The following is a 55,612-nucleotide window of genomic DNA, read 5'->3' as shown; positions in this document are numbered from 1 at the left end:
GCCGCAGGTGGTGGTCTTGCCGGTGCCGTTGACCCCGACGACCATGATCACGGCGGGCTTGTTGCCGTGCCGCTCGGCGCGCAGCGACCGGTCGAGGTCGGGGCCGATCTGCTTGACCAGCTCGTCCTTGAGGAGCCCGCGCACCTCGTCCGGGGTGCGGGTGCCGAGCACCTGGACCTTGGTCCGCAGGTCCTCGGTGACCTGCCGGGCCACGGCGACGCCGATGTCGGCGCCGATCAGGGTGTCCTCGATCTCGTCCCACGCGTCGTCGTCGAGCGTGTCGCGCGACAGCAGGCCGAGCAGGGTCTTGCCGAACGTGGACTGCGAGCGCGCCAGCCGGGCCCGCAGGCGGACGAGCCGTCCCGCGGACGGCGGCGGCCGCTCGATCTCGACCGCGGGCGGCGCGGCGGGCGCCTTCTCGGCCGGTGGGGCGCGCTCGGCGGGCGGCGCGGCCCCCTCCGCCTCATCGACGGCGGTGGAGCCGCCCGGCAGGACGTCGGCGGGGCGCTCCGCGGGTTCCACGGGCCGGCGGGGCTTGCGGCGGCCGGGCCGCAAGAACATGACGCCGCCCACGATGAGGGCGAGTACGGCCAGCCCGGCGATGAGGATCAGATAGTCCATAGCGCCCCCAGTTTTCCAGACCACCGCCCATGCGCCGAACAGGGTCCGGTGTCAGCCGGTCGCGCCCATGCCGTCCGTGAACGCCAGATCATCCTTACCCCTCGGCGAACGCCGCGAACTCCACCGACTCCACGAACGCCACTGGCCTCACCGGCTCAACGGCTTCAGCAAGGCTGCGGCTTCGGCGAGCCCACGCTTCCGCAAGTCCGCAGGCTGACTTCGACGAGCCCGCAGAGCAGCGTAGGTGAGCCCGCTGCTTCGGCGGGCCCACGGCTTCGGCATGCCCGCAGGAGTTTCGGCGGGCCCGCGGGCATCACCGTTGTGGCTGGTCGGTGGTCGCGACGGGCAGGGCCGAGCGCTCGGACGTCTCCCACTCGTCCACGTTCTTGAGGAGGGCCTCCAGGTAGGACCGCAGGTGGGTGCGGTACACGTCGCTGTAGGTCCGCAGGTAGGCGATCTCCCTTTCCATGGCCTGGCGCTCGTCCGCCGGCAGCGCGGGCGGGCCGGGGTGCGCGCCGCCCGGCACCGGCTCGACCGCCCTGGCGGGGGCCACGATCGGGGCGGAACGGGCCGCCTGCTCGGCGACCTCGGCGGCGCGCTGGTGCGCCTCCTCCAGCATCAGCTCGGCGCGTCCCCGCGCGTCGGACAGGATCGCCTCGCGGTGCAGCCGGGCCTCGTGGGCGAGTTCCCGGGTGTACCGCTCGGCGTCCGCCACGTACAGGTCCGCGGTCTGCTGCGCGTGCGACAGGATCCGCACGGCCTGGAAATGCGCCTCCTCGTGCGCCATTCCGCCGCGCCCGTCCGACCCGGCGGACCCCAGCCGGTCGCGCAGCTCGGCGATCTCCTCCGCCAGCGCCGACTTCTCGTTGCCGAGCTGGGCCAGCTCGTACTCGACGCGGTCGAGGAACGACCGGACGTGGTCCTCGTCCAGGCCGCGGCGCCCGAGGGACGCGCGCGCGAACGTGACCGCCCGCACCTCCCCGGGCGTCAGCCGGTCCCGGCCGAGCATCCCGAAGCCGCCCGGGCTCCCCGGCGCGGGCAGGCCGCCCTGCGCGGGCGCGATGCCTTGCGCGGGCACAACGCCCTGCCCAGGCACACCGGCCTGAGCGGGCGAACCGGACTGGGCGGGCGGCCCGGCCTGGCCGGGCTGGTTCTCCGCGGCCGGGACGACCGGATAGGAAGGCTGCTGCCCCAGCACCTGGCCAGGAGAATGCCCCGGTGGCTGGGACGATTCGGGCGTGGCCCAGGCGGGCACGGGCGGGCCGGATTCCGGCCGGGCGGAGTCGAAGGCCGGAGAGCCCGCCGGGTCGCCGAACGGGTCCGGAAGATTCGGAGTGTTCAACGGTTCACCTCTGCGAATCGACGAAGGTCTCATGCCGGACGCGGGCCGGATCGGTGCCCAGGCGCGTCAGCCGTTCCACCGTGCTCATGACCATCGCGGCGGGCCCGCACACGTAGGCGTCGTGCTGCGCCCACGAGCCTCGGCGGGCGAGGACGTCCGGGAGCGCGCCGTACTCGACGTCGCCGTCCTCCGAGCGCGAGCCGGACAGCGGCACCTGGACGAGCGAGCCGTTGGGCCCGGGCCGGACGTCCATGGAGAAGAACGAGCCGGCCGCCGGCGGTGTCTCGTCGGAGACGGCCGGCACGACGGTCAGCCAGGGCAGTTCGGCCGCCCGCTTGCGCAGGTCTTCGAGGTCGTAGAGGGCGTCCCGGGTGCGCGCGCCGAAGAAGAGCTGTACCGGCGGCGGGACGGGACGTCGCGCGAGCTGCTCCAGGATCGCCTTGAGCGGGGCGAGCCCCGTGCTCCCGGCGACGAGCAGCACCTGGCGGTGCGACGACTCGTCCAGCACGAGCGTGCCGATCGGCGCGCCCATCCGGATCCGGTCGCCGGCCTGCAGCGTCCGCACCAGGACGGGGCTGACCGCGCCGCCGTCGACCAGCCGCACGTGGAAGTCGACGGTGTTGTCGGGCCGCGGCGCGTTGGCCATCGAGTAGAACCGCCACTGGCGCAGCCGCGCCGGGAGTTCGACGGCGACCGACTGGCCGGGCAGGTAGGGCAGGGGACGGTCGGGCTCCACCCGGATGACCGCCAGGTCGAACCGGCGCCGCTCCACCGCGGTCACCCGGCCCTCCCACCACGGCGGGCTGTTCAGGGAGTCCTCGTCGGCGGCCTCCTGCATGACCTGGGCGACCACGCCGTAGGCGGCGCCCCAGTCCTGCTCCAGTTCCGGCGTCCAGTCGGCGCCGGAGAAGTATTTGAGGGTGCGGACGAGGCTGGCGCCGACATGCGGGTAGTGCTCCGCCAGGATCCCGAATTTGCGGTGGTCACGGCCCAGTTGCTGGAGGAACGGCACGAGCTGGTCGAGATCGTCGACCTGCGAGACGATTCGCCCGAGCGCGCGCAGCAGTTTGTCGCGCTGCCCGCTCATCCCGACCGGGAACATGTCCCTGAGGTGGGGATTGCGCACGAACAGGTCGGAATAGAAGAACAGGGCGACCGCGTCACCCTGCTGCGCGACCTGCGCGAAGTTGTCCTTCAACCGCTGAGCGTCCACGCCTTCGTCTTCCGGTAGCGGCCATGATCAAGAGGGGACCCTACCGAGCGATGTGTACAAATATGGACTTTCAACGCAAATGCGTCTGGTGTCACAGCAGTCACAGAAATCGCATGAGCGTGCATTCGCGCACGCCAGCGCGCCCGCCGTCACCTGGATGAGCGGCGGCGGGCCGGGGCTCACGACGGAAAAATTAATGAAACGGCTCGCCTCAGACCGGCTCGGCGGCGGCCTCCGCCATCACCTGGGCGACGAGGCCGTAGGCGGCGGCCCAGTCCTCCTCCAGCTCGTCGTTCCACGCCGAGCCGCTGAAGTAGGCCAGCGTGGCGAGCAGGCTCGCGCCGACGACCGGGTAGTGGTCGCTGACGACGCCGAAGCCCGCGTGCCGGCGGCCGAGGTCCTGGACGAACGGCACGAGGGCCGGCGCGTCGTCCACGAGGGACACGATGTGCGAGAGCGCGGCGAGCAGCTTCTCGTTCTGCTTGGCCATCGCGGCGGGGAACATCGGCCGCAGCGCGGGCTCACGCTCGAAGAGGTCGGAGTAGAAGTACGCGGCGACGTCCTCGCCGTTCTTGCCGACGAGCGCGAAGTTGTCCTTGAGCCGCTGCGGATCCATGCGCATCCTCCCAAACCGCCGGCTGTGCCGGGCCTGTGCCCGGCATCGGGGGGCCAGACGGCGGCCGGTCCACATGAGTAGTGGATCGGTGGATCTTGCACAAGGGCCCTCCCGGCGGGTCGCCGGCAAAGATCCGCGGCCGGAGAAGATCTCCAGGGCGTCGCCGGCGGCGCCCGCGACGCCTCACGGCACCGGCGGCGCCTCAGGGCACCCGGTACATCCGGATCCAGTCGACCTCCAGCGTCGCCGCCGTGCGCCGGTCGATGCCGCCGGCCGTCCGCCGGGTGTCCTCGGGGAACCAGTCGAGCTGGATCGTCTGCCCCATCGGCCCGGGCGGCAGCGCCTTGCGATCCGCCGTCGAGAACCACCGGCGGCCGTCGATGAACCCGCTCATGCTCCGGGGCGTCCATTCGACGGCGAACGTGTGCCAGCGCGTCAGATCGGCGCGCACCCGCCCCGCGATCCTCCGCTCGCCGTCCTCGGGGCCGTAGTGCAGGAAGAACCCCGTGCTCCGCCGCCGCCCGTCGTCGAGGGTCTCCATGTAGTCGATCTCGCCGCCGCCGCCCTTGGGCGCGACTCCCCCGCCGCCGCCGACCGGCCACAGCAGCAGGACGGGGTGGTAGCAGGCGCAGCTCCGCGACGACCTGACCCGGGCCTCCCAGCGCCCGAACTTCCGCGTCCCCCGCCGCCAGGCGATCCCGCCGGTCGTGCCGTCCGGCGACCCGGTGATGGTGAGCACCCCGTCGCGCACGGACACCGCCTTGGGACTGCGACGTCCCTTACCGGCATGGCCCGCTCCGTCATAGACCAGCCACCCGCGCGGGTCGAGGGTCGTGCCCGCGAACTCGTCGGCCGCGACGGGCGCGCCCCATCCGAACTTCGCGGCGGCGCTCGGCACCGGCCCTCGTTCCGGCGGGGCCGTGACCTCCGCCTCCCGAGGCTTCGGCACGTCGGAGTCCTGCACGGCCGCCGCTCCCACGGCCAGCACGCACACCCCGACGACGCCGAACCTGGCAATCCCGTTCAACACCGAACCGCCCCCTTGATCTCACGCTACTCACCCGCTTTTACGGACTCCAGGAACGCGGACATTTTTCAACGACAAATGACCGGCCGTTTCCGGACCGGGACGAGGCCGTTGCCGGCCGCCTCGCGTCGGCCGCCGCCCAGCGAACGGCCAGGCCATGCCAGACGTTCGACGGCGCATGCAGAGCCGGTCGAGCCTGGTGTGACGGTCGAGTCTGATGCGGCCAAGCGGCAACCGGCATTCCGGGAAACGTTCCTATGAATTGCCTGCAACGGTCACCCGAATTCTTCATCCGGCGCCACCGGACTCTACTGATAAGTGATCTTGTCGCATAGGGCCCTAGGACCCAGGCGCCCCGCCTCCCGGACCCCAAGACTCGCCGCCGCCCGCAGTTATTCGACCCGCCTGACTCCCGCACGGAAAGTCGTCAAGTTTCCGCCCCGAAGCCTCTGTTAAGAGGACGGACTTGTCGATATGATCACAAATTGCCCCCCGACCCGAGGGGCTCGACCGTCGAATGCGCCCATCGGCTCGTTCCAGCTCAGAAAGGCGTGCTATGGCTCATCGGTCAGCGGTTCAACTGGGCGGCCTGCTGCTCGCCGGACTGTTCGCCTCGGCGGCCTGCGGCGGGACGGACGGGGCCGGCGACGGCAAGGTCTTCACCGCTCCCTCGTCCCGGCCACCGGCGACGTCAGCGGCGGATGCCAAGCCGACGCCGGGCGCCGAACGGAGCCTCGCCGGAGCGCGTGCCGCATTGCAGACATTCCTGCGCGGGCAGGCCGCCGGCGACATGTCGGTCTGCCGATACATCGGCGCCGGCAGCGAATTCCTCAAAGGGCCCGCACTCCGCGGCGACTGCCGCAAGGGCGTGAAGTTCAGCCCCCATTTCCTGCGCCCGTTCGAGCGCGAGGCATTGGCCACCGTCACCGTTTCGGGCGGCAAGCTCTCGGGCGACCAGGCCACCATCCCGTTCGCCGGACTCAAATGGGAACAAGGCAACCTGACGGTTTCGTCGATACAGAGCAAGTTCGTCTTGCGCTGGCAGAACGACCTCTGGCAGATCGTCCGCTAGACAGGCTTCGCCCCCCGGAGTCGGGCCTCCGGGGGGCGAAGATCTGTGTCACGGCCGGTACAACCTGATCCAGTCGACCTCCAGCGTCGCCGGGAACCAGCGCTTGACGCCGCGTGCCGTCCGCGGGCGCAGGTTCGCGAAGTAGTCGAGCTGGATCGACTGGCCCATCGCGCGCGGCGGCAGCGCCTGCCGCTTGTTCGTGTAGAACCACACCTTGCCGTCGATGTAGCCGGTGATGCTGCGCGAGTTCCACTGGATCGCGAACGTGTGCCACTTCGTGAGGTCGGTCTTCACCCGGCGCGCGATCGTCGTCGGCTGCTGGCCCTTGCCGTAGTGGAGGTAGAACGAGGTCCCCTTGCGCATGCCGTCGTCGCCGTAGGTCTCCATCCAGTCGACCTCGCCGCCGCCGTCCCACGGCTTGCCGGTGGCCGGCCACAGCAGCAGGTTGGCGTTGTAGCAGGCGCACGCGCGGTTGAGCTTGACGCGCGCCTCCCAGCGGCCGTACTTGCGGGCCCCGCGGCGCCAGCCGACCGCGCCGGTGGTCCGGTTCTGCCGCCCGGTGATCTTCATGACGCCCTTGCCCACGGTGATCGCGCGCGGGGTACGGATGCCGTGCTCGCTGCGGGGGTCGTTCTCCGGCGACCAGTCACGCAGGTTGAGCCTCTTGCCGGTGAACTCGTCCCGGGCGATCGGCTTCCCCCACTTGTACCGCTTCGCCGCCGTCGGGTAGCCCGCGGCCGCGGCGGCGTCGCCACCGGCCGGGTCCGGCTCGCCCGGCGCGATGCCGCGCTTGCCGGAGTCCGGCATATCTGGAATCGGCACGCCGGTCGCCCGGTCGCCCGCGGCGCTCACGGTCGACACCCTGCCGCTCGGTGATCCTTCGTCCAGCAAGGTGGCGGAAACCGAGGTCGCGACGGCGACCGCGGTCGTCGCGAGAATGGCCGCCCGATGACGACGAGTGAATTGCATGGACAACCTCCGAGCGCGGGGGGATTATGGCGACCCGTCCAATCGGGGGCCATAGAAAAGACGATTATCAGGGGGTTTTCAGGGATGAACGTACCGAGCCGGGCGGCAGGGCCCCTAGGGCCCTAGGGCCCTAAGGCGCGCGATGGGGGACCTCAACTCGAAACCGCCGGTCAGCCGCCTGGCGGCATCCCGAGCCAGGTCACGATGGCCGTGGCGCGGTTCGGCGCGCCAAGCTTGGCATATATGCGGTTGATGTAGTTCTTGACGGTCTTCTCCGTCAGAAATAGTTTGGCCGCGATGTCAGAGTTCGCATGTCCCTGAATGATGAGGTCCATGACTTCGATTTCGCGGGCGGAAAGGCCGAAACGCGCCCTGTGAGCCGCCGGGTCGGCCGGTGGCGGGGCGGCCTGGCCCGCCCGGGTGGCCTCGATCAGGGCGGCGGACGCGACCTGTGAGAGGGGGTGGGCCCGGTGCAGCACGGTCTCGCGGATGGCTGCGGTGAGCTCCTCGATCGTGAACGTGTTGTGCACGAGGTAGCCGACGGCGCCCTTGCGCACCGCCGTGAGCACCACGTCGGGGTCCTCCACCTGGGTGAGCATGATCACCCGGCTGAGCGTGCTCAGCACCTCGACGGCGTCCACCCCGTCCACGTGCGGCATCCGCACGTCGAGCAGCGTCACGTCCGGGAGCAGGCGCCGGGCCGTCTCGATGGCCTGGCCGCCGTCGCCGGCCTCGCCGACCACCTCGATGTCGTCGCTGGTCTCGAGCGCCATGACGAGCCCGGAACGGATGAACTGGTTGTCGTCCACGACCAGCACGCGATACCGCCCGCCCGCTCCACCAGTGCCCGCTCCACCAGGACCTGGGCCACCGGGTTCCGTTCCGCCGGGAACCGGCCCGCCGGGACCTGGTCCACCGGGGCCCGATGCTTCGTGGCCGGATCCTCCGGGGAACGCAGGGTGGCCGTTCATCGATCCCTCCTCCTCGTCAGCGCGGCGCGCCCGCCGGCCGCGTCCTCCCCCGCGAAGCGGATCGTGACCCCGGTGCCGGTCCCCGGCATCGAGTCCACGATCAGCTCGCCCCCGGCCCGCCGGGCCCGCTCGTGCATGCCGAGGAGGCCGTAGTGGCCGGCACCGCTGAGCGCGTCCAGCCAGCCCTCGCCGCCCGGCCGTACCGGCAGGCCGTGGCCGTCGTCGCGCACGCAGATCTCCAGCCAGTCCCGGTCCCCGGCCACGCTGATCTCGACGCTGGACGCCCCCGCGTGCCTGCCCACGTTCTCCAGCGCCTCCTTGACGATCGCCAATGTCTCGTGCCGGGCGCTCAGCGGCAGGTCGATGCCGTCCTGGACGCGCGTGCGCACCGGGACTCCGGCGGACCGTTCCCACTCGGCGGCGATCTCGTCGATCGCGACGCCCAACGGGTGTTGCACCGCGTCCTCGCGCAGCTCGGAGATGAGCTCCCGCGCCTGCCGCGCGGCGACCTGCGCGGCGGCGGCGATGCGCTGCGCCTCCACTTCGGCGCGGTCGGGCGACTTGCGGATCCAGGCGGGCAGCCCCGTCGACGCCAGCGCGATCCCCGACAGGGTGCCGGTCAGCGAGTCGTGCATCTCCCGGGCCAGCCGGGAACGTTCCGCCGCGGCGAGCGCCTGCGCGTCCGACCGCCAGCGCGCCTCCTCGGCGGCGGCCTGCTCGTGGAAGAGCCGCCGCAGCACGCCGCCGACCAGGGCGCCGACGGCGTAGAACGAGGGCATCGCCAGCAGCAGCGTGAGGCCGACGGCCTTCCGCTCCTCCCAGCTCTGGCTGAGCGCGACGTAGTAGAGCACCGTCTGCTGGGTGCACAGCAGGAGCACGGCCGGCCACCGGTACAGGAGCCCCGCGAGGCCCGCGGCGACCACCGTGACCAGGAAGTACGGTCCGATGATCCCGCCGACCGCGAGCACGGCGTACCCGATGAGCACGTCGAAGGCGAGCAGCGCCGGCTGGTCGAACAGCCGCGGTACGAGCCGTTCCCAGCCCATCAGCGCCACGCCCGAGACCAGCGCGGCCGCCGCCAGGACCCACAGCTCCCTGAAGTCGGCCCGGGCCTTGGGATCGATCAGCACGGTGATGCCCACGACGAGGACCCGCACCTGCATGAGCAGGACGAAGGTCAGGCCGATCCGGGTCTCGAGGGAGCTCCGCATCGTCCCGCCGGGCAACCCCGCGTCGCCGACCATCCCAGGATCCCTCTCACAACGCGGCACCGAACAAGAAAAGCCGTGATCTCACCTAACCGCCGCACAGCGAACCATAGCCACATTTGACCCGGAGGTCGCTACGATGCCCGCGAAAACAGGCGTTCCCGACGGCGTTCGGCGAACCGTGCCGCAACCGGAGGGGGCCCGCACCCCCGCCGAATTCGTCACGTTGATGCGCAAGCTCCAGCTATGGTCCGGCCTTTCCACGGCGGAGCTGGAGGCCCGGCTCCGCGACCCCGGCGGCGTTCTCGTCCCCGGTGGGCTGCCGGCCCTGCTGTCCGGTGATCTGCTTCCCCGCGAGGAGACGCTCGCGGCGTTCCTCGTCGCCTGCGGTTGCGTCCCCGAGGTCCGCGCGCGGTGGCTGGAGGCCCATGCCCGCCTGGCCGCCGTGCGCTCGGCACCCCCGCCCGCGGACGGCGAGGCCGATGACGTCCGTGTTGCGGGCCGGCCGTTCAAGGCGCCCAGAGCCGGAACGAACACACGCCCCATGCTGGCCGGGGCTCCCATAGCCCAACCACTGCAAACAGGGCCACAACCTGTCCAGGAACAATTGCAGCCCGAACGGGAGTACCCGCCGTCAGCGCATGAGCACACTCAACATGCGCAGGACTTTCAGCGGCCAGGGCAGGATCTCACCCGGCACGTGAGGGAGTTTCCCCTCCCAACGCTAAAGCCGCCCCAGTCCACGCAACCGGCGCAAGCCACGCAGCCCGCGCGGGCCGTGCAGACCGTGCAGGGCCCGCAGGTCGCGCAAGCAACGCAGCATGTGCAGGCCGTGCAGCCTCCGCCGCCAGTGCAGGGCACGCAGCCTCCGCAGCTCGCGCCCGACGGCGAGGAGGACGACCGGCGTGGGGCCGCCGGCGGGCGTCGCCGCGGTCGCTCCGAGGGGGCGCGGCGTTCGGGCGGCGAACGGCGCCTCGGCCGGGAGCCCCGGGCCGCGGGACGGCATCGTTCGACCGGCGAACTGCCCGTGGTGGACGCGATCCCCGAACCGGCGCAGGCCCCCGAGGCGGCGCCGGGACGGGCGGGACGCCACCGGGCCACCGGCGACTTCCCGGTGGTGGCGGGACGGCGCCGGGGCCACATCTCGCCGCAGGCCGCGACGGTGTCGCTCATCACCGCCGCCGCGGTGGTGTTCGCGCTGGTCAACACCGTGAAGGACGGGGGAAGGGAAGCCGGCCAGGCGGCCCGGACCGAGCGGACGACGGCCGCCCTGCCCCCCAAGGACGGGCGCTACTCGCTCAGTCCGGTGACCGGGGAGCCCAACGTCAACTGCCTGGCGATCATGAATGACGACGCGGCGCGGCCGACGTTGTCGCAGCATGTCTGCGACCTCGACGACACGACCGAGAAGTTCTGGCTGGAGTCCCAGCGCAAGGGCGGCCATGTGCTGAAGGGCCGGGCGTCCGAGGACGAGGCGAAGCCCAGGTGCGTCACGCTCGACTCGGGCAGGGACGGGGCGCGCCTGCATCTCATGCCGTGCGTGCCGGGCGAGCCGCGGCAGCAGTTCACGTTCCGCCCGATCGGCCCGCCACCGGTGAACGGCACGGCGATCTTCCAGATGCTGCCGGTCTCGACGCACGCGAACGGGATGTGCGTGGGCGTCGACCCCGTCCGGCCCGGTACCGTCCACGCCGTGCACACCTCATGTTTCCGGGCGGGCGTCCAGGGCTTCACCTTCACCCCCGCGAGGGGTGCGTGAACCGGCTGCTGACCCTCGGCGCCGGTGGCGGGCTCCTGTGCGTCGCGCTCCTGGCCGCCTTCGCCGCGACGGGCGACGAGACACCGCGCACGCCGAGCTCATCCGAAACGACCGAGTTCTCCCAGCCCCGATTCACCAGGCCGCCCCTGTTCGACCCCGGCACCTCGCCCGACTCGACCGGCATCGAGGGGGCCCGGGCGGCCTTGCAGGCGGTCCTGCGCGGGCACGCGCACGGCGACGTGTCGGCCTGCCGCTACGTGGACCCGCGCGGGCCGTTCGCCATGAGCAAGAACGGGCCGCTGCGCGGCAAGTGCACGAAGGGCATGCGGGACGGGCCCCACGATCTGCGGCCGCGGGAGCGCCAGGGCCTCTGGGAGATCAAGGTGACGGGCGGCAGGCTCACGAGTCCGACGGAGGCCGTCATCCCCTCCACCGGCCTGCAGTACGACAGCGGGATCTTCATCTCGCCGCAGCCGACCTTCACCCTGCGCCGGTTCGAGGGGCGGTGGAAAGTCGTGAAGTAACCCTGTGTCCCCCCTACGGGGGACAATAGTTACATTCGCCCCAAGGGTCGCTACGATGCCACCACTGGCACTCGCTGATCTTTAGGGGAAGAGAGTGACCGCGAGCATCGTGGCTCCACAACCCGGCGAGGTGGGCACCCCCGCCGAGTTCCTCTCTCACATGCGGCGCCTCCACGCACGGTCAGGGCTGTCGCTCCCCGAGCTGGAGGCGAGGCTCCTCGCGGTCGGCGTCCTCGTCCCGGGCGGTCTCGGCGGTCTCCTTGGCGGCGAGGTGCTCCCCCGGCCCGAGCTCGTGGCGGCCTTCGTGACCGCCTGCGGGTGCACGGACGAGACGCGCGAGCTCTGGCTCCGCGCCCACGACCACGTCAAGAACGAGCCCGCCGGCGCACCACCCGGCACGGTCGAGCATGAAGCCCAGCCCGAACGCGCCGGTTCAACCGAACGCGCGGGCTCAACGGCACGCGTGAACGCGATCGAACGCGCGGAGCCGTCCGGCACCCACCCGCGCCTTCCCGTCCACACCGGACACCGCGGGCGCCGCCGCACCGTCCGGGACTCCGGCGGCCGCCGCACGGTCTCGCTCCTCGTCGCCGCGCCGGCCCTGATCACGATCGCGGTCGTCGCGGTCTCCCTCTACACGGCGGCCGACAACGACGGCGAGCGGAAGGGCGGGACGACGCCGGCCGCCGACGCGCCCAAGGTCCCGCCGCCGCCGGACGGCTGGTACGCGGCCAACCCGATCGTCACGGCACGGTCGGAGATGGACGACTGCCTGTCGATCCTCCCCGACGACTCGTACGAGCCGAGGGTGGGCCAGGATCGCTGCGCGCCGGAGGATCCGCTCCAGCGCCTGCGGCTGGAGCCGCTGGGCGGCGGGGCCGTCGCCATCAAGGCGTTCAACGCGTGGGACAAGATCTGGTGCGCGACGCTCGCCGCGCGCGAGCCCGGCGCCCGCGTGCTGCTGCGTCCCTGCGTCGCCGGCGACCAGCGGCAGAGCTGGGTGCTCACGGGCACCGGCGCGACCGCGCACGGGCGCCAGATCTACCGGCTGCAGGCGTCGTCCACGCGGCAGAACGGGATGTGCGTCGGCGTCAAGGTCGATCACCCCGCCACGGCGCACACCCTCCACACCAACTGCGGCCAGGCCGGCGTGCTCGGTTACATCTTCACCCCGGTCACGGCCCCGACCAGCAGCAGCAACGGCTGACCCCGCACTCGCACCCGCCAATGACCCGCCCCGCCAAAGATTGCACCGATGCCCGGTAAACGACGCGCCCACCCCCGTCCTGGAAAGGAGCGCGGCCGGCGCTCCCTCTCGCTGCTGGTCGCCGCTCCCGCCCTGTTCACCATCGTCGTGATCACCGTGTCGCTGGTCGCCGCCGCCAACCGGGGGCCCGGGCACCGCACGCCCGCCGCTCCGGCGAGCCCGTCCCCCACGGCGACCCCGCCTCCTGACGGCTGGTACACGCTCGCGCCGGTCACCGGCACGCCGAACAAGGACTGCGTCGCCGTCCTCCAGGACAACCAGGGCGACCCGACGCTGTCGCGGCATCCGTGCGACGCCGAGGACAGGCTGCAGCGCATCTGGCTCCAGTCGGTCGCGGTGCGGACCTACCTGCTCAAGGTCCAGACGAGCCCCACGGCCTTCTGGTGCACCACGCTCGACTCCCCCGAGGACGGCGCCCGCCTGCACGTGAAGCCCTGCGACAAGAACCAGGCACGCCAGCGGTTCTACCTCGAACAGGTTCCCGGGGAGCGGACAGCCTCCTCGCCCGTCTTCCGGTTGTCGCCCGCCGCGACCCGGTCGAAGGGACTGTGCGTCAGCATCGACGCCACGGCCGGCCGGAGCTCGCAGAGCACGCGTCACGCGCTGAACACCGCCTGCGCACGCGCGGCGGTGCGGGGCTACACGTTCACCCCGACGCTGGCACCGCGCAACAACTGAGCGCGCGAAGGAAGGCCGCGGTCAGACGGTCTCGTGCTCCCGCAGCCGCTGGCTCACGACCTGCGTGACGCCGTCGCCGCGCATGCTGACGCCGTACAGCGCGTCGGCGCCCTCCATCGTGCGCTTCTGGTGGGTGATGATGATCAGCTGGGACGACTCGCGCAGCTCCTCGAACACCGTCAGCAGCCGCTGCGTGTTGGTGTCGTCGAGCGCCGCCTCGACCTCGTCGAGGACGTAGAACGGCGACGGCCGCGCCTTGAAGACCGCGACCAGGAACGCGATGGCGACCAGCGAGCGCTCGCCGCCCGACAGCAGCGACAGCCGCTTGACCTTCTTGCCCGGTGGCCGCGCCGAGACCTCGACGCCGGTGGCGAGCATGTCGTCGGGCTCGGTGAGCGAGAGACTGCCCTCGCCGCCCGGGAACAGCCGCGCGAAGATCCGTTCGAACTCCCGCGCGGTGTCGTCGTAGGCGGCGGCGAACACCTGCTGGACCCGGTCGTCGACCTCCTTGACCACGGTCAGCAGGTCGCGCCGCGTCTTCTTGAGATCTTCCAGTTGCGAGGTCAGGAACGCGTGCCGCTCTTCCAGCGCCGCGAACTCCTCCAGCGCCAGCGGGTTGATCTTGCCGAGCTGGGTGAGCTGGCGTTCGGCGGCCCGGGCTCGCTTCTCCTGCTCGGCCCGCCGGTACGGGACGGGCTGTGCGTCCTCGGCTGCCTCCGGGCCTGGCGGCACCGGCACGTTCGGCCCGTACTCGGTCACCAGCGCCTCGACCTCCAGCCCGAACTCCTCCAGCGCGCGCTGTTCGAGCTGCTCCAGCCGCAGCCGCTGCTCGGCCCGCGCGACCTCGCTGCCGTGCACCACGTTGACGAGGCGTTCGAGGGTGCCCGACAGCTCGCGTACCTGCGTCCGCACGACCTTGAGCTCGGCGTCGCGCGCGGCCCGCGCCCGCTCGGCCGCCTCGCGCTGGGTGACCGCCGCGGCGAGCGACAGTTCGATGCGGTCGAGCGCGGTGCGTGAGCCCTTGTGCACGGCCTCGGCGATCTTGGCCTGGCGTTCGCGCCGCGCCCGCCGCCGGGCCGCGCGGGCGCGCTCCTCGCGCTCCCTGCGCGCGCCGCGTTCGAGGGAGTCGGCGCGCCCGGCGATGGCCTGGACCCGCTCCTCGGCGGTGCGCACCGTCAGCCGGGCCTCCATCTCGACGGCGCGCAGGTTGCGGCACCGCTCGTCGAGCTCGTCCCGCATGTCGGTCTCGTTGCCCACGTCGTCGGCGACCTCGGCGGCCTCCTCCGACTCGGCGAGCCGGACGGCCAGCTCCTCCGCCGCCTGGACGTCGCGTTCGAGCGACTCGCCCGCCGCGTCGAGCGCCTTGGTGAGCCGTTCGACCTCGCCGCGCGCGGCCCGCACGCCCGCCTCCAGCCGTGCCGCGTGCTTGGCCTCCTGGGCGGCCCTCGCGTCGAACTCGCGCAGCCTGCCGCGCACCCGGTCGAGCTCGGACTGGGCCTGGTTGACGCCGGACTGCGCCTGGTTGACGGCGGCCTGCGCGGCGTCCAGCGCGGTCTGCGCCGTCTGCTCGGTCTCCATCGCCCCGGCCAGCTCGGCCGCGCCGCGCCCGGCGCCGGTCTCGGCTGCGGCGAGGTCCTGGGTGGCCTGGTCGAGCGTCGCCCGCATCCGCAGCAGGCTCTGCCCGCCGCCCGCGGCGCCGCCCAGCGCCCAGTGCGCGCCGAACAGGTCGCCGTCCCGCGTCACGGCCCGCAGCCGGGGCTCGCGCCGGACGAGCGCGCCCGCCGCCGCCAGGTCGTCCACGACCGCGACATCGCCCAGCAGATGCTCCAGCGCGGGCTGGACGGCGTCGGGGACGGTCACGGCGTCGATCGCGTAGTCGACGTCCGGGACGCGGGACGCCGAGCCGGCGGCGCCTCCGCCCACCAGCAGGCCCGCACGTCCGGCATCACGGGCCCGCAGCAACGCCAGCGCGGCCTCGGCGGTGTCGACCGATCCGACCGCGATGGCCTCGGCGGCGTTGCCCAGGGCGGCCGCGACGGCCGTCTCATAGCCGGGCCGTACGGTCAGCAGCGAGGCGACCGTGCCCAGCACGCCCTCCAGCGAGCCGTCGGCGCCCGCCGACAGCAGGGCCTCTCCCCCGTCGGCGGCGCTGGCGAGGGTCAAGTTGAGCGCTTCGATGCGCGCCTGCAGAGCGGCGACGCTCTTCTGCGCGGCCTGGTCGGCGGTACGGGCGGCGCCGACCGCCGCGCGCGCCGCCTTCAGCTCCTGGCGCGGCCCCTCGACGCCCGCGCGGGCGGCCTCGACCGCCTCCTTCGCGACGGCGAGCCGCTCCTGCGCGACCTCGTGCTCGGCGGCGAGCTCCGGGTCTTCGACGACCTCGGCCTCGTACGCCTCGAACTCGGCCTGCGCGGCGCCGGCACGCTGCTCGGCCTCGGTCCGGGCCTCGGCGAGACGCCCGATCTCCGACTCGCCCGCCTGGACCTTGCTGCGCAGCGCGTCCACCCGGCCGCGCAGCCGGGCCAGCTCTTCACGGCGGTCGGCGGCCGCCCGGGCGGCCGACTGCAGGCGGCGTTCCTCCCGGATGAGCGCGTCCTCGGCGACGGACCGTTCCTCGACCGCCCCGGCGAGCCCCTCCTGGGCCTCCTCCAGCGCGGCGCGGAGCATCTCCTCCTGCTCGCGGACGGCGACCGCCTCGCGCTCCATCTCCTCGGGATCGCGGCCGCGCCGGTCGTCCTCGCGCGCCTCGGCGGCGTTGCGATGCCGTTCGGCGGCCAGGTCGGCGACACCGCGGAGCCGTTCCTTCAGTGCCGACAGCTGGAACCAGGTGTCTTGCACCTGCGCCAGCTTGGGCGCCTCGGCGGCCGCCTCGGCCTCCAGCCCGGCCTCGCGCTCCTGCGCCCCGGCCAGGGCCCGCTCGGTCTCGGTGCGGCGCTCGCGGATGGCCGCCTCGTCCGCGGCCTCCTGGTCGAGCCTGGTCGTCAGCGTCGTCAGGTCGTCGGCCAGCAGCCGCAGCCGCGCGTCGCGCAGATCGGCCTGGATGACGGCCGCCCGCCGGGCGATCTCGGCCTGCTTGCCGAGCGGCTTGAGCTGCCTGCGCAGCTCGCCGGTGAGGTCCTGGACGCGGGTGAGGTTGGCCTGCATCGCGTCGAGCTTGCGGAGCGCCTTCTCCTTGCGCTTGCGGTGCTTGAGCACGCCCGCGGCCTCTTCGATGACGGCCCGCCGCCCCTCGGGCCCCGAGTGCAGCACGCGGTCGAGCTGGCCCTGCCCGATGATGACGTGCATCTCGCGGCCGATGCCCGAGTCCGACAGGAGCTCCTGGATGTCGAGCAGCCGGCAGCCGTCGCCGTTGATGGCGTACTCGCTCTGCCCCGACCGGAACATCAGCCGGCTGATCGTCACCTCGGAGTAGTCGATCGGCAGGGCGCCGTCGGCGTTGTCGATGGTGAGGACGACCTCGGCGCGGCCCAGCGGCGGCCGCGTCGCGGTGCCGGCGAAGATGACGTCCTCCATCTTGCCGCCGCGCAGGGACTTGGCGCCCTGCTCGCCCATGACCCAGGACAGCGCGTCGACGACGTTGGACTTGCCGGATCCGTTGGGCCCGACGACACAGGTGATGCCCGGCTCGAACTTCAGCGTCGTCGAGGACGCGAAGGACTTGAAGCCGCGCAGCGTCAGCGACTTCAAATACATGGCAGGCCCTTCGGATACACGCGCCTATGCCCTCCTCGCAGGGATCACGCAGGGACCGAGGGTGCCCTCGGACCACGGCCTGTTCCTCTTGTGCCCAGGAGGACCGGCCTCCCTGTCGCGCCCTGGTGATACGCCCGGGAGCTTGACGAACGATACCGGCCAGGGCCCTGCGGACCCGGCATCTGCGGCATCCAGGGCCTGGCGGCCGCACGTTCGTTCACTCCCAATGTGCCATGATCTGCCCGGTCGCGCGCAGTGAGCCCTCGAAACGCGCCGCCCTCGCCGGGCATGGACCCGGCGAGGCATGGACCCGGCGGCGGCACATGACGGGCGAGGGACGACGCGGGGACGCCGAAATCGGGGATGCCGAAATCGGGCCGCGCACAACCGGTCCGCCCGTTGCCCCTCGAAGGTAAGGAACCTCTATCTCAGGGGTAGGGAAAACGATCAATGTGGCCTTTTCCGCCTAGTTTGATGGCGAATCGGCGACACGGATCCCACGGCGGAGCGCCCGGCCACGAAGCGTGACAGCGGCGGTGCCGAGCCCACGAAAGGGAGAGATGTGGGGGCCAAGCCCCCACAACGAGAATTCCAGGGGGTCGCAGTTGCGCGCAACGGCGAACACGTCTGGGCAATACGAAGGGCTGGGGACGGGGCTGCAAGCTTCGCTTGCGACCGGGATCCGTCCATCCAGCCCTCAGGCGCAGATCATGTCAGCGCCGGTTCGCGATCCTTTACTCCGAGCGACACGATGTCGTCGTCCGGCGCCGTCGCCAGCGCATCGTTCTCTGCCTGAAGCCGTACGAGCTCGGCCTCCAGATCACGTACGCGCCGCTGAAGGCGCCGCATCTCCGCGACCATCCGGGGGTCGGGACCGCCGACGTGGCCGAGTAGAGCCTTCGCCATGACTAAGGGTCCTCCACGCTGAGTAACCAGCAGGGATCGCGCACTAAGAGCAAATCGAGCTGGTGCGCATATCATCTAGAGTCGCACCGGCCAGTGTCCTGGTCAAGACGGACATCACAGGCCGGTAACAACCTGTCGTCACTAGTTTAGCAGGTACAAAGCGGAAAACCCTACCCGGTCACCTCTCCTGGAAACCAGAGGCTCCGCCGCGCGGCTCGCTCCAGCGTTCGGTGACGCCCGCGACCCGTCCAGGGGTACCGGGACCCCGCAAAAGCTCCAGCAGGCGCTCACAGGACGAACGGGGCCCCTCGGCCACCACTTCGACTCTGCCGTCCCGCAGGTTGGTGGCGCTGCCGACCAGCCCGAGCTCCAGGGCCCGGGCCCGCACCCACCAGCGGAAGCCGACTCCCTGGACCCGGCCGCGGGCCCAGGCGGTCAGCCGCACGCTCTGGTCGTCCTTCTCCGATCGCACGCCGGCCCCTAGTGGCGCGCCCGGCGCGGGCGCGGCTGGCAGGTGGGGCAGCTGAAGGACGACCGGTTCATGAACACGTCGCGCCGGATCGCCGATCCGCACCGGCGGCACGGCTCGTCACGGCGCCCGTAAGCGTCGAGTGACCGTTCGAAGTAACCGCTCTCGCCGTTCACGTCGACGTAGAGGCTGTCGAACGAGGTGCCGCCGACGCCGAGGGCCGCCGACATGACCTCGCGCGCGGCCGTGAGGACGCGGGAGGCCTCGGCGCGCGTGAGGGTCTCGGTCGGCCGCGCCCAGTGCAGCTTGGCCCGCCACAGCGCCTCGTCGGCGTAGATGTTGCCGACCCCGCTGATCAGCGACTGGTCGAGCAGTGCCCGCTTGACACCGGTGCGACGGCGCCGCAGCGCCCGGAAGAACGCCTCGTCGTCGAACACGTCCTCCAGCGGATCGGCGGCGATGTGCTCGATCGGCTCGGGCACCCAGGCGCCGGGCGCGAAGGGGTCGGGGACCAGGTCGGTCATCATGAGGTGACCGAAGGTCCGCTGGTCGACGAACCGCAGATCGTGCCCGCCGTCGGTGAACGCGACCCGGATCCGCAGGTGCTTCTCGCGCTCGCGGCCCGGCTCGCCGACCAGCAGCTGCCCGCTCATGCCGAGGTGCGCCAGCAGCGCCTCCACGGGCTTGTCGTCCGGCTGCCCGGCCTCGGTCAGCGGCAGCCACATGTACTTGCCGCGGCGGCGCGGGGTGACGATCGTGCGTCCGGTCAGCCGGCCCGCGAAGTCGTCGGCGCCCGCCGCGTGCCGCCGGATCGCGCGCGGGTGCAGCACCTCGACCGCGCCGGTCGTCCGGCCGGTGACCCAGCTCTCCAGGCCCCGGCGGACGACCTCGACCTCGGGCAGCTCAGGCATCGGCGGCCTCGCGCGGATCCGGCAGGACGAGGGCCTGGCCGACGATCACCTGCTCGCGGGCGGCGTCGAACCCCATCGTGGGCGAGCCGTGCAGCTCGTACCCCTCGTCGAGGAGCGAGCTGACGCGCTTGCAGAACTCGGCGTCGTCCGGCCCGGTGATCATCCGGTAGCGCAATCGGGAGGTCTCTGACATGGGATCAAGATTAGGGCGTCTCAAGGTCGGCGCCCGCAGGGCGGGTGGCCTTGAGACAGGCCCTATGGGCGGTGGGCGGCGTCGTTCGTGCTGCCTGCCTTGCCCGCCTTGTCGGCGCTGAGGCCGTTGGGGCGCGGGTCGGCGCCGTCCCTGGCGGCCTCCCCGGCCTCGCGGGCCACGACGATCTCACGGATGGCGTTCCAGGCGGCCTCGGCGGCGTGCTGCTCGGCCTCCTTCTTGCTGCGTCCCTCACCCGAGCCGTAGGTGGCGCCGCCCACCCGCACCGAGGCGCGGAAGGTCTTCTGGTGGTCGGGGCCGCTCTCGGCGACGTGGTACTCGGGCACGCCGAGCTCTTCCACCGCCGTCAGCTCCTGCAGCGAGGTCTTCCAGTCGAGCCCGGCGCCGAGCCCGGCGGACCGGGTGATCAGCGCGTCGAACAGCCGGTGCACCAGCGCGGAGGCCTCCGCCAGCCCGCGGTCGAGGTAGACTGCGCCGATCAGCGCCTCCAGCGTGTCGGCGAGGATCGAGGCCTTGTCACGGCCGCCCGTGCCCTCCTCGCCCCGGCCGAGACGGATGTGCGCGCCCACGCCGAGGCCGCGCGCGACGCCCGCGAGGGCGCGCATGTTGACCACCGCGGCGCGCAGCTTGGCCAGCTGGCCCTCGGGAAGGTCGGGGTGGTCGCGGAACAGCGTGTCGGTGACCACCAGCCCGAGCACCGAGTCGCCCAGGAACTCCAGGCGCTCGTTGGTGGGCAGGCCGCCGTTCTCGTAGGCGTAGGAACGGTGGGTCAGCGCGCGTTCGAGCAGCCCGGGGGTCATCTCGACGCCGAGCGCGCGGGTCAGCTCCGCGCGATCCGGCGCGGGGTCGTGGGTCTTGCCGGTCACAGGCCCTCCTCGCAGGGCTCATGCCACTCGGTGTGGTGGCCGCTACGGCGTGTGACGGCGGTGCCGACGCGGAAGCGCGGCACGAGGGAGGGTCCGCGAAGACGAGGTGCGCGCCGGTTGATCATTCCCGGCGTGCACCACGGCCTCGGGCGCCGATCCGGATGCCGGTCGCCACGCCGGCGTCACGCGCCGGATGGTCGGTGGACGCACCTCGAGGGGCCGGCCGCGCCTGCGCGCGGACCCGCCCCCCGAGACTCGAAGATCAAGCCGACGGCGCGACGACCTGCCGCCGGTCGTAGGTGCCGCACGTCGCGCACGCGGTGTGGGGCAGCTTCTGGTCACGGCAGGTCGGGCACTCGACCAGGGTCGGCGCCGCGGTCTTCCACTGCGCACGCCGGTGCCGCGTGTTGCTGCGCGACTTCTTCCGCTTCGGGACGGCCACTGGTCAGCCCTCCTGCTTTCGTTCTCGTGGGTCTGTGATGCCTTGCAATGCCGCCCACCGGGGGTCGACGACGTCATGGTGGTGGTCCGGACCGGCGTCGGCCAGCCGGACCCCGCATTCGGTGCACAGGCCGGGACAGTCGTCCCGGCACAGCGGGGACAGCGGCAGTGCGAGCAGCACCGCGTCCCGGAGCACCGGCTCGAGGTCGATCAGATCGTCCTCGAGGCGGAGCTCGTCGTCGCCGGCGTTCCCGCCGGAGCGGGTGTCAGGATAGACGAAGAGCTCCTGGAAGTCCGCCTCGAAGGTCGAGGCGATCGGGTCGAGGCACCGCGCGCACTCCCCCTCGAGGGGGACCCACGCCGTGCCCGTGACGAGCACGCCCTCCAGCACCGCCTCGAACCGGAGATCCAGTTCGAGCTCGGCGCCCTCGGGCACGCCCACCATCTCGACGCCGAAATTCTCCGGTGCCGGCACGTTCAGGGTCTGCTCGCGGGACGACCCGGGTTGTCTGCTGAGAGCTCGGGTGTCGAGCACGAGCGGAGCGTTGGGGTCGAGGCGAGACAGCGGAGTCCTGCTTTCGTGAGGCATGGCGAATCGCGGCCGTCGGTCGTGGCCGACTCCCCAGGGTACCGAACGCAGGCACCCGGACCCAACTCGTGCCCGTGACCTGCGCTCTCAGTGTTGCTGGAGGCGTTTGACGAGGCCCTCGTGGACGAGCTCGGGGATCAGGCCCGACACGTCCCCGCCGTACTTCACGATCTCCTTCATGAGGCTGGAGGAGAGGTAGGAGTAGAGGGGGTTGGTGGACATGAACATGGTCTCCACGCCCGCCATGCGGTGGTTCATCTGCGCCATCTGCAGCTCGTACTCGTAGTCGCTGACCGCGCGCAGCCCCTTGACGATCATGGGGATGTCGTTCTGCCGGCAGAAGTCCACGAGCAGGCCGTGCCAGCTGTCGATCTTGACGTTGCCGTACTCCCTGGTGACCTCTTCGAGCATCGAGATGCGCTCCTCGATGGTGAAGAGCCCCTGCTTGGTCTTGTTGATCAGCACGGCGACGACCACCTCGTCGAAGAGGCGGGAGGCACGGCTGATGATGTCGAGGTGCCCGTTGGTGACGGGGTCGAACGAGCCCGGACAAACGACACGGCGCACGTGGTGGCTCCATCCGTTGCGAGACTACCGAAGCGGAGGTCTGGCCTTCTGTGCAGGTGGGGCCTGCGGCGCGACCGTACCAAACCGGATTCGGTCGCCCCGCACCGGGCTTCACCGGCACGGGTCCGGGCACGGCGGGGTCAGCCGGCGAGCGCGTCGATGATCTCCGCGGCGATCGGTCCCGACTTGATTCCATACCCCTCGGCCTCGGTCATCACCGCGACCGCGTACCGCGGATTCGAGCCGGGGCCGTAGCCGATGAACCACCGGTCGTTGTAGGACCTCGCCTCGACGTCGGCGGTGCCGGTCTTGCCGCCGACGATGGACGAGCCCTGCAGGCTCTTGCCGGTGCCGGAGCGGACCACGGCCTTCATCAGGTCCCGCATCTGCCCGGCCCGCGCGGCGGTGAGCGGCCGGGCCAGCGTCTTCGGGTTCGCGTCGCTCACGACCGAGCCGTCGGGCGCGCGCAGCTTGTCGACCAGGTAGGGCCGCATGACCTTGCCGCCGTTGACCACCCCCGCGGTGACCATGGCCATCTGCAGCGGGGTGGCGACCGTGCTGCCCTGCCCGATCGAACCGAGCGCGCTCAGCGACGGCTGGTCGGTCTTGGGGAACGAGCTGGCCGCGCTGGTCATCTTCCCTTCGGCGACGTCGACCTTGCTGCCGAAGCCGAAGCCCGCGGCCTGGTCGCCGACCGCCTGGTTGCCCGGCTCCTCTGCCCCCATGTAAGCGAACGTGGTGTTGCAGGACTGCGCGTACGAGTCGATCAGCGGGATGGCGGGCAGGTCGCACTGGCCGCCGATGTCGCCCGCGTCGTTGTTGATGGCCTGGCCCGCGCCCGGAGGCTTGTAGCTGCGTCCGGCCTTGACCTGCGAGTTCTTGGTGTCGCCGCCGGTCAGCGCGGCCGCGGCGACCACGGTCTTGAACGTGGAGCCGGGCGGGAAGACCTCGTTCATCGCCTTGTTGAGCAGCGGTTTCAGCGGATCGTCGTTGAGGGCCTTGAACCTCTTCGTCGCCTCCTTCGCGTCCAGCGTCGACACCGAGCCGGCGTCGTACGAGGGGGTGGAGGCCATCACGAGGATCGCGCCGGTCTCGGCGTCCAGCACGACCGCGGCGCCGCGGCGGGCGCCGCTGGACTTGAGCGCGGTGTAGGCGGTCTGCTGGGCCTTGAGGTTGATCGTGGTCTCCACCGAGCCGCCGGGCGTCTTCCGGCCAAGGAGCTTGTCGAGGAAGTTGCTGGTGGCCAGGCGCGGATCGGTGCCGTCGAGGAAGTGGTTCTCGGCGTTCTCCAGGGCGCTCTGCGAGAAGACCGAGAAGTAGCCGGTGATCGGCGCGAAGACCTCGCTGTTCCAGTAGCGGCGGCGGTAGGTCTTCTCGTCCTTGACCTTCTCCGACCAGGCCAGCTTCTGGCCGCCGGCCACGATCGGGCCCCGCTCGATCTTGTTGCGGTCGTCGAACTGCCGCGCGTTGTGGGAGTCGTCGCGCAGGTCCTGGTATTCGAACCCCTGGACGTAGGTGACGTTCACCATCAGGGCGAGGCCCATCAGCAGCGCCACGATCCAGGTGCGCCTCACCGCCTTGTCCATGCCGGGCCTACTCCCCCGAAGTGGCGCGACCACTCGTCACGGTCACGCGCGCCCCCAAATGATCATTTCACCCTCACACACCGGCGATCGCGGCGTGGGACGATTCACGGAATGGATCACTGTGGAGCCGGTTCGGCATCGGCGCGGCCGTACCAGAAGACGGCCTCGCCGTAACGGCGGTCGCGTTCGGCGGTGTAGCCGTCCGGCCACGCGAGCGCCGGGCCGCGCACCGAGCGTTCGACGACGACCAGCGCGTCCGGCGTGAACCAGCCGTTGTCGCGCAGGTCGATGAGGAGATCGATGACGGCGGCGTCGGTGAGCGCGTACGGCGGGTCGGCGAAGACCAGATCGTAGGGCTCGTCCGGGGGGCGCCGGACGACCCGCTCGACCTTGTCGGCCACCGGCCGCGCGCCGGGCAGGCCGAGGGACGCCGCGTTCTGCCGGACGACCTTGATCGCGCGCGGGTGCGACTCGACCAGCAGCGCGTGCGCCGCCCCGCGCGAGAGCGCCTCCAGGCCGACCGCGCCGGACCCGGCGAACAGGTCGGCCACGCGCAGCCCGTCGAGCGGGCCCAGCAGCGCCTGGACCGTCGAGAACAGGCCCTCCCGGGCCCGGTCGCTGGTCGGCCGCGTGTCGCGGCCCGGCGGGACCGCCAGCCGCCGCCCGCCCGCGGTTCCCGCGATGACCCTGCTCACCGTCCTCCAGCCCCCACCCGCCGCCTGCAAACGACGAGCTGCGCTCGACCTTCCAAATCTCCAGCCCCCACCCGCCGCCATCAATGGACGAGCTTCGCTCGGCCTCTCTTTGATTATCGCCGCGCCCCGGACCAGCCGCGCCCCCGGCGGGTCGTGCGAATGGGCGGGCGGGATGCCCCCACCCCGGAACATCCCGCCCACGTCTCTTAGGACGACCGGCGGCTCACGCGAGTGCCCACCGGACCTGAGTTCGCACTCCCGGGTCAGGATCCGCCAGCGCCTCGGTAAGGGCCGTGACGACTTCGGGACGGTCCGAGGCCCACTGCTCCAGGGACTGGACCGCGGCCCGGCGCACGTCCACGATGCGGTCGCGCAGCGCGTGGAGCAGCGGCTGGACGGCGACCTCGGGGGTCGCCCGCGCGAGCGCCAGGGCGGCCCGCTTGCGCACCTGCCAGCTGGAGTGCGCGATCGCGGTGATCACCCTGCCCTCCAGCGGCTCGGGCAGGCCGAGCTCGGCGGCCGCGTCGACGGCCGCCATCCGCACGACGGTGTCGTGGTCGGCGAGCAGGTGGTCGAGGACGGGCAGGCCGGCGGGCACCGCGAGCCTGGTCAGGCCCTCGGCGACGGCCACCCGCACCTCGCGGGCGGGGTCGTCGGCGGCCGCCGCGACCGCGCCGACCGCGCGCAGCGCGACGAGCCCGAGGACCGCCTGGACGCGGACGTGGACCTCGCCGTCCTGCAAACCCTGCTCGTACAGCTCACCGGCGCCCTCGGTGAGGACGACCAGCAGCGCGGTCGCGACCTCGCGGACCAGCCGGTCGCGGCCGCGCGAGGACGCCGAGAGGAGCGCCTTGACCCCCTCGTCGCCGAGATAGACCTCGGGCAGGTCGCGCAGTGCCTCGGCCGCGAGACGCCGCACCTGCTCGTCCTCGTCGGCGAGCGCCAGGGCGAGCGCGTCGCCGAAGCCGCGCGGGCCGTCGCCGCCGCCGGCGCTCCTGATGAGGACCGTGAGCGCGGCGCCGCGCACCTCGGGCTCGGGGTCGCGGAGGTAGGGCTCGAGGTCGCCCACCTCGGGGTGAGAGATCTGGTGCAGCTCGATGACCCGGGCGAGGAAGCCGAGGTCGGCGGACGTGTCGGTGATCGTCATGATGAGGCCTCCGGGTGGCCGTCTGATCCGGTACGGGTCGGGGATCAGCGGCGCGAACACAGGGCGCTCGCCTGCCGCCGGAGATCGACGTGCCGGCGAGCGGTCAGGGGCTCTCTCGGATGCACGCCCCCATGCTCACCCGGATTTCCGATAAAGTCAATCTATTAAGTAGGGATCCTAGGCCTTCTCGAGGTACTCCGCGCGCTCCTCGTCCAGCAGGGAGGCCAGCTCGGCCGCGAGACCGGGGTTGTCGTCGAGCTCCGGATCGGCCTCGACCAGCAGGGTGGCCTCGTCCCGGGCGTGCCGGATGACCTCCTCGTCGCGCTGGAGCGTCAGGAGCCGCAGGCTGGACGAGCGCCCGGCCTGGGTCGCCCCGAGCACATCGCCCTCCCGGCGCTGCTCCAGATCGAGCCGCGACAGCTTGAAGCCGTCCGTCGTCGAGGCCACCGCGTCCAGCCGCTCGCGCGCCTTGCTCCCCGCCTCGGCGTCCGTCACCAGCAGGCACAGCCCCGGCAGCGCCCCCCGGCCGACCCGCCCGCGCAGCTGGTGCAGCTGCGACACCCCGAACCGGTCCGCGTCCATGATCACCATCACGGTCGCGTTGGGCACGTCCACGCCCACCTCGATCACGGTCGTCGCCAGGAGCACGTCCAGCTCCCTCGCCGTGAACCGGCGCATCACCGCGTCCTTCTCGTCCGGATGGAGCTTGCCGTGCAGCACCCCCAGCCGCAGCCCCGCCAGCAGGACCTCCAGCTTGGGCAGCACCTCCATGATCCCCAGCGGGGACCGCCGCTCCCCGTCCTCCTCGATCGCGTCGCCCTCGTCGCCCTCCTGCTCGCCGATGCGCGGGCAGACGATGTAGATCTGGCGCCCGCCGGACGCCTCCTCCTTGATCCGTTCCCACGTCCGCGCCAGGAAGGCGGGCTTCTCCGGCGGCACCACATGCGTCTTGATCTCCGACCGCCCCGCCGGCAACTGCCCCAGCACGGACGTCTCCAGGTCGCCGAACACCGTCATCGCGACCGTCCGGGGAATCGGCGTGGCCGTCATGACCAGCACGTGCGGCCGCCCGCCGGTCACCTTCTCCCGCAACGCGTCCCGCTGCTCGACCCCGAACCGGTGCTGCTCGTCGACCACCACCAGCCCCAGGTCGGCGAACTGCACCTGGTCCTGCAACAGCGCATGCGTGCCCACCACGATGCCCGCCGCCCCCGAGGCCGCGTCCAGCAACGCTGCCTTGCGCACCTTGGCCCCCTGCGACCCGGTGAGCAGCGCGACCTTGGTCGCGTTGTCGGCTCCCCCGATCTGCCCGGCCTGCGCCAGCTCCCCGAGCATCCCGGTAATCGACCGGTAGTGCTGCTGCGCCAGCACCTCGGTAGGCGCCAGCAGAGCCGCCTGCCCACCCCCATCCACCACCTGCAACATCGCCCGCAACGCGATCACCGTTTTGCCGGCCCCCACGTCGCCTTGGAGGAGGCGGTGCATGGGGTGTTCCAGGGAGAGGTCTTCGGCGATCTCGCGGCCCACCTCGCGCTGGCCCTGGGTGAGTTCGAAGGGGAGGCGGGCGTCGAACCCGTCCAGGAGGCCGCCCTCGATCGCCGGGCGGGCCTTGGCGGGGAGGGCGGCGGCGGCCTGGCGGCGCTGGGCCAGGGCGATCTGGAGGACGAACGCCTCGTCCCACTTGAGGCGTTTGCGGGCGCGGGAGAGCTCGTCCCAGTCCTTGGGACGGTGGATGCCCTCGTAAGCGTCGCGGAGGCCGATCATGCCGTAGCGCTTGAGGGTGAGCTGGGGCATCGGGTCGTCGCCGAGCTGGAGGTTGTCGAGGACGAGGCCCACGGACTTGGTGATCGCGTCGATGTCCAGGCCTTTGGTCGCCGGGTAGATCGGGATGATCTCGTCGGCCCACTCCTGGGCGGCCTCGGCACCCTCGCGGGCGTGGATCGGCTTGTACTGGGGGTGGGTGAGCTGGCGGACGGGCCGGCCGCTGCGGGGACGGTAGGTGCTGATCTTGCCGGCGAACAGGCCGCGGGTGCCCGGAGAGAGCTCCTTTTCGGGCTTGTACGAGCCCTTCCGGCCGAAGAAGCTCAGCTTGAGCTCGCCCGTGCCGTCGGTGACGGTGATCTCCAGGACGTAACCGGGGCTGCGGGTGAGGGTGCGGCCCTGGACCTTGACCACTTCGGCCATCACCGTCACGTGCTCGCCGTCCAGCAGGCTGTTGAGCGGGGTCAGCTCGCCGCGGTGGGCGTAGCGGCGGGGGTAGTGGTGCAGCAGGTCCCCGACCGTGTGCAGGTCGAGGCCGCTCGCCAGGACCTTGGCGGTCTTGTCCCCGAGGACCTTGCGCAACGGCTCGTCGAGTTTGGCCACCTGTCTTTTCTAGCCCATCGGGGGGTCATTCCACTCCGATGAGCAGGGGGTAGCGCTCCTGAGCTCCGTCGTAGACGCCGACCTCGACGTCGGGGCGGGCGTCGTTCAGGTGGTCCTCCAGGGCTTCGGCCAGGCCGGGGGGTGCGTGGGAGCCGACGATGAGGGTCACCAGCTCGCCGCCGCCGGACAGCATCCGGTCCAGGCACTGGCGGGCCACCTCGCCGAGGTCGGCGCCGATCATGGCGACATCGCCGTCGATCAGGCCGAGCACGTCGCCGGGCTGGCAGAGGCCCACGCTGGTGAACGCCTCCTCGGCGGCGACCTCCAGGTGACCGAACCTGGTCGCGCCGGCGGCGCGCGTCATGGCGATCACGTCGTCGGCGAAGCGGCGCAGCGGATCGTGCACCGCGAGCGCCGCCAGGCCCTGGACGGACGCCTTGGTCGGCACGACGGCGATGCGGGCGCCGGCGTCGCGGGCCCGTTCGGCGGCGGCCTCGGCGAGGGCGAGGACCTCGGGCTCGTTCGGCAGCACCGCCACCTCGTCGCCGGCGGCCAGGATCGCCTCCGCCAGGACCGCCAGGGGCGGGACGGTGCCCGAGGCACGGCGCACGACCCTGGCGCCGCTCCCCTCGAAGAGCGCCGCGAGCCCGTCGGCGGCCGTGACCGCGACCACGGCGCGGCCGACGTGGGGCGCGTGCGGCTGGTCCTCGGTGATCGTGTGCAGGTAGGTGACGCGGATGCGGTGCGGGTGGCCCGCCGTGAGGCCCGCCTCGATGGCCGCCCCGGCGTCGTCCACGTGGACGTGGATGTTCCAGAGGCCGTCGCCGCCGACGACGACCAGGGAGTCGCCGAGGCCGTCGAGGGTCTCGCGGAGGTCGTGGATGGCGTCGTCGGGGGCGTCGAGGAGGTACATGACCTCGTACCCGGGGCCCGTGGTCTCCGGCTCGTCCCGGACGGCGGGCTCGCCGTGGGTGCGGGCGGGAACCTCGTACCGCTCGGGGAACTCCTCGGTGATCACGGCGGCGAGTGCCTCCAGGACCACGCAGAGGCCGGCGGCGCCCGCGTCCACGACCCCGCTGCGGGCGAGGACGTCGAGCTGGCCGGTGGTCTTGCGCAGCGCCTGGCGGGCCCCGGTGGCGGCGCCGCGCGCGGCTCCGGAGAGGCCGTCCTCGGTGCCGGTGGCGGCCGACGCCTCCTGGAGGACGCTGAGGATCGTCCCCTCGACGGGATGCTCGACCGCGTTGCGGGCCAGCACCGAGGCGTACTCCAGCGCCTCGGCGAAGACCTCCGCGTCCACCCGCAGCCCCGGCCGTCCCATGATCTCGGCGAGCCCGCGGAACACCTGGCTCAGGATCACCCCGGAGTTGCCCCGGGCGCCCAGCAGCGCGCCCTGCGCCATCGCCCGCCACGTCTCGGCGGTGCCGGCCGCCGCCGGCAGCGCCTCGGCGGCCTCCGCCGCCGCCAGCACGGTCAGGTGCAGGTTGGTGCCGGTGTCGCCGTCGGGCACCGGGAACACGTTGAGCGCGTCGATCTCCCCCCGGGTACGGCCGAGGGCCTCGGCCGCGAGCCTGCACCACTGCCGTACCGCCGCCCCGTCGAGGACCTCAGTCACACTCACGCCCCTCTCCCACCATGTCCGCATAATCTGTACCGCGTGACGTCACCGCTGGGAACCGATCGAACCCGGAATCCGCAGGCCGAATCCCCTCGCCGATTCGCTTAGCGGTCGAGAGGTCGGCTACTCTGATCCATGCGCCTCCTCCGAGGCGCCTTCAGCGAGCGCACCGAGCGGCCTCTCCGGCCGGGGGCGTTCCGTTCAGAGCACCGACACCCACTTTGGAGTTTCCCGTGGCTTCCGTCTGCGACGTCTGCGGCAAGGGACCCGGTTTCGGCATGAGTGTCTCCCACTCGCACCGCCGCACCCCGCGCCGCTGGAACCCCAACATCCAGCGCGTGCGCGCCGTCGTGAACGGTGGCACCAAGCGCATCAACGCCTGCACCTCCTGCATCAAGGCAGGAAAGGTAGTGAAGCCGACCGTCTGACGGTCGTCCCCAAGCCTCAGTCGGCTCACCAGTGTTCTGGTGAGCCGACTTTTGCATTCCTGGACGAGCCGCCAACGTCGGGCTCAGCCGTCAGCGGTCGCGCATGCGCCAGGCGTGGTCTACGGGCCCGATTCCGGCGCCCAGGGGGAAGCCTGCGGCGATCGCGCCTGTGACGTACTCCTTGGCCCTGGCCACGGCGGTGGGGACGTCGGAGCCCAAGGCGAGGTAGGCGGCGATGCCGGAGGCGAGGGTGCAGCCCGTGCCGTGGGTGTGGCGGTTGTCGTGGCGCGGCGCGGTGAAGCGGTGCTCGGTCGTGCCGTCGAAGAGCAGGTCGGCGGGCTCGCCGGGCAGATGGCCGCCCTTGACCAGGACCCAGGCGGGGCCGAGGGCCTTGACCGCCTCGGCCGCCTCGCGCAGGCCCGACTCGTCCACGACCTTGACGCCGGTGAGCTGCTCGACCTCGTACAGGTTGGGGGTCACGACGGTGGCGACCGGGAGCAGGGCCGACCGGACGGCGGCGACGGCGTCGGGGGCCAGCAGCGAGTCGCCGTGCTTGGAGACGCCCACGGGGTCGACGATGACCGGCACGTCCACGGACGCGAGGCGTTCGGCGACGGTCTCGACGAGCGCGGTGGACGCGAGCATGCCGGTCTTGATCGCCTGGGCGCCGATGTCGCCGAGCACCGAGTCGAGCTGGGCGCGGACGGCCTCGGGGGGCAGTTCCCAGTAGCCCTGGACGCCGAGCGAGTTCTGGGCGGTGACGGCCGCGATGACGCTCATGCCGTGCGTGCCGAGGGCCAGCATCGTCTTCAGGTCGGCCTGGATCCCGGCGCCGCCGCCGGAGTCGGAACCGGCGATGGTCAGCACGAGGGGCGGGTTCTGCGTCATGCCGCCAACCCTAAACGGCGCCGGAACGGGTCAGACCCGGACGCAGGGCTGCTTGTTGATGACGCATTCGGACGGGGGCTGCGCGACGCCGCTGGCCACGTAGGTGAGCCGCACCTTCTGGCCCGGGCCGAGGGCCGGGGTGCCGGGGGCCTTGCGCACGTAGAGGCGCTGCCCGGTGCCCACGACGGTGCCGCCGGTCGCCGACACGAACGTGACATTGGGGATCTTGAAGGCGATCGCCCAGTCGTTGACCGGCTGCTTGCCGCGGTTGCCGATGGTCACGGTGGCCCGGAACCCGCTCGCGGTCGGTGCGCCCACCCGGAACGCCACGACCAGGCCCGCCTGCCGTCCGGCCGCGGTCGGCTGCCCGCCGCGCTCGGAGACCTGGCCGTCCCTGGGCTCGGCGGGCTCGTGGGCGCCGCCGCCGAAGTTGAGGGAGATCTGCGAGGTGCTGCCCGCGTACGCGACGACGCCGACGGCGATCACCAGCGCGGTGACGGGCAGGAGCGGCGCGACGACGAGCTTCTTGGGCAGGCGCCGCCCTGGGACTTTGTCGGCCGGCTTGTCGCCTTCCGGGGCGGCGGCGCGCGGCGGGCGGGGCGCGCCGGTGGCCGCGCCGGCCACGGGCGCCGGGGCGGCGGGCCTGCCTGTCGCGGGCGGACGGCCAGCGGCGGCGGGACGGTCGGTCGCGGGGCCCGGGGACGGCCCGCGGGTCTTGTAGAAGGCGCTGACGTCCGGCATGGTCACGTCGAGCGAGACGGGCGGCCGGCCGGCGGCGGGCGGCGGTACCGGCACCGGGGCGGGCGGCGGCACGGGCGGCACCGGCGGTACCTGGGCGGGTGGTGGCACTGGCCCTGCCTGGGCGGATGGCGGCACGGGTGCTGCCTGGGCGGGCGGCGGTATGGGCGACGGGGTCTGCGGGGGTGGGGGTATGGGGGCTCCGGGGTGCGGCGCGGCCAACGGTGGAGCCTGATGGGCTCCCTCGTCATCAGGCCGCTGCGGCTTGGTGTGTCGTCCCATCCCATCCCTCTTCGATCACAGGAAGGTATACCAAACCAGTACCAAACATGCCTACCGGATGAGTAAAAGGGTGGCCCCCGCAACCGGCCGTGTCACCCGCGCTCACCTGCGGAAGTGGTCCCAGCCACCCGCCTCGCCGGGGCGTCCGTCCACGGTGACGCCGTCGCCCTCCGTGACGACACCGACGGCCGTCCAGGCGGGCGGAAGGACGGCCCCGGCGGGGAATGTGCCGGCGAAGGCGTGGTCCTCGCCGCCGGTCAGCGCGTGCCTGAGCCCGTCCGGGCCGAGCACGTCCGCGACCGGCACCGCGGCGCTCCGGATCTCGATCCGGACGCCGCTCGCCGCCGCGATGTGACCGAGGTCCTGGAGCAGCCCGTCGCTCACGTCCATGAGAGTCGTCGCGCCCAGCGCCCGTGCCTCGCGTCCCGCCTCGTACGGGGGTCGCGGGCGCCGGTGCGCCTCGATCAGCTCGGCCGGGCCGTCGAGCCCGCCGGACAGCAGGTCGAGGCCCGCCGAGGAGTGGCCGATCCGGCCGCGTACGGCCACGACGTCGCCCGGCCCGGCACCGGAACGGGTCAGCGGCGGCTCGCCGCCAAGATCACCGAGCGCCGTGACCGCGATCGTGATCTCAGCCGCCCCCACGACGTCCCCACCGGCCACCGAGGCCTCGGCCCGTGCGCATTCGTCCGCAAGGCCGTCATAGAGCCGCTCGGCCCATTCCACCGGGGTGCCGGTGGGCAGGGCGAGCCCGATCAGCAGGACCGTGGGGCGAGCGCCCATGGCGACGACGTCGGCGAGGTTCTGCGCGGCGGCCTTGCGGCCGATGTCGTACGGGCCGGACCAGTCGAGACGGAAATGCCGCCCTTCCACGAGCAGATCGGTGGTCGCCACCACCCGCCCGTCGGGCGCCCGGACCACCGCCGCGTCGTCGCCGGGCCCCAGGTCGACCGCCGGGCCCTGCGGCAGCCGCCGCGTCAGCCGGGCGATCAGGCCGAACTCGCCCAGCTCCCCGATGGTCTCCATCGCCTCCGAACCCCCCGCAGAAAGGACAAGGCGCACTTGATCGCCCCCCGGGCCCCCGTCGCGCCGCGTAACACGATACGGTGAGTTTCTGACGGCTATTTCTCCGCCCGGGGAGGACGTGATGGTGCAGGCCTACATCCTCATCCAGACCGAGGTAGGCAAGGCTGCCGCCGTGGCCCGCGAGATCGCCGGGATCTCGGGCGTCAAACTGGCGGAGGACGTGACAGGGCCGTACGACGTCATCGTCCGAGCGGAGGCCAACAATGTCGACGAGCTGGGCAAGCTCGTCGTCGCGCAGATCCAGGCGGTCGAAGGGATCACCCGGACGCTCACCTGCCCGATCGTGCATATCTGACGGTCACGCCTCTGTGGTTCGCCGCCGTCCGCTCGCACTGCTCGGCGTCACGCTGGTCGCGGTCGCCGGCTGCTCGGACGGCGCGGTCCAGGTGCCGGCGCCGAGTCCCGACGCCGTGACGGCCCGGCTCTGCGAGGGCCTGCGGCTGCCGGCGAAGGTGAACGGCCTCTCCCGCCGCGACACCGAGCCGAGCTCGCCGCTGACCGCCGCCTGGGGCTCTCCCGCGATCGCACTGCGCTGCGGTGTCCCGCGTCCCCCCGCGCTGACGCCCGCCGCTCAGTTGCAGACCATCAACGGGGTCGACTGGTTCGGGCAGCCGGCGGACCGCCCGATCACCTGGACGGCGGTCGCGCGCCAGGCCTACGTCGAGGTGACGGTGCCCGCCAAGTACGCCCCGCCGGGGGACGTGCTGATCGAGTTCGGCGAGGCGATCACCGCCACGATCCCGAAGAAGCCCGAAGGCCAGATCTAAGGGCGGGAAACCCCGGCGCTGACCCCGGGTGCCGCCCCGGGGCCCGCGCTCACCAGAGAAGCTGCCTCACCAGAGGGGCGGCCTCACCACAGGGGCGGCGGCCTCATCGGCGGATGGCCCTCACCAGAGGGAGGCCGGGCTCTCGCCGCGCTTGTAGTAGCCGGGGATCGGCTCGCCCGAGGCGGCGCGGTCGAGCCGCCGCTTCATCCCGTCCGACAGCACCTCGGCCTTCATCATCTCGACGAACAGCGAGGTGACGTTGCCCAGGTCGAACCAGTCGCGCTGCCACGACCACTGCCGGTTCCCCGCGTACCGGAACCAGCTGCCGCCGATCCCCGCCGCCTCGTACGGGCTCCCGTCCGGGCGCCGGGCGTCGGCCACCTGCTTCCAGAAGCCGACCACCTCGCCCTTGCGGTCGTCGATCAGAATGCTCTGGTACGGGTACGACCAGCCGTCCAGGCCGCCCATCTCCGACCCGAGCGCCAGGTCGCGGATCTCGTCGCGGCCGACGGCCATGAAGTCCTGGTTGGGGCCGATGTTCCAGCCGTACGTCGCGTCCTCGGTGTAGAGCTCGGCGAGCGGCCGCCAGTCGCCGAGTTCCTCGCAGCGCCGGTTGGTGTCCAGCCAGTGCTGGACCATGTCGTCGAGCTCCTCGCGCGGAAAACCGGTCACGGGGACTCCTCCAGTTTGAGCGCCTGGGTGGGGCAGTAACGGACCGCGGCGGCGACGTCGTCGCGCAGGTCGTCGGGCGGTTCGGCGTTGAGGACGCGGACCTTTCCCTTGGGCGGGACCTCGAAGACGTCGGGCGCCTCCAGTTCGCACATGGCGTGGCCCTGGCACAGGTCGAGGTCCGCCTCCACCCTCACGGTCGCCGCCGGCGGCGGTAGCGGACGGCGCACGGCTGCGCGAGCTGGACGACCATCTTGGAGTGGTCGTTGCGGTAGGTCTCGGACGGCTGGGCGAGCTCGAACTCCCAGTCGCGCAGCAGCACCGAGAAGATGGCCTTCAGCTGGATCATCGCGAAGTTGGCGCCGACGCAGCGGTGCCGTCCGGCGCCGAAGGGCACCCACGTCCAGCGGTGCGCGAGGTCCTCCTCACGCGGCTTGGCGTAGCGCTCGGGACGGAAGGCGTCCGGTTCAGGGAAGTCCTCGGCGATCCGGTTGGAGACGGCGAGACTGCAGCCGACCATGGTGCCCTCGGGGATGCGGTGGCCGAGCACCTCCTGCTCGGACTTGGCCACCCGCAGCAGCAGGATCAGCGGCGGATGCAACCGCAGCGCCTCCTTGATCGCCGACTCCAGCCTGGGGATCTCGCGCAGCGCCTGGAAGCTCACCTCGCTGCCGTCGGCGTAGAGGTCGTCCAGCTCGGTCACGACGCCGGCCAGCACGTCGGGGTGGCGCAGCAGCTCGATCAGCGTCCACGCGGCGGTCCCGGACGTGGTGTGGTGCCCGGCGAACATCATCGAGATGAACATCCCGGTCACCTGGTCGGCGCTGAAGCGCGGGGTGCCGTCCTCGTCCCTGATCGACATGAGGACGTCGAGCAGGTCGCGGTCCTCCTTCGGAGGTCTCGGCGGCCGCCCGTTCATGATCCCCTGCACGAGCTCGACCAGCGCGGCCCGCGCGTCGTCGCGCTTGCGGAAGCTCTCGATCGGCGCGTACGGATCGACGTACGCGATCGCGTCGGTGCCGCGTTCGAGGTCGTGGTAGAGCTCGGCGAAGCGCCGGTCGAGCTGCTCGCGGAACTTCTTGCCGATCAGGCAGGCGGACGAGGTGTAGATGGTCAGCTCGGCGAACCAGTCGAGCAGGTCGATCTCTCCTTCCTCGCCCCATCCGGCGACCATCCGGTCCACCTCGGCCGCGATAGTCGCCGCATGGCCCTTGAGGAAGGAGCCCTTGAGCGCCTGGTTGTGCAACGCCTCGCGGCGTTCCTCCGGGGTCGCGTCGAAGACGACGCCCGCGCCGAAGATCGGAGTCATGAACGGGTAGGCCTCGGCCTGGTCGAGCTCCTCGTCCGGGGCGCGGAAGAAGAACTCGTTGGCCTCCTCGCCCGACAGCAGCACCACGCGGCGGTCCGCCAGCCGGAACTCGCCGACGTCGCCGCACTCCGCGCGGACGCGGCGCATCAGCGCGATGGGGTCCGACCGGAGCTCGTCCAGGTGGTCGGGGCCGCCGGACACGGCAGGGATCGTCATGACTTCTCCACGGGCGCCTCGGGCTGGACCTCGACGAGTGACAGGTGCGAGCCGCGCGGCGTCCCCACCACGGCCGCCACGGCCGCGGCGACGTCGGACGGGCGCAGGAAGTAGGGATGCCGGGCCAGGCCCCACTTGACCCATTCCTCCAGGACCTGCCCGGTCGTCTCGGCGTCCCAGCCCATGCCCATCCCGGTCGCGGTCGGGCCGGGCCGGACGATCGACGCGCGTACGCCGGTGCCCTCCAGTTCCATCTGCATGGCGCGGGCCATGCCTTCCACGCCGTTCTTCGCGGCGACATACGCGCCCATCCGCGGGCGTGGCGCCCGGACGACGTCGGAGGAGATGAAGACGACATCTCCGCGCCCTCGCGCGACCATGCCTGGTACTAGTTGCGACACCAGCCGATGTGCGCCGATGAGATGCACCTGTACCTGGGCCAGGAATCCGTCTGAGTCGAGCTCGTGAATCCGGTCGGCCGCCAGGTCTCCTGCGCCCGACACGAGAACCTCGATCGGGCCGAGCGCGTCCTGTGCCGCCGCTACGAAAGCCTTGGCCGAGTCGGAGTCGCCCACGTCCAGGGGATGCGCGAACGCCTCTCCCCCACCCGCCCGGATCGTCGCCGCCAGTTCCTCGCATTTGTCGACACGCCGCGCGCCTACCGCCACGGGATGTCCGGCCATCGCCAGGGCGGTGGCCGTGGCCGCGCCGATGCCGGATGACGCTCCGGCCACCAGTGCCGGACGTCGCTCAGGGTGTGGTTCGAATCTGGGCATTATTGTCGCCTCTCCAGCCGTACGGGCAAGGTCGCGAATCCCCGAACGTTCACCGAATGCACGCGTTGGGCCCGGTCGCCGTCCACCTCGTACGCCGACACCTGCCGGACGAACTCGGTCAGCGCGATCCGGGCCTCCAGCCGCGCGAGGTTGGCGCCAAGGCAGAAGTGCCGTCCGCCACCGAAACTGATGAGCTGCGAGGTGTCCTGGTCGATGTCGTACGCATCCGCCTTGGCGAAGGCTCTCGGATCGCGGTTGGCCGACCCGACGAGGAGCAACATCCGCTCTCCCGACGGGATCGTCTGCCCGTGCCAGGTGGTCTCCTGCGCGACGGTCCGCGCGAGCATCTGGCTGGACGTGTCGTACCGGAGCGTCTCCTCGATCCAGTCCTCGACTCGTGCCGCGTCGTCGAGCGCCTTGCGTGACTCCGCCGGATTGCGCCAGCCCCAGTACAGCGTGTTGGCCAGGAGCTTCGTCGTCGTCTCGTTGCCCGCCACGACCATCAGGAAGAGGAACGCGATGACCTCGCGTTCTTCCAGCCGGTCGCCGTCGATCTCCGCGTCGAGCAGCGCCGACGTCAGATCCCCGGTGCGCCGCTTCCTGCGTTCGGCGACCATCTGCTCGTAGTAGCCGGCCAGCGTGAGCGCGGCCTCCATCCCGGCGGGCGGGACGTCGTTGAGCCCCTCCTCCCGGTGCACCACGAGATCGGCCAGCCGCCGCACCTCGGCGCGGTCGGCCTCCGGGACGCCCATCATCTGCGAGATGACGTCCATCGGGAGCTTGCCGGCGAACGTCTCGATGAAGTCGCCCTCGCCCGCGTCCACCAGGGGATCGAGATAGCGCCGGGTCAGCTCCAGGATGCCGTCCTCGAGCTCCTTGACCCTCCGGGGCGTGAAGCCCTTGGAGACCAAGGCCCGCATCCGTGTGTGCCGGGGCGGATCCAGGGCCAGGAACGACATCGTCTTGTGGGCATGCGGGCCCCAGGCGCTCGGCTCCAGCGAGACACCGTTCATGCTGGAGAACGTCGCGTGGTCCCTGAAGGCCGCCGCCACATCCGCATGCCGCGACAGGGCCCAGAAGCCCAGTTCCTCGTTCCGGTAGAGAGGAGCCTCGTCCCTCAACCTGGCGTACGTCGGATAGGGGTCTTCGTGGATGGCGTAGTCGTAAGGGCTGTAAGAGACAGAGCTGGAAGGAAACCCGGGGGAATGCCCCACAGCCGTCACCTCGCTATGTGTTCGTGAGTATGAGCTCGGCCATCTCGGCGAGCCTGTCGGCCATGCGGGCGTACGAGGTGTAGCCCATGCCCGCGTGCACCAGCGCACCCGCGTACGCCAGCTCCAGCGCGCCCACCACCTTCTCGTCGGCGTCCTCGCCCAGGGCGGTCTGGAGCCGCTCCCGGATCGCGATGCCGATCCTGATCCGCAGCTCCCGCACGTCCGGGTCGGTGCCGAGCATCGAGGTCGTGCAGGCGGCCGCGAGCTCGGGCTCGTCCGAGACCAGCAGCGCGATCTCGCGGAGCACCGCGCCCACGCGCTCCTTCGTCGAGCCCTCCACCGCGACCGGCTCCAGCGCGCTGAGCCGCCGCCAGAACACCTCGGTGATCAGATGGTTCTTGGAGGCGAAGTAGGTGTACGCCGTCGCCGGGGCGACCCCCGCGCGCTTGGCGACGTTCCGCACGGTCAGGCCCTCGTACCCGGCCTCGCGCACCTCTTCCACCGCCGCGTCGGTGAGCCGCCGCACGGTGTCGGCCTGCCGGTCGGTGAGCCGCCGCCGCGTGGACTCGTTGGCCAATCCCGGAGCCCCCACCCGAGCACCCTTCCGTCGACGTCCGGCCGGTTACCGGACACGTGTCCAGACATTAGTTCAGACACCGGCCCACGGCAACATCACGGGACGACCGCTCACGATCAGGGGACGACCGCCCGCGCGAGCCTGCCGAACGCGATGGGGCGCAGCGCGTCGCTGCGGCGCCAGAGTGACCCGCCGATGGCTTGCAAACGGTCGCGTTTCCACTGTTGCAAAGCGGGGTGGTCCACTTCGCAGACACACTTTCGGCCATTGTCACGGTAGGCGAAATCGTCCAGGCCAGCTTTGAGAATCACATATTTCTCCGGGCCGGTGTGGAGTAGGTCTAAATTTGCCGCATCAAACGGATGTCGATTCGCTAACCCGCACACCGAATATCCGGTTGTACGCCTGGAGGGTGCTCGCTACGATCAGCGAAAAATTCATCAGGCCGGAGAAAGCCGGTCGACGACCGGTTTGAGAGGGGCGGCCCCGATGACGCGGCTTCCTGAGCACCCTGACCTCCTGGAAAAGGGACACCCGTTCCGCCAGTGGAAGACCTGGCGAATACCCGGTACCGAACTGACCCTGACCGGTTACTCCCGTGCCAACGACAAGACGTTCTTCCACATCCCCGAGCTCCGGTGCAGCCTGGACGCGGGGTTGTGCGAAGGACGGCAGGTGGACACGGTGTTCCTGACCCATACGCACCACGACCATTCCAAGGATCTCGACTTCCTGGCCACGGACGCGGCCGTCTACCTCCCGGCCGAGGCGGTGCCGTACGTGGAGTCCTATCTGCGCGCGTCCGCCGAACTCAACCACGGGCCGAGCTACGACCCGGCGTTGGCGGGCGACTACCGACTGCACGGCGTACGGCAGGACGACGAGTTCGCCTTCGGGCGCCGCGGACACCACGTGCGAGTCGTCGAATGCGAGCACAAGGTGCCGTGCGTCGGATACGCCTTCTCGGAAAAGCGCAAGGCCCTGCTGCCCGAGTTCGAGGAGTTGCGGCAGAGTCTGGCGCAAGAAGGCCGAAGCAATGAGTTCGGCCGGATCATCGCGCGGAAACGCAAGGAGGGTTTCGACGTCGATGGGGAGGTCCGCCGGCCGCTCTTCGCATTCCTGGGTGACACGCACGTGAACGTCTTCGACCGCAACCCGTGGCTCTTCGACTACCCGGTCATCATCACCGAGTGCACCTTTCTCCACGACGCCGAGCTGGAACGCGCCAACCGCGTCGGGCATACCGTGTGGAGCCAACTGAAGCCCGTGGTCGAAGCCCACCCCGAGACGCAGTTCATCCTGACCCACTTCAGCCTGCGCCATTCGGACCGGGAGATCCTCGCGTTCTTCCGGGAAGCGGAGACCGCCAAGCCGGACAACGTCATGCTGTGGATCCATCCGGAGGGCCACATGCCCGAGCAGCATCAGCACTCCAGCTCATAGAAAGAATGACCAATGACCGGAGAACTGAATCTGATCCCCGCCCCCCGCAGCCTCGTGCCGACCGGAGGTGAGGGCCCGCTCGGAGAGGTGCGTACCAGCGTCGATCCCGCCCTCGGGCCCGAGGCGTACCGGCTGACCGTCTCGGCCGCCGGCGTCGAGATCGTGGGCGGTGACGAGGCCGGCCTCCACTGGGGAGGCCAAACCCTGCGGCAACTCAGAGGCCCCGATGCCTTCCGCCGTGCCTCCATCAAAAGCAAGCCGGTCAACGTGCCGTATGTGGTCATCGAAGACTCACCACGATTCGCCTGGCGGGGATTCATGCTCGACGTCTCGCGGCACTTCCTGCCCAAGGACGATGTGCTGCGCTATATCGACCTGCTGGCAGCACACAAACTCAACGTTCTGCACCTGCATCTGACCGACGATCAAGGGTGGCGTATCGAGATCGAACGCTACCCGCGGCTGACCGAGGTAGGCGCCTGGCGTCCACGTACCCGCATGGGCTGGGGCAGAGAGCCGGTGATGTGGGATGAACGGCCACACGGCGGCTTCTACAGCCAAGATGACCTGCGCGAGATCGTCGCGTACGCCGCGGAGCGGCATATCACCGTCGTCCCAGAGGTCGACCTGCCCGGCCATTCCCAAGCGGCCATCGCCGCCTACCCCGAACTCGGCAACAGCGATGTCATCGACACCTCGGCGCTTGGCGTGAAGACCGACTGGGGAATCAACCCCAACGTGCTCGCCCCGACCGAGGCCATGCTGCGCTTTTACGAGGGCGTCCTGGAGGAAGTGCTCGACATCTTCCCCAGCCCGTTCGTCCACATCGGCGGTGACGAGTGCGTCAAAGACCAATGGAGTGCTTCGCCCACGGCCCAGCAACGCATTCGCGAACTAGGCCTCAACGACGAGGACGAGCTCCAATCCTGGATCATCCGTCATTTCGACCGCTGGCTCACCGAACGCGGGCGCCGTCTCGTCGGCTGGGACGAGATCCTGGAGGGCGGCCTGGCAGAGGGCGCGACAGTCACCTGCTGGCGCTGGTACAGAAACGGCATCGCAGCCGCCAGAGCAGGTCACGACGTGGTGATGTGCCCCCAGCAAGAGGTCTACCTGGACCACGTACAGGCGCCGGGGCCCGACGAGCCCGTGCCGTTCGGATGGGTGCACACGCTCGAAGACGTCTACCGCTTCGAACCCATACCGCCCAGCCTCGCCGGAACCCCTGAGGCGAGCCACGTCATCGGCACCCAGGCCAACCTGTGGACCGAAGTCGTCGAGAACCGCGCCCGGGTGGACTACCAGGCGTTCCCCCGCCTCGTCGCGTTCGCCGAAGTGGCCTGGTCACAACTGCCCGAGCCCGACGAACGCGACTTCGAGGACTTCGACCGCCGGATGAACGCCGCCCACTACGCCCGCCTGGACGCGCTGGGCGTCGGCTACCGTCCCCCCGCAGGCCCGCACCCATGGCAGCAGCGCCCCGGCGTCCCTGGCCGCATGCACGACAAGCCCCGAAAAACCTGGCGAACAGCCTGACCCACCCACCGGCGGCCCGGGAACGACAACCGGCCGCCGCCCCGCGCGGGGCGGGACGGCGGCCGGTGGGCGGTGGTGTCAGCAGCGGCCGAGCATGCTGCTCAGCGCCGACTTCTCGGCGCTGTCGACCGACAGGCCCCACTCGTACTTCACATCGATGAACGCCCTGGCGTAGGTGCAGTAGAACGAGGTGAGCGGTGGCTTCCACTCGGCCGGGTCCTTGTCGCCCTTCGCCTGGTTGACGTTGTCGGTGACCGCCCAGAGCTGGGCGTTGGTGAGGTCGTTGGCGAACGACTGCCGCCTGGACGTCGTCCACGCCCACGCGCCCGAACGCCAGGCCTCGGCGAGGGCGACCATGTGGTCGATGTCGACGTCGGACGCGGCGGTCCAGGTCGCGCCGTCGTAGGGGGACGCCCATCTGCCGGAGGTCGCGGCGCAACTGGAGTTGGTGACGACGTTGGTGCCGTCGCGCTTGAGCACGGTCTCGCGGGTGTTGCAGGAGCCGGAGATCGTGATCCAGTGCGGGAACAGGTCGCGGTCGTAGGTGGATTCGTGCGATTCGGCCGCGACGGTGAGGGCCGCCAGTTCGGACGCGGCGGTGCTCGCGGAGGGGATGTTGGGCGGGGTGGCGTTCGCCGGCGAAGCCAGGCCGGCGATGAGACCGAGCGCGGCCACGGTGGACAGCGCGAACGCGGTGACTCGTTTCACGAGTCTCTCCTTCTGCCCGCGCCCCGGCCAGGAGGGGGACCCTGGTCATGTGCGGGGCGGGCGGGTCAGAAGGGACGGTCGCATTGCACGGTTTGTGGGCAAATAGAGGGATTTGCCAAAGCCGACCGGATCCCGTTCGTGAGATCACGCCACTGACGATCAACGACCTGCGCGAACGCGGCGCCCGGCGGGCACATGATCGCGAATGAACTTCGCGTCAATGCCCCGGACGTTGTGCGAAAGGGACTAGAAACTCGCCGCCGCACGGCGGACACTGACCCCCATGCGAATCATGACAGTGATTGCTGGCACGCTCGGGACCGCGACAGTGATCAGTTTGGCGAGCCCGGCGTACGCGGACGACGTGTGGCGCCCGTCCCCGCTCGCCTGGACCTGGCCGGACCGCGGATTCCGGGACGTGGAGGTGGTCGGCGCCAAGGACGCCTGGGCCGCCGGTTCCCAGGGCAAGGTGTACGTCGCCATCCCCGGCGACCTGGGCCACGCGCCCATCACGCTCGTGGACATCGGCGCCAAGCCGATGCTCCAGCACTGGAACGGGACGTCCTGGAAGAGCTACTCCCCGCCCGGCATCAGCGCCGAGGGCGAGATCACCGACGTCGAGGCCGTCTCGTCCGACAACGTCTGGGCGTCCGGTTTCATCGGCTACCGGGGAATCACCAAGTATCTCGCCCACTGGGACGGCACTACATGGACCCAGGTCGACTCGCCGTCATCCCACGTGAGCGCGCAGATGTGGGCCGACTCGAAGGGCCTCTGGCTCAAAGACAGGGACGCCCTCCACCACTATGCCAACGGCACATGGACGAGGCATTCGATGGACGGCCGGTACATCAACTACGTCCTGCAGTCGCCCAAGGGAGACCTGTACGCGTTCAGCGAAGACAAGATCTCGCACTGGAACGGCAGCTCCTGGACCACGTTCGACCACTTGCCAGGGGACCGCACCGACTACTACTACGCCGCCACCGCGGACGGGTTGTGGGCCACGATCCGTGCGAACTCCGACGACGCCGCGACGGCCGTCCGCCGCTGGACCGGCACCGCATGGGCGGCGGTTCCCCTGCCGCAGCCGTTCCAGCGCACCTGGTCCCAGAGCATCTACGACCTCGACGGCCCCGTGGTCGAGTTCAGGGAGCTCAACAGCACCATCTACCACCAGCTGCGCTGGAACGGCACGTCATGGGAGGAGCTCAGCGAGCCCGCCAAGTCCATGCCGGCCAACCCCGTCGTGGCGGGCGACGGCTCGTACTGGGCCGACGGCGGCGGCAGCCTCTACCGCCTGGTGGGCAAGACCTGGACCCCCGTGCAGATGCCCATCGGCGGCTACCTTCGCGTCACCACCGTCCCTGGCACCCGCTATCTCTTCGCCTGGGGCGAGAACCAGAAGGGCGAGCTCGCCACCACGACGAACGCCCCCTGATCACTCGTGCCAGGAGTCCCACGGCTGGACGGTGTACCGGATGTCCGGCATGGCCGCCTCGTTCTCCTGACGGGCGCGTTCCACCGCCTGGTCGTGGGGCAGCGGCGGGGTGACCCGCATCCGGACGGGCCGGCAAACGTCGGCGGTCGTTTCGCGGACGACGATGAAGAGCCGGTCGGTCATGAGCGGAGTCGTACCCCGCCAGGGCTCCCCCATGAAGGGGAGGCGGTTCACCTCTGGGCGGGAGGCACGGCGGCGGGCGCCCGGCCAGCCTGGACGGCATGACGACCTTGATCCACACCGCCGGCCGGCGCTCCTGGACCGTCCGGCGGGCGCTCTGCTTCGCGACGGTCGCCGCGTGCCTCCCGTACATCGCCCTCAAGCTCGTGTGGCTGGCGGGCGGCGACCTCGGAGTGTCCGGCGACGCCGCCACCGAGATGCACGGCACGGCGTTCGAGGTGGCCAACGCGATCACCATGGGGGCCGAGCTGGTCGCCGTCCTCATCGTCTTCGCGTTCACCTATCCGTGGGGACGGCGGATCCCGGCGTGGCTCGTCCTCGTGCCGATGTGGGTGGGGACGGGGCTGCTCGCGCCGATCGCGCTCGGCCTCCCCCTGGGAATGGTCGTGCAGGCTATCGCCGGCGGCTCGCCCGTGCCGGACAACGAGGACAGCGGCGACATGGCGAACTGGGTCTTCGCCGTGGTCTACAGCGGCTTCACCATCCAGGCGATCACCCTGGTGGGGGCGTTCGTGCTGTACGCGCGGTCGCGCTGGCCGCATCTGTTCCGCATGGCGGCCAAGGAGCTGCGGCCGGGGGCGACCCGCTCGATCCAGGTGCTGTTCGTCAACGGGTCGGCGCTGGTCGCGGCCGCGGTCGGCGTGACGCAGCTCGGGTGGGCCTTCGGCGGCGGTGACCTGGGCGGCGACCCGAGATTCGTCACGGCCGCCCAGCGGACGTTCGTCGGCATCGGCGGGCCGCTCGCCTTCGCGGGCGCGCTGGGAGCCCTGGCCCTCGTGCACCGGCGCGGACGGCTGCCGGGCGCCCTGGCCGCGGCGTGGGTCGGCGCGGGCTATCTCTTCGCGTGGGGCCTGTTCAGCGGCGGAACGGGCGAATCCAGCGCGATGATCCACATCTTCGGCGCGATCGCGGGGCTGCTGCTCGCCATCGCGAGCATCCTCACGCTGGCCGAGAACGAGGCGGAGAGACCCCAGCACGCCCAGGGAGGCCGACGGTGACCTCAAGGCCTCCCTCAGGACGGGCGGAAGCCGAGCAGTTCCCACCATGTGCTTCAACGATGGCGGCGACGATGGAGAGGCCGAGCCCGTGACCGCCGGCGGATCGATCGGGCGCGTGCCTGCGGAACGGCTCGAAGAGCATGTCGACCTTCTCAGCCGGAACGACCGATCCGCTGTTGGCGACATGCAAGGTCACCGCGCCGTTCTCCGAACGCACCCGCACCTCGATCCACCCGTCAGCGGTGTTGTGGCGGACCGCGTTGTCCAGCAGGTTGACGGCCAGCCGTTCCAGCAGCGCCGGATCACCGCGCACGGGCGCGGGCCGCAGCCGGGGAACGACCTTCAGATCCCGCGTGTCCGTACCGACCAGAACGGTCTGCACGGTCTCCGCCAGGTCGACGTCCTCATAATGCTCAACGCCCCGTTCGCTACGCGCGAGCGTGAGCAGGCTGGCGATCAGACGCTCGTGCCGCTGGGTCGCGGCACGGACCCGCACCGCCATGGCCGTCAGAGAACGCAACGACGGCTCGGCGAGAGCGACGTCCACCGCGGCACGCTGCACCGTCAACGGCGTCCGCAACTCGTGCGAGGCATTGGCGACGAAACGCCGCTGCGCCTCGAACGCGGCGGCCAGCCGAGCCAGCATCGCGTCGAACGTGTCGGCCAACTCCTTGACCTCATCTCTGGGCCCGCCCAGCCCGATGCGTTCGTCCAGATTGTCCGTCGACAACCGGCGCGCGGTCGCGGTGATGTCGCGCAGCGGCCGCAGCGCCCGGCCCGCCACCACCCAGCCCAGCGCCACCGCGATCACCGACGCGATCGCCAGGGCGACCATCGACTGCGCCAGAAGCTGATCGAGCGTCTGGTCCCGCTGCCGCGCGAGCGCCTCGTCGAGCACTCCCCCAGGCAGACCCTCCGGCCGGAACGGCAGCTCCGGCAGGTCAGGCGGTGCCGCGGCCTGCAACCTGCTCGCGAGCAGCGCGTACGTAATCGCAACGAGCAACGCGCCCACTCCAACGAACAAACCGCTGTAAAGAGCGGTCAGCCGCAGCCGAAGGGTCATCGGGCGATCCGGTAGCCGACGCCCGGCAAGGTCGCCACGACACCGGGCTCGCCAAGCTTGCGGCGCAACCGCATCATCGTGACCCGCACAGTGTTGGTGAACGGATCGGTGTGCTCGTCCCACACCCGTTCGAGCAGCTGCTCAGAGGAAACGACCGCCCCGTCCGCCCCCAGCAGCACCTCCAGCACCCCGAACTCATCCCCGTGAACGTCCGGCAGATCCCGATCGAGCACCACCACGTCGTACTCGTTCACCGCGAGCAGTTCCAGCGCATCCACCCCGCCCAGCGCCGAGTCCACCGCCATCCCCGCCCCTCGCAACCCTTCAAGGAGGATCTCCACCAGATCGGCCTGATCCTCCACGACCAACACTCGCATCACGACCTCCACGGCAAGCATCACGCCCCGGGCATAACCCCTGAATAACGTGAACCGTGTTACCTCTGCGTTAGCCGCAAAACGCCCCGCTGGAAGAGCACAAAGATCCACATGCCCAGTAACCAGCTCGGATGGATCAAGTTCCGCCAGAGCCGCCCCCTGGGAGGGCGCATCCGATCCGTGACACTCCGCTGGAACCGCACGCACTGGCAGGTGTCCTTCCTCGTCGAGACCGGGCACAAGGCACCGCTCGTGTCTCTCGAGCGTGGCCGAGTCGGCGTGGACCGCGGCGTCGCGACCGCCGTGGCGACCTCCGACGGACGGTTCTTTCACCGCGTCTTCCTGACCGACGGCGAACGCGAACGCCTGCGCCGATTGGAGAAACAGCGCCACCGGTGCAGGCCCGGATCCAGGCGCCGGCGCCCATGCATCACAAAGATCAACGCAGTACGCGAGCGAGAACGGAACCGGCGTCGCGATTTCCACGCGCAGACAGCCGCAGAACTGCTGCCCGGCATGGCGCTGGTCGTGCTAGAAAACCTCAACATCAGCGGCATGACCGCAAGCGCGAAAGGAACCCTCGACCGGCCAGGCACCAACGTACGAGCCAAAGCCGGACTCAACTCAGCCATTCCGGACAAGGGCTGGTACGGCTTCGAGCCGGCGGTGCGGAACGTGGCACGCCGTACCGGCGCGGAAATACGCAAGATCCATCCGGCCCGCACGTCGCAGACATGTCCGGTGTGCAGGATGGTGGACGCGGACTCTCGCAAGAGCCAAGCGAAGTTCGTGTGCACGTCCTGTGGACACGCCGAGCATGCCGACACGGTCGGAGCCATCAACACACTGGCCGCCGGGCATGGCGGTCACAGGACGTGGAGACCTCGAGGATGCCCGGTCCGTGAAGCGTCAACCGGCCCGCCGGGCAACCGTCCGGGCGCCGACCTCAACAAGGTCGGAATCTCGCACCCTCGGTCGCGGGAGGATGTCAAAGCCGGGCCCGACTCTCCAGCTTGCGCATGAAAGACAAACGGTGTGGTGGGGCGGGTGGGATTCGAACCCACTCAGCGCGAGGCAACGGTTTTACGGACCGTCCCGACTCTCCGAACTTCGGCGCCGCCCCTCGAGCGAGCTCTTGGGCTCGCGTCGTACCCCCGGCAAGATTCGAACTTGCAGCGCACAGCACCTCATGCTGCCGTCTCTACCGTTGGACTACGGGGGCATGCGTGCGGCTCCCGGGATTCGAACCCGGAACGTCCTCGTCCTGAGCGAGGCCCCTCTTGCCGTTGGGGTAGAGCCGCGTGGTGGTCCTCTAGGCGGCGTCACTCGGGCAAGGGCCGGAAGGTCAGGCGGGATACCGGCCTTGGCGGGCGAGTGACGCCCAGGGCAGTCGATATAGCTGCTGCTCCATGGCCGGTCCTCCTCTCGTCGTCTCTTTGGACGGCCTGACGAGGTCTACGGTGCCAGGCGGAGGCGATCATGGCAACGGATTTATTGCGCCGACAGGCCCGTTGTCATGTCGCGGCGGGGTGGGGAGCTGGGTGGCCGGGTCCTCGTCGGGGAGGGCGAGGCCGAACGCGACGAGGAGCCAGAAGGCGACCATCAGGTAGCCCAGGGCGAGGCCTGTCGCGGCCAGGCCCAGGCCGCGTTGCTGTGTGCGGCCGATCTGGCGCCAGGCCATGTGGCCCGCGACGATCGCGGGAAGCGAGGAAAGGCCGCAGGTGATGAGGCCGACCAGGCCGAAGATGATCGCGTAGACGGCCAGGTGGTTGTAGCGCGCCGGAGACGCGGGCGGGGCCGTGGTGTAGGCGGAGTGGTACGTCGGCTGGTGGGCGTAGCTCGGTTGGGCGGCGGCCGCGCGGCGGTACCAGTAGTCGGCTTCTCCGGTCTGGCCACGCCAGCTCAGGAGGACTCCGAGGTTGTACATGGCGGCGGTGTCGCCTGCTTCGGCGGCCTCGCGGTATTGCCGTTCGACCAGGGCGGCGGACTGGTCGGTGCCTACGGCGGGCGGCGGCAGGACGGGTTGCGGAGGGGGGAACGACGGCGCGGTGCTCGGTTGCTGCTGGGTGGAAGAGCTTGAGATCAGGCGTTCCAGGAGTTTTTGCGCGGTGGGGCGTTTGGCCGGGTCCTTGGCCAGGGCGGCGCGGACCACGTCGAGGACGGTGCCGTGCAGGCCGCGCAGGTCGGGTTCGCCGCTGACGATCTGGTGGATCATCGCCGGGATCGAGTTGCCGGTGAAGCAGGTCGTGCCGCGGGCCGCGTAGGCGACGGTGGCGCCCCAGGCGAAGACGTCGGACGCGGCGGTGGCGGGGGTTCCGTTGAGCTGTTCGGGGGCCATGAAGGCGGGGGTGCCGACGAGGCCGCCGGTCGCGGTGAGCCTGGTCATGTCGTCGGCGCGGGCGATGCCGAAGTCGATGACGCGCGGGCCGTACGGGGAGAGCAGCACGTTCGCGGGTTTGAGGTCGCGGTGCACGACGCCCGCGTCATGGATCGCGGTCAGCGCGGAGGCCATGCCGACCGCGAGCGCTTCCAGGTCGGCGCCGCGCAGCGGGCCCTGGCGGTCGACGGCGGCGGCCAGGCTGGAGCCGCTGACGTACTCGGTGACCAGGTACGGCGGGTCGGCCTTGGGGTCGGCGTCGAGGACGGGGGCGGTGCAGAACGGCCGCACGCGCTGGGCCGCCGACACCTCGGACTCGAACCGCGCCCGGTACTGGGGATCGGCGGCGTACTGCTGCCGGATGACCTTGATGGCGACCTTGTGGCCGGAGTCGTCGGCGCCGAGGTAGACGACTCCCATGCCGCCCTCGCCCAGCCGGTCCATCACCCGGTACCGGCCGATGCGCGCCGGCAGGTCGAGGCTGGGTGTGTCCGGCACGGTCTACTCCTCGGAGGCAGGTCTCAAAGCCCCCCAAGCGTCGCATATCCGAGGCGGCGGCGGTGCCGTGATCACAGGTCAAGCGTGAGACGGCCACCTTGGGCCCGGGACACGCAGATCAACATCGAGTCGTCCGCGGTGCCGTCGAGGACGCCGACGCGGCAGGTGCCGCAGAAGCCCTGCCGGCAGGAGTACGCGACGGAGGGCAGCACCTCCTTGATCGCCTCCAGCGCGGATCTGTCGGCGGGGACGTCGATGACGGCCCCGGTACGGGCGAGTTCGATTTGGAAGGGGCGGCCGTCGACGATGGGGGGCGGTGTGAACCGTTCGTAGTGCAGGGTTCCGGCGGAGAACGCGGCGCGCACGCCGTCGATCATGCCCGCGGGCCCGCAGCAGTAGACCGACGTGCCCGCGTCGCGGAGAAGGTCCGCGCAGTCGGGCGGGCCGTGCTCGTCGTCGGTCCGGATCTCGACCCGGCTCGACGGCAGTTCGGCGAGCTCATCCAGGAACGGGAGCGTCGCGCGGGAGCGGCCGGTGTAGATCAGCCGCCAGTCGGCGCCGATCCGCTCGGCCGCTTTGACCATGGGCAGGATCGGCGTGATGCCGATGCCGCCCGCCAGGAAGAGATACGACTCGCTTGCCAGGAACGGGAAGGCGTTGCGGGGCCCCTGCACCTTGATCGTGCTGCCCTCGGCGAGTTCCTCGTGCACCTCGGCCGAACCGCCGCCGCCATCGGGCAGCCGCCGTACCGCGACGCGATAGGAACGGCGGTCGGCCGGATCCCCGCACAGCGAGTACTGCCGCCGCCTGCCCGAGGGAAGCAGCAGGTCAAGGTGGCAACCGGGCTGCCATGTGGGCAGCACTCCCCCGTCGGACGCGGCCAGGCGCAGGCTGATCACGTCCACCGCCTCGCGCCGCACCTCCCGGACGACCAGGGTCAGGCTGCGGTCGACCGGCCGGATGTTCGGAAGCACGGGTGTGCGGAGGGAGCGCACCCGGTGGATGCCGTGGAACAGCGCGCTGACCGCCACCCAGAACGGGTCGCGCGAGCGGCGTCCGCGCAGGTCAGGCGGAATCCGGCTCGTCACCGCAGTGCCGCCTGCGCGGCCGGGGACGAGGCGAGGTAGGCCAGCGCCTGGCTGGTCGAGCCCTCGTTCAGCGGGCTGTAGGAACGTCTCAGGTAGCGCATGATCGACGGGCCCAGCAGCCGGCCGGGAGGCGTGAGCCCGGCCGGGCCGGTCCGCCGCAGATGCCGCAGGCCGCCCTTGATCCGGCCCTTCACCAGCGGGTCGCGGGCCATCAGGAAGCGGTGCCCGCGCTGCCAGAGCGCGAGCAGCATCGTGATCGTCTCGGTCATGGCGCGGACGCGGTTGCCGTACGAGCCGTCCAGATGCATGTAGAGGTCGTGCGCGACGTGCCGGTGCTCGACCTCCTCGGCGCCGTGCCAGCGCAGCAGGTCCATCATCATCGGATGGGCGCCCGCCTCGTCCAGCTCGCGGGCGTTGAGGATCCAGTCGCCCAGCACGCCGGTGAAGTGCTCGATCGCGGCGATGATGGCGACGCGTTCGAACAGCCAGGCCCGCTTGCGCTCGCCCGTCAGGTCCCGGTCGCCGAGGAGCCCCTCGAAGATGAACTCCACCTGCCGGACGAACGGGCGCACGTCGAGACCCTGCTCGATGAAGTGGTCGAGAACGACGTCGTGCGAGCCGGCGTGCATGGCCTCCTGGCCGATGAATCCGAGCACGTCCTCGCGGAGCCTGTCGTCCCTGACGAACGGGAGGGCCTCCTTGAAGACCCTGACGAACCATTCCTCGCCCGCGGGCAGCAGCAGGTGCAGCACGTTGATGAGGTGCGTGGCGACCGGATCGTTCGGGATCCAGTGCAGCGGCACCTCGGACCAGTCGAACGTGACGTCACGGGCTTGGAGAACGATGTTCTCGGGCTCGCCGAGCTGGGCGGTCATCGCGGCCTCCCCTGGGTGGGCTGGGAAGCAGAGGGCTTATTGACGATCTGTCCAGAACGTAACATCGCCCGATAGCACCCAACAACGGACACGACCCGTGAGCCACGTCACCAGCGGGGGAAACAGCCCAGGAACAGGCCGGCAGACTACGTGTCGGGAAGATGCGCCCGCACGGTGGCGGCGACGAGGTCGGCGGTGATCCGCAAAGCCCGAGTGTCATGTGCCGTACGGCTGAGCACGATGGCTCCCTCGAACGCGGCCAGCGCGTAGGTGGCGAGCTCTTCCGCCCGTTCGCGCGGAATCCCGGCGCCCTCCAGCCCGCGCGCGAAGGCCGCCTCCCATGAGGAGAAGACCTCAGCGCACGCATGCCGCAGCGGTTCGCTCGTACTGGCCACCTCCATCGCCACCGTGGCGATCGGGCACCCGTCACCCCACTCGGAGTTCTCCAGCGCGTCCATGCTGAGCTGGAAGAAGTCGCGCACGCACTGGACGATGTCCTCACCCGCACGCGCGAACGTCAGCTCGAAGAGCCGCTCGTAGCGTGCGCCGGAGTGCGCGATCGCCTCAACGCCCAACTGCTCTTTGCCGCCGGGGAAGAAGTGGTAGAGCGACCCCCAGGGCGCGCCGCCGGCCGTGGTGATCTGCTTGAGGCCCGTCCCCGCGTATCCCTGCTCCCGGAAGAGCTGGGCGCTCGCCTCGAGCAGCCGCTGACGGGTGTCGTTCGCCATGCGTCCACCCTAGCCATTGCCCTCACTAGATCGATCTATCTAGTATGACGATCGATCTAGATATCCCTCCCGGGAGGTCCGCATGCCCCTGCAGATCGAGTACGACGGCACCATTCAGATCATCACCATCGATCGCCCCGATCGACGGAACGCCGTGGACGGTCCCATGGCAGACGAGCTGCGCGAAGCCTTCGCCGCGTTCGAGGCCTCCCCCGGCGCGCGGGTCGCGGTCCTCACCGGCGCGGGCGGAACGTTCTGCGCCGGCAACGACCTGAAGGCGATCGCGGCAGGCGACTTCCCTGCCCCGACGATCGAGGGGCCTCCCCCGATGCAGGTAACGCGCCGCCACGCCACCAAACCGGTCGTGGCCGCGATCGAGGGCTACTGCTTCGGCGGCGGCTTCGAGCTCGCCCTCTGGGCCGACCTGCGGATCGCGTCCACGACAGCCGAGTTCGGTCTGCTCAACCTGGGCAAGGGGTTGCCCTGTCTCGACGGCGCCACGGTCCGGCTCCCGCGCATCGTCGGACACGGGCGGGCGATGGAGCTGATCCTCACCGGTCGCCGCCTCGCCGCCGCGGAGGCCCTCACCTACGGCCTGGTCTCAAAGGTCGTGGACGCCGGACAGGCTCTACCGGCCGCCGTCACGCTGGCGGCCCAGATCGCCGCCACCCCACCGGAGGCCCTCCAAACGGCCCGCCGCTCGGCGCTCGACCAGTGGTCACTCAGCGAAAGCGCCGCCACGAGCCACGAGACCGAACTCGCGCTCTCCTGACCACCGCCATCAGGCCCTGACCACCGCCATCACGCCGGGATGTGCGGGGTGCCGTCGCGCATGGGCGGGAAGCGGTGCGAGGCGGCGGTCGTGCCCCGGGTCATGCGGGTGATGGGGGCCTCGGGGAGCACCTCGGTGTCGTCGTCGATGACGACCTCCCAGCGGCAGTGCGGCACGCGCCCGGCGGGCACGCGCGGCGGCCGGTGCACGGGCCGGATGCGCGCCTTCGGGTTGACGGCCTGCGCCGTGATGTCGAACGTGCCGTCCTCGATCGTGTGGCACATGCCCTTGATGGAGCGTTCGCCGAACGGCTCGACGTCCAGCAGCGCGCCGCACGACCGCAGCTGGAAGAAGCCGTGCGTCTCGGAGATCAGCTCGTACTCGACGTCCATGTAGTGCTGGGCGAAGCCCGGATCGAGCTGCAGCAGCTTGAAGATCGCCGAGACCCCGTCGCCCTCGATCTTCATGATCTGCCGGACCCGCTCGGTGTAGATCGGGCTGGCGCCCTTCCACTCCTCGATGGCGATCTCCTCGACGACCTGCTGGCCGTAGCGGAGGCCGACGGCGGTCAGGGCGGACCGATCGAGCAGATGGACGATCAGCGCGTACTCCCTGACCAGCCGGACGAGTGCCTCCTTCGACAGGTCCTCGAACTTGAAGTCTGGATCGAATTCGCCCGAATAGTCCGCCCGGGGCTTGCGTTCCGTCATGAGCCGAACTGTAGTCTGGACACGTGTCCAGAACAACCGATCGCTTGCTCGTTAACGGACGGCTCGTTCCCGGTTCGGGCGGCACGTTCGAGACCCTCAACCCCGCGACCGAAGAGGTGCTCGGCGAGGCCGCCGACGCGACCGCCGACGACATGGACCAGGCGGTCGGCGCCGCCCGCGCGGCCTTCGACTCCACCACCTGGGCGACCGACGTCGAGCTGCGCGTGCGCTGCCTGAACCAGCTGCGCGACGCGCTCCAGCGCCACTCCGACGAGCTGCGCGAGCTCACGATCGCCGAGGTGGGCGCGCCGCGGTTCCTCACGTTCGGGGCGCAGCTCGACGCACCGGTGGCCGATGTCGGCTGGTTCGCCGACCTGGCCGGCTCGTACGAGTGGAGCACCGATCTCGGCCGGGCCGAGCCGATGGGCATCCCCAGCCACCGGCGCGTGGTCAGGGAACCCGTGGGCGTCGTCGGCGCGATCACCCCGTGGAACTTCCCCCACCAGATCAACCTGGCCAAGCTCGGCCCCGCGCTCGCCGCCGGCAACACCGTCGTGCTCAAACCCGCGCCCGACACCCCGTGGTGCGCGTCCCTCCTCGGCACGCTGATCGCGGAGGAGACCGGCATCCCGGCGGGCGTGGTCAACGTCGTCACGTCCTCCGACCACGCGCTCGGCGCTCGGCTCGCCCGCGACCCGCGGGTCGATCTCGTCTCGTTCACCGGCTCGACCGCGACCGGACGCGCCGTCATGGCCACCGCGGCCGAGTCGCTCAAGAGGGTCTTCCTGGAGCTCGGCGGCAAGTCGGCGTTCATCGTGCTGGACGACGCCGACCTGCGCGCCGCGTGCTCGTACGCCGCGTTCACCGTCGCCACGCACGCGGGCCAGGGGTGCGCCATCACCACGCGCCTGCTCGTGCCGCGCGCCGCCTACGACCAGGCCGTGGAGATCACCGCCAAGTCGCTGCGGCGGATCGGCGTCGGCGACCCGAACGACGACAAGACGCTGTGCGGCCCGGTCATCTCGGCCCGGCAGCGCGACCGCGTCGAAAGTTACCTGGAGCTGGCGATCAAGGAGGGCGGCGAGTTCGCGTGCGGCGGCGGGCGGCCGGCCGATCGCGACCGCGGCTTCTGGATCGAGCCGACGCTCATCACCGGCCTGACCAACGAGAGCCGGACGGCGCGCGAGGAGATCTTCGGACCGGTGCTGGTGATCCTGCCCTACGACGGCGACGACGACGCGGTACGGATCGCGAACGACTCCCCGTACGGGCTGTCGGGCGCGGTGCACGGCGCCGACCTCGACCGGGCGCGGGCCGTCGCCGCGCGGCTGCGCACCGGCACGGTCAGCGTGAACGGCGGGGTCTGGTACGCCGCGGACGTGCCGTTCGGCGGCTACAAGCAGTCGGGCATCGGCCGGGAGATGGGCGTGGCCGGGTTCGAGGAGTACCTGCAGACCAAGGCCATCTCTGAAGGAGTCGCATGAGGTTCGAAGACAAGGTCGCGATCGTCACGGGCGCCGCGGGCGGCATCGGCGAGGCGTACGCGCGGGCACTGGCGGCCGAGGGCGCCTCGGTCGTCGTCGCCGACCTGAGTGAACGCGGCCAGGAGGTCGCCGACGACATCAAGGGCCTGTACGTGCGCACGGACGTGTCCGACCCCGGATCCGTCCAGGGCATGGCCGACGCCGCCATCGAACGCTTCGGCGGCATCGACCTCCTGGTCAACAACGCGGCCATCTTCGGAACCATGAAGCTGGACTTCCTGTTCACCGTCGACTGGGACTACTACAAGAAGTTCATGGCGGTGAACATGGACGGCGCCCTCCTGTGCGCCCGCGCCTGCCACCCCTCCATGCAGGAACGCGGCGGCGGCGCGATCGTCAACCAGTCGTCCACGGCGGCCTGGCAGTACTCCGGCTTCTACGGGCTGGCCAAAGTCGGCGTCAACGGCCTCACCCAGCAGCTCGCGCACGAGCTGGGCAGCATGAACATCCGCGTCAACGCCATCGCGCCCGGGCCCATCGACACCGAGGCCAACCGCACCGTCGTTCCCGGCAACATGTCGCAGAAGATCGTGCGCGACAAGATGGCGCTCAAGCGGATGGGCACGCCGGACGACCTCGTCGGCATGTGCCTGTTCCTGCTGTCGTCCGACGCGGCCTGGATCACCGGACAGATCTTCAACGTCGACGGCGGCGAGGTGTTCCGATGACGTGCTCATGGTCGCGGCTCCGCCACTCCGGGTCATGGCGCTTTGACGCCATGCCTTCCCTCGTCAGTCGTTCCTCCCTCCTCAGTCCAGACAAGGCGGCGCCATGACCCGCTCACGGTCGCGGCTCCGCCACTCCAGGCCATGGCGCTCTGACGCCATGCCTTCCCTCGTCAGTCGTTCCTCCCTCCTCAGTCCAGACAAGGCGGCGCCATGACCCGCTCACGGTCGCGGCTCCGCCACTCCAGGCCATGGCGCTCTGACGCCATGCCTTCCCT

The 55,612-nt window shown here is 70.9% G+C and carries 58 protein-coding genes and 3 tRNA genes (1 of these 61 running past the window's edge); 16 read left to right on the top strand and 45 right to left on the bottom strand.

The window, feature by feature from the left end; genetic code table 11:
• The 5 genes from ftsY to ACGFNU_RS09430 all read right to left on the bottom strand — a co-directional run.
• Positions 1-621 carry the 5' portion of a signal recognition particle-docking protein FtsY gene (gene ftsY, locus ACGFNU_RS09450; protein WP_392591765.1) on the bottom strand. The gene continues 549 nt to the left of window position 1, outside the view, so the window shows 621 of its 1,170 coding nt (coding positions 1-621); it begins with the start codon at positions 619-621; its stop codon lies beyond the left edge, outside the window.
• 313 nt (positions 622-934) lie between these two features.
• Positions 935-1,963, bottom strand: a complete 1,029-nt coding sequence (locus ACGFNU_RS09445; RefSeq protein ID WP_392591763.1) for a DivIVA domain-containing protein — start codon at positions 1,961-1,963, stop codon at positions 935-937.
• A gap of 4 nt (positions 1,964-1,967) precedes the next feature.
• Positions 1,968-3,176 carry a globin domain-containing protein gene (locus tag ACGFNU_RS09440; RefSeq protein ID WP_392591761.1) on the bottom strand — a complete coding sequence of 403 codons (1,209 nt, stop codon included), beginning with the start codon at positions 3,174-3,176 and terminating at the stop codon, positions 1,968-1,970.
• Positions 3,177-3,387: 211 nt separating this feature from the next.
• Positions 3,388-3,792: a globin domain-containing protein gene (locus ACGFNU_RS09435; RefSeq protein ID WP_392591759.1), complete on the bottom strand. Its 405-nt coding sequence runs from the start codon at positions 3,790-3,792 to the stop codon at positions 3,388-3,390.
• A 202-nt stretch (positions 3,793-3,994) separates the two neighbouring features.
• Entirely contained in the window at positions 3,995-4,822 is an 828-nt protein-coding gene (locus ACGFNU_RS09430; protein ID WP_392591757.1) for a glycoside hydrolase family 16 protein, read from the bottom strand.
• Positions 4,823-5,375: 553 nt separating this feature from the next.
• Here ACGFNU_RS09430 and ACGFNU_RS09425 point away from each other — a divergent pair.
• Entirely contained in the window at positions 5,376-5,891 is a 516-nt protein-coding gene (locus ACGFNU_RS09425) for a hypothetical protein (RefSeq protein ID WP_392591755.1), read from the top strand.
• Between the two features lie 48 nt (positions 5,892-5,939).
• On the opposite strand, the gene ACGFNU_RS09420 is transcribed toward ACGFNU_RS09425, so the two are convergent.
• The 3 genes from ACGFNU_RS09420 to ACGFNU_RS09410 form a co-directional block, all read right to left on the bottom strand.
• Complete coding sequence (locus ACGFNU_RS09420) at positions 5,940-6,860, bottom strand: glycoside hydrolase family 16 protein (protein WP_392591753.1); 921 nt, start codon at positions 6,858-6,860, stop codon at positions 5,940-5,942.
• 170 nt (positions 6,861-7,030) lie between these two features.
• Positions 7,031-7,669: a response regulator gene (locus ACGFNU_RS09415; protein ID WP_392591751.1), complete on the bottom strand. Its 639-nt coding sequence runs from the start codon at positions 7,667-7,669 to the stop codon at positions 7,031-7,033.
• 158 nt (positions 7,670-7,827) lie between these two features.
• Positions 7,828-9,075 carry a sensor histidine kinase gene (locus tag ACGFNU_RS09410; RefSeq protein WP_392591750.1) on the bottom strand — a complete coding sequence of 416 codons (1,248 nt, stop codon included), beginning with the start codon at positions 9,073-9,075 and terminating at the stop codon, positions 7,828-7,830.
• A 103-nt stretch (positions 9,076-9,178) separates the two neighbouring features.
• On the opposite strand from ACGFNU_RS09410, the gene ACGFNU_RS09405 reads away from it, so the two are divergent.
• The 4 genes from ACGFNU_RS09405 (at position 9,179) to ACGFNU_RS09390 (ending at position 13,267) form a co-directional block, all read left to right on the top strand.
• Positions 9,179-10,798, top strand: a complete 1,620-nt coding sequence (locus ACGFNU_RS09405) for a hypothetical protein (RefSeq protein ID WP_392591748.1) — start codon at positions 9,179-9,181, stop codon at positions 10,796-10,798.
• Positions 10,795-11,322, top strand: coding sequence for a hypothetical protein (locus ACGFNU_RS09400; protein ID WP_392591747.1), 528 nt, complete (start codon positions 10,795-10,797; stop codon positions 11,320-11,322). The genes ACGFNU_RS09405 and ACGFNU_RS09400 overlap by 4 nt, the downstream gene beginning before the upstream one ends.
• 94 nt (positions 11,323-11,416) lie before the next feature.
• On the top strand, positions 11,417-12,529 hold the full coding sequence (locus ACGFNU_RS09395; RefSeq protein WP_392591746.1) for a hypothetical protein: 1,113 nt from the start codon (positions 11,417-11,419) through the stop codon (positions 12,527-12,529).
• A 48-nt stretch (positions 12,530-12,577) separates the two neighbouring features.
• Positions 12,578-13,267: a hypothetical protein gene (locus tag ACGFNU_RS09390; protein ID WP_392591744.1), complete on the top strand. Its 690-nt coding sequence runs from the start codon at positions 12,578-12,580 to the stop codon at positions 13,265-13,267.
• A 21-nt stretch (positions 13,268-13,288) separates the two neighbouring features.
• Here ACGFNU_RS09390 and smc read toward each other — a convergent pair whose 3' ends face one another.
• The 15 genes from smc to ACGFNU_RS09315 form a co-directional block, all read right to left on the bottom strand.
• Positions 13,289-16,957 carry a chromosome segregation protein SMC gene (smc, locus tag ACGFNU_RS09385; protein WP_392591742.1) on the bottom strand — a complete coding sequence of 1,223 codons (3,669 nt, stop codon included), beginning with the start codon at positions 16,955-16,957 and terminating at the stop codon, positions 13,289-13,291.
• Positions 16,958-17,665: 708 nt separating this feature from the next.
• Positions 17,666-17,863, bottom strand: coding sequence for a hypothetical protein (locus ACGFNU_RS09380; protein ID WP_151571373.1), 198 nt, complete (start codon positions 17,861-17,863; stop codon positions 17,666-17,668).
• A 178-nt stretch (positions 17,864-18,041) separates the two neighbouring features.
• A complete protein-coding gene (locus ACGFNU_RS09375; RefSeq protein ID WP_392591740.1) occupies positions 18,042-18,335 on the bottom strand; it encodes an acylphosphatase in 294 nt (97 codons plus the stop codon).
• Between the two features lie 8 nt (positions 18,336-18,343).
• Positions 18,344-19,243 carry a bifunctional DNA-formamidopyrimidine glycosylase/DNA-(apurinic or apyrimidinic site) lyase gene (gene mutM, locus ACGFNU_RS09370; protein ID WP_392591738.1) on the bottom strand — a complete coding sequence of 300 codons (900 nt, stop codon included), beginning with the start codon at positions 19,241-19,243 and terminating at the stop codon, positions 18,344-18,346.
• Entirely contained in the window at positions 19,236-19,436 is a 201-nt protein-coding gene (locus tag ACGFNU_RS09365) for a DUF1737 domain-containing protein (protein ID WP_392591737.1), read from the bottom strand. The genes mutM and ACGFNU_RS09365 overlap by 8 nt, the downstream gene beginning before the upstream one ends.
• Positions 19,437-19,498: 62 nt before the next feature.
• Positions 19,499-20,254 carry a ribonuclease III gene (gene rnc / locus ACGFNU_RS09360; RefSeq protein WP_392593466.1) on the bottom strand — a complete coding sequence of 252 codons (756 nt, stop codon included), beginning with the start codon at positions 20,252-20,254 and terminating at the stop codon, positions 19,499-19,501.
• A 328-nt stretch (positions 20,255-20,582) separates the two neighbouring features.
• Entirely contained in the window at positions 20,583-20,762 is a 180-nt protein-coding gene (gene rpmF / locus ACGFNU_RS09355; RefSeq protein ID WP_392591735.1) for a 50S ribosomal protein L32, read from the bottom strand.
• Positions 20,763-20,765: 3 nt separating this feature from the next.
• Positions 20,766-21,350, bottom strand: a complete 585-nt coding sequence (locus ACGFNU_RS09350) for a YceD family protein (RefSeq protein ID WP_392591734.1) — start codon at positions 21,348-21,350, stop codon at positions 20,766-20,768.
• 87 nt (positions 21,351-21,437) lie between these two features.
• Positions 21,438-21,917 (bottom strand): pantetheine-phosphate adenylyltransferase, encoded by a 480-nt coding sequence (gene coaD / locus ACGFNU_RS09345; RefSeq protein ID WP_392591732.1) that lies wholly within the window; start codon positions 21,915-21,917, stop codon positions 21,438-21,440.
• 140 nt (positions 21,918-22,057) lie between these two features.
• Positions 22,058-23,503 carry a penicillin-binding transpeptidase domain-containing protein gene (locus ACGFNU_RS09340; RefSeq protein ID WP_392591731.1) on the bottom strand — a complete coding sequence of 482 codons (1,446 nt, stop codon included), beginning with the start codon at positions 23,501-23,503 and terminating at the stop codon, positions 22,058-22,060.
• Between the two features lie 116 nt (positions 23,504-23,619).
• A complete protein-coding gene (gene rsmD, locus ACGFNU_RS09335; RefSeq protein WP_392591729.1) occupies positions 23,620-24,198 on the bottom strand; it encodes a 16S rRNA (guanine(966)-N(2))-methyltransferase RsmD in 579 nt (192 codons plus the stop codon).
• Positions 24,199-24,421: 223 nt separating this feature from the next.
• Positions 24,422-25,345 (bottom strand): HEAT repeat domain-containing protein, encoded by a 924-nt coding sequence (locus ACGFNU_RS09330; RefSeq protein WP_392591727.1) that lies wholly within the window; start codon positions 25,343-25,345, stop codon positions 24,422-24,424.
• A gap of 44 nt (positions 25,346-25,389) precedes the next feature.
• Positions 25,390-25,470, bottom strand: a complete 81-nt coding sequence (locus tag ACGFNU_RS09325) for a putative leader peptide (RefSeq protein WP_392593464.1) — start codon at positions 25,468-25,470, stop codon at positions 25,390-25,392.
• 52 nt (positions 25,471-25,522) lie between these two features.
• Positions 25,523-27,709: an ATP-dependent DNA helicase RecG gene (gene recG, locus ACGFNU_RS09320; RefSeq protein WP_392591726.1), complete on the bottom strand. Its 2,187-nt coding sequence runs from the start codon at positions 27,707-27,709 to the stop codon at positions 25,523-25,525.
• Between the two features lie 25 nt (positions 27,710-27,734).
• Positions 27,735-29,327, bottom strand: coding sequence for a DAK2 domain-containing protein (locus tag ACGFNU_RS09315; RefSeq protein WP_392591724.1), 1,593 nt, complete (start codon positions 29,325-29,327; stop codon positions 27,735-27,737).
• A gap of 230 nt (positions 29,328-29,557) precedes the next feature.
• Here ACGFNU_RS09315 and rpmB point away from each other — a divergent pair, with 230 nt between their 5' ends.
• Positions 29,558-29,752, top strand: a complete 195-nt coding sequence (rpmB, locus tag ACGFNU_RS09310; protein ID WP_151571354.1) for a 50S ribosomal protein L28 — start codon at positions 29,558-29,560, stop codon at positions 29,750-29,752.
• A 90-nt stretch (positions 29,753-29,842) separates the two neighbouring features.
• Here the strand turns inward: rpmB and thiD are convergent, their stop codons facing one another.
• From thiD to ACGFNU_RS09295, 3 genes are all read right to left on the bottom strand, one after another.
• On the bottom strand, positions 29,843-30,640 hold the full coding sequence (thiD, locus tag ACGFNU_RS09305; protein ID WP_392591721.1) for a bifunctional hydroxymethylpyrimidine kinase/phosphomethylpyrimidine kinase: 798 nt from the start codon (positions 30,638-30,640) through the stop codon (positions 29,843-29,845).
• Positions 30,641-30,670: 30 nt separating this feature from the next.
• Entirely contained in the window at positions 30,671-31,489 is an 819-nt protein-coding gene (locus ACGFNU_RS09300) for a cellulose binding domain-containing protein (RefSeq protein ID WP_392591720.1), read from the bottom strand.
• Positions 31,490-31,762: 273 nt separating this feature from the next.
• A complete protein-coding gene (locus ACGFNU_RS09295) occupies positions 31,763-32,683 on the bottom strand; it encodes a thiamine-phosphate kinase (RefSeq protein ID WP_392591719.1) in 921 nt (306 codons plus the stop codon).
• Between the two features lie 121 nt (positions 32,684-32,804).
• Here ACGFNU_RS09295 and ACGFNU_RS09290 point away from each other — a divergent pair, with 121 nt between their 5' ends.
• Positions 32,805-33,038, top strand: coding sequence for an Lrp/AsnC ligand binding domain-containing protein (locus ACGFNU_RS09290; RefSeq protein WP_344536817.1), 234 nt, complete (start codon positions 32,805-32,807; stop codon positions 33,036-33,038).
• A 13-nt stretch (positions 33,039-33,051) separates the two neighbouring features.
• Positions 33,052-33,510 (top strand): DUF3515 domain-containing protein, encoded by a 459-nt coding sequence (locus ACGFNU_RS09285; RefSeq protein ID WP_392591717.1) that lies wholly within the window; start codon positions 33,052-33,054, stop codon positions 33,508-33,510.
• Positions 33,511-33,630: 120 nt separating this feature from the next.
• On the opposite strand, the gene ACGFNU_RS09280 is transcribed toward ACGFNU_RS09285, so the two are convergent.
• The 7 genes from ACGFNU_RS09280 to ACGFNU_RS09250 all read right to left on the bottom strand — a co-directional run bounded on the left by ACGFNU_RS09280 (position 33,631) and on the right by ACGFNU_RS09250 (position 38,657).
• A complete protein-coding gene (locus ACGFNU_RS09280; RefSeq protein ID WP_392591715.1) occupies positions 33,631-34,182 on the bottom strand; it encodes a nuclear transport factor 2 family protein in 552 nt (183 codons plus the stop codon).
• On the bottom strand, positions 34,179-34,376 hold the full coding sequence (locus ACGFNU_RS09275) for a ferredoxin (protein ID WP_392591713.1): 198 nt from the start codon (positions 34,374-34,376) through the stop codon (positions 34,179-34,181). The genes ACGFNU_RS09280 and ACGFNU_RS09275 overlap by 4 nt, the downstream gene beginning before the upstream one ends.
• Positions 34,373-35,704, bottom strand: coding sequence for a cytochrome P450 (locus ACGFNU_RS09270; RefSeq protein WP_392591711.1), 1,332 nt, complete (start codon positions 35,702-35,704; stop codon positions 34,373-34,375). Before ACGFNU_RS09270 ends, ACGFNU_RS09275 begins: the two co-directional genes overlap by 4 nt.
• Positions 35,701-36,480: an SDR family oxidoreductase gene (locus tag ACGFNU_RS09265; protein ID WP_392591710.1), complete on the bottom strand. Its 780-nt coding sequence runs from the start codon at positions 36,478-36,480 to the stop codon at positions 35,701-35,703. The genes ACGFNU_RS09270 and ACGFNU_RS09265 overlap by 4 nt, the downstream gene beginning before the upstream one ends.
• Positions 36,480-37,694, bottom strand: coding sequence for a cytochrome P450 (locus tag ACGFNU_RS09260; RefSeq protein ID WP_392591708.1), 1,215 nt, complete (start codon positions 37,692-37,694; stop codon positions 36,480-36,482). The genes ACGFNU_RS09265 and ACGFNU_RS09260 overlap by 1 nt, the downstream gene beginning before the upstream one ends.
• Before the next feature lie 13 nt (positions 37,695-37,707).
• On the bottom strand, positions 37,708-38,286 hold the full coding sequence (locus ACGFNU_RS09255) for a TetR/AcrR family transcriptional regulator (RefSeq protein WP_392591706.1): 579 nt from the start codon (positions 38,284-38,286) through the stop codon (positions 37,708-37,710).
• Between the two features lie 101 nt (positions 38,287-38,387).
• Positions 38,388-38,657 (bottom strand): class I SAM-dependent methyltransferase, encoded by a 270-nt coding sequence (locus ACGFNU_RS09250; protein WP_392591704.1) that lies wholly within the window; start codon positions 38,655-38,657, stop codon positions 38,388-38,390.
• Positions 38,658-38,760: 103 nt separating this feature from the next.
• On the opposite strand from ACGFNU_RS09250, the gene ACGFNU_RS09245 reads away from it, so the two are divergent.
• Complete coding sequence (locus tag ACGFNU_RS09245; protein WP_392591703.1) at positions 38,761-39,714, top strand: MBL fold metallo-hydrolase; 954 nt, start codon at positions 38,761-38,763, stop codon at positions 39,712-39,714.
• A gap of 12 nt (positions 39,715-39,726) precedes the next feature.
• Positions 39,727-41,250: a beta-N-acetylhexosaminidase gene (locus tag ACGFNU_RS09240; protein WP_392591701.1), complete on the top strand. Its 1,524-nt coding sequence runs from the start codon at positions 39,727-39,729 to the stop codon at positions 41,248-41,250.
• Between the two features lie 78 nt (positions 41,251-41,328).
• Here the strand turns inward: ACGFNU_RS09240 and ACGFNU_RS09235 are convergent, their stop codons facing one another.
• Positions 41,329-41,958, bottom strand: a complete 630-nt coding sequence (locus ACGFNU_RS09235; RefSeq protein ID WP_392591700.1) for an HNH endonuclease family protein — start codon at positions 41,956-41,958, stop codon at positions 41,329-41,331.
• A 292-nt stretch (positions 41,959-42,250) separates the two neighbouring features.
• Between ACGFNU_RS09235 and ACGFNU_RS09230 the strand changes: the two genes are divergently transcribed.
• Positions 42,251-43,399 (top strand): hypothetical protein, encoded by a 1,149-nt coding sequence (locus tag ACGFNU_RS09230; RefSeq protein WP_392591698.1) that lies wholly within the window; start codon positions 42,251-42,253, stop codon positions 43,397-43,399.
• Here the strand turns inward: ACGFNU_RS09230 and ACGFNU_RS09225 are convergent, their stop codons facing one another.
• Positions 43,400-43,582 (bottom strand): hypothetical protein, encoded by a 183-nt coding sequence (locus ACGFNU_RS09225; protein WP_392591696.1) that lies wholly within the window; start codon positions 43,580-43,582, stop codon positions 43,400-43,402.
• Positions 43,583-43,680: 98 nt separating this feature from the next.
• On the opposite strand from ACGFNU_RS09225, the gene ACGFNU_RS09220 reads away from it, so the two are divergent.
• Positions 43,681-44,637: a hypothetical protein gene (locus tag ACGFNU_RS09220; protein ID WP_392591694.1), complete on the top strand. Its 957-nt coding sequence runs from the start codon at positions 43,681-43,683 to the stop codon at positions 44,635-44,637.
• On the opposite strand, the gene ACGFNU_RS09215 is transcribed toward ACGFNU_RS09220, so the two are convergent.
• Both ACGFNU_RS09215 and ACGFNU_RS09210 read right to left on the bottom strand, forming a co-directional pair.
• Positions 44,579-45,640, bottom strand: a complete 1,062-nt coding sequence (locus ACGFNU_RS09215; RefSeq protein WP_392591693.1) for a sensor histidine kinase — start codon at positions 45,638-45,640, stop codon at positions 44,579-44,581. The genes ACGFNU_RS09220 and ACGFNU_RS09215 overlap by 59 nt on opposite strands.
• A gap of 56 nt (positions 45,641-45,696) precedes the next feature.
• Positions 45,697-46,077, bottom strand: a complete 381-nt coding sequence (locus ACGFNU_RS09210; protein ID WP_392593462.1) for a winged-helix domain-containing protein — start codon at positions 46,075-46,077, stop codon at positions 45,697-45,699.
• A 111-nt stretch (positions 46,078-46,188) separates the two neighbouring features.
• On the opposite strand from ACGFNU_RS09210, the gene ACGFNU_RS09205 reads away from it, so the two are divergent.
• A complete protein-coding gene (locus ACGFNU_RS09205; protein WP_392591691.1) occupies positions 46,189-47,100 on the top strand; it encodes an RNA-guided endonuclease InsQ/TnpB family protein in 912 nt (303 codons plus the stop codon).
• A gap of 13 nt (positions 47,101-47,113) precedes the next feature.
• On the opposite strand, the gene ACGFNU_RS09200 is transcribed toward ACGFNU_RS09205, so the two are convergent.
• The 7 genes from ACGFNU_RS09200 to ACGFNU_RS09170 all read right to left on the bottom strand — a co-directional run bounded on the left by ACGFNU_RS09200 (position 47,114) and on the right by ACGFNU_RS09170 (position 51,643).
• Positions 47,114-47,200 (bottom strand) — tRNA-Tyr (locus ACGFNU_RS09200).
• A gap of 26 nt (positions 47,201-47,226) precedes the next feature.
• Positions 47,227-47,299 (bottom strand) — tRNA-Leu (locus ACGFNU_RS09195).
• Positions 47,300-47,304: 5 nt separating this feature from the next.
• Positions 47,305-47,378: transfer RNA gene (locus tag ACGFNU_RS09190), tRNA-Leu, on the bottom strand.
• 176 nt (positions 47,379-47,554) lie between these two features.
• A complete protein-coding gene (locus ACGFNU_RS09185) occupies positions 47,555-48,952 on the bottom strand; it encodes a protein kinase (protein WP_392591689.1) in 1,398 nt (465 codons plus the stop codon).
• Positions 48,953-49,023: 71 nt separating this feature from the next.
• A complete protein-coding gene (locus ACGFNU_RS09180; RefSeq protein ID WP_392591687.1) occupies positions 49,024-50,040 on the bottom strand; it encodes a PDR/VanB family oxidoreductase in 1,017 nt (338 codons plus the stop codon).
• The gene (locus tag ACGFNU_RS09175) at positions 50,037-50,915 is read right to left on the bottom strand and encodes a metal-dependent hydrolase (protein WP_392591686.1); all 879 of its coding nucleotides are present in this window, start codon (positions 50,913-50,915) and stop codon (positions 50,037-50,039) included. Before ACGFNU_RS09175 ends, ACGFNU_RS09180 begins: the two co-directional genes overlap by 4 nt.
• Positions 50,916-51,061: 146 nt before the next feature.
• The gene (locus ACGFNU_RS09170; protein WP_392591684.1) at positions 51,062-51,643 is read right to left on the bottom strand and encodes a TetR/AcrR family transcriptional regulator; all 582 of its coding nucleotides are present in this window, start codon (positions 51,641-51,643) and stop codon (positions 51,062-51,064) included.
• A gap of 82 nt (positions 51,644-51,725) precedes the next feature.
• On the opposite strand from ACGFNU_RS09170, the gene ACGFNU_RS09165 reads away from it, so the two are divergent.
• A complete protein-coding gene (locus tag ACGFNU_RS09165) occupies positions 51,726-52,415 on the top strand; it encodes an enoyl-CoA hydratase-related protein (RefSeq protein ID WP_392591682.1) in 690 nt (229 codons plus the stop codon).
• A 29-nt stretch (positions 52,416-52,444) separates the two neighbouring features.
• Here the strand turns inward: ACGFNU_RS09165 and ACGFNU_RS09160 are convergent, their stop codons facing one another.
• Entirely contained in the window at positions 52,445-53,125 is a 681-nt protein-coding gene (locus ACGFNU_RS09160; RefSeq protein ID WP_392591680.1) for a hypothetical protein, read from the bottom strand.
• 44 nt (positions 53,126-53,169) lie between these two features.
• Between ACGFNU_RS09160 and ACGFNU_RS09155 the strand changes: the two genes are divergently transcribed.
• Positions 53,170-54,609, top strand: a complete 1,440-nt coding sequence (locus tag ACGFNU_RS09155; protein WP_392591678.1) for an aldehyde dehydrogenase — start codon at positions 53,170-53,172, stop codon at positions 54,607-54,609.
• A complete protein-coding gene (locus ACGFNU_RS09150) occupies positions 54,606-55,337 on the top strand; it encodes an SDR family oxidoreductase (RefSeq protein WP_392591676.1) in 732 nt (243 codons plus the stop codon). The genes ACGFNU_RS09155 and ACGFNU_RS09150 overlap by 4 nt, the downstream gene beginning before the upstream one ends.
• Positions 55,338-55,612 lie beyond the last annotated feature (275 nt).

The organism is Spirillospora sp. NPDC048911, from assembly GCF_043198015.1.
GTDB lineage: Bacteria > Actinomycetota > Actinomycetes > Streptosporangiales > Streptosporangiaceae > Spirillospora.
This window is presented reverse-complemented; position numbering and strand designations above follow the sequence as displayed.

Excerpts from the sequence above, each read along its gene's own strand:
- ACGFNU_RS09435 (WP_392591759.1), bottom strand. The coding sequence starts at position 3,792 with ATGGATCCGCAGCGGCTCAAGGACAACTTCGCGCTCGTCGGCAAGAAC.
- ACGFNU_RS09425 (WP_392591755.1), top strand. The coding sequence starts at position 5,376 with ATGGCTCATCGGTCAGCGGTTCAACTGGGCGGCCTGCTGCTCGCCGGA.
- ACGFNU_RS09420 (WP_392591753.1), bottom strand. The coding sequence starts at position 6,860 with ATGCAATTCACTCGTCGTCATCGGGCGGCCATTCTCGCGACGACCGCG.
- ACGFNU_RS09410 (WP_392591750.1), bottom strand. The coding sequence starts at position 9,075 with ATGGTCGGCGACGCGGGGTTGCCCGGCGGGACGATGCGGAGCTCCCTC.
- ACGFNU_RS09405 (WP_392591748.1), top strand. The coding sequence starts at position 9,179 with ATGCCCGCGAAAACAGGCGTTCCCGACGGCGTTCGGCGAACCGTGCCG.
- ACGFNU_RS09390 (WP_392591744.1), top strand. The coding sequence starts at position 12,578 with ATGCCCGGTAAACGACGCGCCCACCCCCGTCCTGGAAAGGAGCGCGGC.
- smc (WP_392591742.1), bottom strand. The coding sequence starts at position 16,957 with ATGTATTTGAAGTCGCTGACGCTGCGCGGCTTCAAGTCCTTCGCGTCC.
- ACGFNU_RS09380 (WP_151571373.1), bottom strand. The coding sequence starts at position 17,863 with ATGGCGAAGGCTCTACTCGGCCACGTCGGCGGTCCCGACCCCCGGATG.
- mutM (WP_392591738.1), bottom strand. The coding sequence starts at position 19,243 with ATGCCTGAGCTGCCCGAGGTCGAGGTCGTCCGCCGGGGCCTGGAGAGC.
- ACGFNU_RS09365 (WP_392591737.1), bottom strand. The coding sequence starts at position 19,436 with ATGTCAGAGACCTCCCGATTGCGCTACCGGATGATCACCGGGCCGGAC.
- rnc (WP_392593466.1), bottom strand. The coding sequence starts at position 20,254 with ATGACCCCCGGGCTGCTCGAACGCGCGCTGACCCACCGTTCCTACGCC.
- ACGFNU_RS09350 (WP_392591734.1), bottom strand. The coding sequence starts at position 21,350 with ATGCCTCACGAAAGCAGGACTCCGCTGTCTCGCCTCGACCCCAACGCT.
- ACGFNU_RS09340 (WP_392591731.1), bottom strand. The coding sequence starts at position 23,503 with ATGGACAAGGCGGTGAGGCGCACCTGGATCGTGGCGCTGCTGATGGGC.
- ACGFNU_RS09330 (WP_392591727.1), bottom strand. The coding sequence starts at position 25,345 with ATGACGATCACCGACACGTCCGCCGACCTCGGCTTCCTCGCCCGGGTC.
- thiD (WP_392591721.1), bottom strand. The coding sequence starts at position 30,640 with ATGACGCAGAACCCGCCCCTCGTGCTGACCATCGCCGGTTCCGACTCC.
- ACGFNU_RS09295 (WP_392591719.1), bottom strand. The coding sequence starts at position 32,683 with ATGGAGACCATCGGGGAGCTGGGCGAGTTCGGCCTGATCGCCCGGCTG.
- ACGFNU_RS09290 (WP_344536817.1), top strand. The coding sequence starts at position 32,805 with ATGGTGCAGGCCTACATCCTCATCCAGACCGAGGTAGGCAAGGCTGCC.
- ACGFNU_RS09270 (WP_392591711.1), bottom strand. The coding sequence starts at position 35,704 with ATGACGATCCCTGCCGTGTCCGGCGGCCCCGACCACCTGGACGAGCTC.
- ACGFNU_RS09265 (WP_392591710.1), bottom strand. The coding sequence starts at position 36,480 with ATGCCCAGATTCGAACCACACCCTGAGCGACGTCCGGCACTGGTGGCC.
- ACGFNU_RS09245 (WP_392591703.1), top strand. The coding sequence starts at position 38,761 with ATGACGCGGCTTCCTGAGCACCCTGACCTCCTGGAAAAGGGACACCCG.
- ACGFNU_RS09240 (WP_392591701.1), top strand. The coding sequence starts at position 39,727 with ATGACCGGAGAACTGAATCTGATCCCCGCCCCCCGCAGCCTCGTGCCG.
- ACGFNU_RS09230 (WP_392591698.1), top strand. The coding sequence starts at position 42,251 with ATGACAGTGATTGCTGGCACGCTCGGGACCGCGACAGTGATCAGTTTG.
- ACGFNU_RS09225 (WP_392591696.1), bottom strand. The coding sequence starts at position 43,582 with ATGACCGACCGGCTCTTCATCGTCGTCCGCGAAACGACCGCCGACGTT.
- ACGFNU_RS09220 (WP_392591694.1), top strand. The coding sequence starts at position 43,681 with ATGACGACCTTGATCCACACCGCCGGCCGGCGCTCCTGGACCGTCCGG.
- ACGFNU_RS09210 (WP_392593462.1), bottom strand. The coding sequence starts at position 46,077 with ATGCGAGTGTTGGTCGTGGAGGATCAGGCCGATCTGGTGGAGATCCTC.
- ACGFNU_RS09205 (WP_392591691.1), top strand. The coding sequence starts at position 46,189 with ATGCCCAGTAACCAGCTCGGATGGATCAAGTTCCGCCAGAGCCGCCCC.
- ACGFNU_RS09175 (WP_392591686.1), bottom strand. The coding sequence starts at position 50,915 with ATGACCGCCCAGCTCGGCGAGCCCGAGAACATCGTTCTCCAAGCCCGT.
- ACGFNU_RS09170 (WP_392591684.1), bottom strand. The coding sequence starts at position 51,643 with ATGGCGAACGACACCCGTCAGCGGCTGCTCGAGGCGAGCGCCCAGCTC.
- ACGFNU_RS09165 (WP_392591682.1), top strand. The coding sequence starts at position 51,726 with ATGCCCCTGCAGATCGAGTACGACGGCACCATTCAGATCATCACCATC.
- ACGFNU_RS09160 (WP_392591680.1), bottom strand. The coding sequence starts at position 53,125 with ATGACGGAACGCAAGCCCCGGGCGGACTATTCGGGCGAATTCGATCCA.
- ACGFNU_RS09150 (WP_392591676.1), top strand. The coding sequence starts at position 54,606 with ATGAGGTTCGAAGACAAGGTCGCGATCGTCACGGGCGCCGCGGGCGGC.